At 45.4% G+C, this 57,671-nt stretch carries 56 protein-coding genes and 1 tRNA gene (1 of these 57 running past the window's edge); 44 read left to right on the top strand and 13 right to left on the bottom strand.

What is annotated here, in order from left to right; all coding sequences use genetic code 11:
* On the top strand, nucleotides 1-229 hold the end of the coding sequence (locus EMM73_RS13415) for a putative bifunctional diguanylate cyclase/phosphodiesterase (protein WP_186435222.1). The gene continues 2,225 nt to the left of window position 1, outside the view; only the last 229 of its 2,454 coding nucleotides appear in the window; the start codon falls outside the window, past its left edge; the stop codon is at nucleotides 227-229.
* A 292-nt stretch (nucleotides 230-521) separates the two neighbouring features.
* Here the strand turns inward: EMM73_RS13415 and EMM73_RS13410 are convergent, their stop codons facing one another.
* The 4 genes from EMM73_RS13410 to EMM73_RS13395 all read right to left on the bottom strand — a co-directional run bounded on the left by EMM73_RS13410 (nucleotide 522) and on the right by EMM73_RS13395 (nucleotide 6,090).
* Entirely contained in the window at nucleotides 522-3,587 is a 3,066-nt protein-coding gene (locus tag EMM73_RS13410; protein ID WP_261373406.1) for a transglycosylase domain-containing protein, read from the bottom strand.
* Between the two features lie 116 nt (nucleotides 3,588-3,703).
* Nucleotides 3,704-4,546 (bottom strand): ABC transporter substrate-binding protein, encoded by an 843-nt coding sequence (locus EMM73_RS13405; RefSeq protein WP_127687092.1) that lies wholly within the window; start codon nucleotides 4,544-4,546, stop codon nucleotides 3,704-3,706.
* Between the two features lie 138 nt (nucleotides 4,547-4,684).
* The gene (locus EMM73_RS13400) at nucleotides 4,685-5,164 is read right to left on the bottom strand and encodes an FKBP-type peptidyl-prolyl cis-trans isomerase (RefSeq protein WP_127687090.1); all 480 of its coding nucleotides are present in this window, start codon (nucleotides 5,162-5,164) and stop codon (nucleotides 4,685-4,687) included.
* An 83-nt stretch (nucleotides 5,165-5,247) separates the two neighbouring features.
* Nucleotides 5,248-6,090: a M90 family metallopeptidase gene (locus EMM73_RS13395; protein ID WP_127687088.1), complete on the bottom strand. Its 843-nt coding sequence runs from the start codon at nucleotides 6,088-6,090 to the stop codon at nucleotides 5,248-5,250.
* Between the two features lie 142 nt (nucleotides 6,091-6,232).
* On the opposite strand from EMM73_RS13395, the gene upp reads away from it, so the two are divergent.
* Nucleotides 6,233-6,886 carry a uracil phosphoribosyltransferase gene (upp, locus tag EMM73_RS13390; RefSeq protein ID WP_127687086.1) on the top strand — a complete coding sequence of 218 codons (654 nt, stop codon included), beginning with the start codon at nucleotides 6,233-6,235 and terminating at the stop codon, nucleotides 6,884-6,886.
* A gap of 9 nt (nucleotides 6,887-6,895) precedes the next feature.
* On the opposite strand, the gene torT is transcribed toward upp, so the two are convergent.
* Nucleotides 6,896-7,942: a TMAO reductase system periplasmic protein TorT gene (gene torT, locus EMM73_RS13385; protein ID WP_127687084.1), complete on the bottom strand. Its 1,047-nt coding sequence runs from the start codon at nucleotides 7,940-7,942 to the stop codon at nucleotides 6,896-6,898.
* A gap of 62 nt (nucleotides 7,943-8,004) precedes the next feature.
* Nucleotides 8,005-9,276, bottom strand: a complete 1,272-nt coding sequence (locus tag EMM73_RS13380) for a DUF3422 family protein (protein WP_127687083.1) — start codon at nucleotides 9,274-9,276, stop codon at nucleotides 8,005-8,007.
* A gap of 258 nt (nucleotides 9,277-9,534) precedes the next feature.
* On the opposite strand from EMM73_RS13380, the gene EMM73_RS13375 reads away from it, so the two are divergent.
* The gene (locus EMM73_RS13375; protein WP_127687081.1) at nucleotides 9,535-10,365 is read left to right on the top strand and encodes a DNA ligase; all 831 of its coding nucleotides are present in this window, start codon (nucleotides 9,535-9,537) and stop codon (nucleotides 10,363-10,365) included.
* 76 nt (nucleotides 10,366-10,441) lie between these two features.
* Nucleotides 10,442-11,065: a LysE family translocator gene (locus EMM73_RS13370; protein ID WP_127687079.1), complete on the top strand. Its 624-nt coding sequence runs from the start codon at nucleotides 10,442-10,444 to the stop codon at nucleotides 11,063-11,065.
* 9 nt (nucleotides 11,066-11,074) lie between these two features.
* Here EMM73_RS13370 and EMM73_RS13365 read toward each other — a convergent pair whose 3' ends face one another.
* Complete coding sequence (locus EMM73_RS13365; protein WP_127687077.1) at nucleotides 11,075-12,322, bottom strand: hypothetical protein; 1,248 nt, start codon at nucleotides 12,320-12,322, stop codon at nucleotides 11,075-11,077.
* Between the two features lie 156 nt (nucleotides 12,323-12,478).
* Between EMM73_RS13365 and EMM73_RS13360 the strand changes: the two genes are divergently transcribed.
* The 9 genes from EMM73_RS13360 (at nucleotide 12,479) to EMM73_RS13320 (ending at nucleotide 20,845) form a co-directional block, all read left to right on the top strand.
* Nucleotides 12,479-13,117 (top strand): methylamine utilization protein, encoded by a 639-nt coding sequence (locus EMM73_RS13360; protein WP_127687075.1) that lies wholly within the window; start codon nucleotides 12,479-12,481, stop codon nucleotides 13,115-13,117.
* A gap of 25 nt (nucleotides 13,118-13,142) precedes the next feature.
* Nucleotides 13,143-13,640 (top strand): thiol peroxidase, encoded by a 498-nt coding sequence (tpx, locus tag EMM73_RS13355; protein WP_127687073.1) that lies wholly within the window; start codon nucleotides 13,143-13,145, stop codon nucleotides 13,638-13,640.
* Between the two features lie 62 nt (nucleotides 13,641-13,702).
* A complete protein-coding gene (locus EMM73_RS13350; protein WP_186435221.1) occupies nucleotides 13,703-14,158 on the top strand; it encodes a GNAT family N-acetyltransferase in 456 nt (151 codons plus the stop codon).
* Nucleotides 14,159-14,295: 137 nt separating this feature from the next.
* Nucleotides 14,296-14,886 (top strand): hypothetical protein, encoded by a 591-nt coding sequence (locus tag EMM73_RS13345; protein WP_127687069.1) that lies wholly within the window; start codon nucleotides 14,296-14,298, stop codon nucleotides 14,884-14,886.
* Between the two features lie 278 nt (nucleotides 14,887-15,164).
* Nucleotides 15,165-16,283 (top strand): flavin reductase family protein, encoded by a 1,119-nt coding sequence (locus EMM73_RS13340; protein WP_186435220.1) that lies wholly within the window; start codon nucleotides 15,165-15,167, stop codon nucleotides 16,281-16,283.
* An 8-nt stretch (nucleotides 16,284-16,291) separates the two neighbouring features.
* Nucleotides 16,292-17,371: a fatty acid desaturase family protein gene (locus EMM73_RS13335; RefSeq protein ID WP_186435219.1), complete on the top strand. Its 1,080-nt coding sequence runs from the start codon at nucleotides 16,292-16,294 to the stop codon at nucleotides 17,369-17,371.
* Between the two features lie 41 nt (nucleotides 17,372-17,412).
* A complete protein-coding gene (locus EMM73_RS13330; protein ID WP_127687063.1) occupies nucleotides 17,413-18,216 on the top strand; it encodes an acyl-CoA thioesterase in 804 nt (267 codons plus the stop codon).
* Nucleotides 18,217-18,401: 185 nt separating this feature from the next.
* The gene (dbpA, locus tag EMM73_RS13325) at nucleotides 18,402-19,778 is read left to right on the top strand and encodes an ATP-dependent RNA helicase DbpA (protein ID WP_127687060.1); all 1,377 of its coding nucleotides are present in this window, start codon (nucleotides 18,402-18,404) and stop codon (nucleotides 19,776-19,778) included.
* A gap of 224 nt (nucleotides 19,779-20,002) precedes the next feature.
* Nucleotides 20,003-20,845, top strand: coding sequence for a substrate-binding periplasmic protein (locus EMM73_RS13320; protein WP_127687058.1), 843 nt, complete (start codon nucleotides 20,003-20,005; stop codon nucleotides 20,843-20,845).
* On the opposite strand, the gene mutH is transcribed toward EMM73_RS13320, so the two are convergent.
* Entirely contained in the window at nucleotides 20,842-21,510 is a 669-nt protein-coding gene (gene mutH / locus EMM73_RS13315; protein ID WP_127687056.1) for a DNA mismatch repair endonuclease MutH, read from the bottom strand. The two genes, EMM73_RS13320 and mutH, sit on opposite strands and share 4 nt — an antisense overlap.
* Before the next feature lie 381 nt (nucleotides 21,511-21,891).
* Between mutH and rppH the strand changes: the two genes are divergently transcribed.
* The 12 genes from rppH to EMM73_RS13255 all read left to right on the top strand — a co-directional run bounded on the left by rppH (nucleotide 21,892) and on the right by EMM73_RS13255 (nucleotide 35,655).
* Entirely contained in the window at nucleotides 21,892-22,410 is a 519-nt protein-coding gene (gene rppH / locus EMM73_RS13310) for an RNA pyrophosphohydrolase (RefSeq protein ID WP_127687054.1), read from the top strand.
* A gap of 2 nt (nucleotides 22,411-22,412) precedes the next feature.
* Nucleotides 22,413-24,680 carry a phosphoenolpyruvate--protein phosphotransferase gene (ptsP, locus tag EMM73_RS13305; RefSeq protein ID WP_127687052.1) on the top strand — a complete coding sequence of 756 codons (2,268 nt, stop codon included), beginning with the start codon at nucleotides 22,413-22,415 and terminating at the stop codon, nucleotides 24,678-24,680.
* Between the two features lie 95 nt (nucleotides 24,681-24,775).
* Nucleotides 24,776-25,588 (top strand): prolipoprotein diacylglyceryl transferase, encoded by an 813-nt coding sequence (gene lgt, locus EMM73_RS13300; RefSeq protein WP_127687050.1) that lies wholly within the window; start codon nucleotides 24,776-24,778, stop codon nucleotides 25,586-25,588.
* Nucleotides 25,585-26,418, top strand: a complete 834-nt coding sequence (locus EMM73_RS13295) for a thymidylate synthase (protein ID WP_127687048.1) — start codon at nucleotides 25,585-25,587, stop codon at nucleotides 26,416-26,418. Before lgt ends, EMM73_RS13295 begins: the two co-directional genes overlap by 4 nt.
* A 154-nt stretch (nucleotides 26,419-26,572) precedes the next feature.
* Nucleotides 26,573-27,169 (top strand): FlgO family outer membrane protein, encoded by a 597-nt coding sequence (locus EMM73_RS13290; protein WP_127687046.1) that lies wholly within the window; start codon nucleotides 26,573-26,575, stop codon nucleotides 27,167-27,169.
* A gap of 3 nt (nucleotides 27,170-27,172) precedes the next feature.
* Nucleotides 27,173-27,913 (top strand): FlgO family outer membrane protein, encoded by a 741-nt coding sequence (locus EMM73_RS13285; RefSeq protein WP_127687044.1) that lies wholly within the window; start codon nucleotides 27,173-27,175, stop codon nucleotides 27,911-27,913.
* Between the two features lie 22 nt (nucleotides 27,914-27,935).
* Entirely contained in the window at nucleotides 27,936-29,213 is a 1,278-nt protein-coding gene (locus EMM73_RS13280) for a FlgO family outer membrane protein (protein ID WP_127687042.1), read from the top strand.
* A gap of 411 nt (nucleotides 29,214-29,624) precedes the next feature.
* On the top strand, nucleotides 29,625-30,287 hold the full coding sequence (locus tag EMM73_RS13275; protein ID WP_127687040.1) for a hypothetical protein: 663 nt from the start codon (nucleotides 29,625-29,627) through the stop codon (nucleotides 30,285-30,287).
* A gap of 46 nt (nucleotides 30,288-30,333) precedes the next feature.
* Nucleotides 30,334-30,786 carry a hypothetical protein gene (locus EMM73_RS13270; RefSeq protein ID WP_127687038.1) on the top strand — a complete coding sequence of 151 codons (453 nt, stop codon included), beginning with the start codon at nucleotides 30,334-30,336 and terminating at the stop codon, nucleotides 30,784-30,786.
* Between the two features lie 11 nt (nucleotides 30,787-30,797).
* Nucleotides 30,798-31,625 (top strand): fimbrial biogenesis chaperone, encoded by an 828-nt coding sequence (locus EMM73_RS13265; protein WP_127687036.1) that lies wholly within the window; start codon nucleotides 30,798-30,800, stop codon nucleotides 31,623-31,625.
* A gap of 9 nt (nucleotides 31,626-31,634) precedes the next feature.
* Complete coding sequence (locus tag EMM73_RS13260; protein ID WP_127687034.1) at nucleotides 31,635-34,805, top strand: hypothetical protein; 3,171 nt, start codon at nucleotides 31,635-31,637, stop codon at nucleotides 34,803-34,805.
* 10 nt (nucleotides 34,806-34,815) lie between these two features.
* Nucleotides 34,816-35,655, top strand: coding sequence for an SPOR domain-containing protein (locus EMM73_RS13255; protein WP_186435218.1), 840 nt, complete (start codon nucleotides 34,816-34,818; stop codon nucleotides 35,653-35,655).
* A 170-nt stretch (nucleotides 35,656-35,825) separates the two neighbouring features.
* Here the strand turns inward: EMM73_RS13255 and EMM73_RS13250 are convergent.
* Both EMM73_RS13250 and EMM73_RS13245 read right to left on the bottom strand, forming a co-directional pair.
* A tRNA-Arg gene (locus tag EMM73_RS13250) sits at nucleotides 35,826-35,900 on the bottom strand.
* Between the two features lie 113 nt (nucleotides 35,901-36,013).
* Nucleotides 36,014-37,171 (bottom strand): flagellar assembly protein T N-terminal domain-containing protein, encoded by a 1,158-nt coding sequence (locus EMM73_RS13245; protein WP_127687030.1) that lies wholly within the window; start codon nucleotides 37,169-37,171, stop codon nucleotides 36,014-36,016.
* 264 nt (nucleotides 37,172-37,435) lie between these two features.
* Between EMM73_RS13245 and EMM73_RS13240 the strand changes: the two genes are divergently transcribed.
* Entirely contained in the window at nucleotides 37,436-37,891 is a 456-nt protein-coding gene (locus EMM73_RS13240) for an LPP20 family lipoprotein (RefSeq protein ID WP_127687028.1), read from the top strand.
* Nucleotides 37,892-37,951: 60 nt separating this feature from the next.
* Here EMM73_RS13240 and flgN read toward each other — a convergent pair whose 3' ends face one another.
* The 3 genes from flgN to flgA form a co-directional block, all read right to left on the bottom strand.
* On the bottom strand, nucleotides 37,952-38,386 hold the full coding sequence (gene flgN, locus EMM73_RS13235; RefSeq protein WP_127687026.1) for a flagellar export chaperone FlgN: 435 nt from the start codon (nucleotides 38,384-38,386) through the stop codon (nucleotides 37,952-37,954).
* Nucleotides 38,383-38,724, bottom strand: a complete 342-nt coding sequence (flgM, locus tag EMM73_RS13230; protein WP_127687025.1) for a flagellar biosynthesis anti-sigma factor FlgM — start codon at nucleotides 38,722-38,724, stop codon at nucleotides 38,383-38,385. The genes flgN and flgM overlap by 4 nt, the downstream gene beginning before the upstream one ends.
* Before the next feature lie 76 nt (nucleotides 38,725-38,800).
* Nucleotides 38,801-39,439, bottom strand: a complete 639-nt coding sequence (gene flgA, locus EMM73_RS13225; RefSeq protein ID WP_186435217.1) for a flagellar basal body P-ring formation chaperone FlgA — start codon at nucleotides 39,437-39,439, stop codon at nucleotides 38,801-38,803.
* Nucleotides 39,440-39,649: 210 nt separating this feature from the next.
* Between flgA and EMM73_RS13220 the strand changes: the two genes are divergently transcribed.
* The 18 genes from EMM73_RS13220 (at nucleotide 39,650) to EMM73_RS13135 (ending at nucleotide 57,609) form a co-directional block, all read left to right on the top strand.
* Nucleotides 39,650-40,579: a chemotaxis protein CheV gene (locus EMM73_RS13220; RefSeq protein ID WP_127687021.1), complete on the top strand. Its 930-nt coding sequence runs from the start codon at nucleotides 39,650-39,652 to the stop codon at nucleotides 40,577-40,579.
* 7 nt (nucleotides 40,580-40,586) lie between these two features.
* Nucleotides 40,587-41,426 carry a CheR family methyltransferase gene (locus EMM73_RS13215; protein ID WP_222422665.1) on the top strand — a complete coding sequence of 280 codons (840 nt, stop codon included), beginning with the start codon at nucleotides 40,587-40,589 and terminating at the stop codon, nucleotides 41,424-41,426.
* 61 nt (nucleotides 41,427-41,487) lie between these two features.
* Nucleotides 41,488-41,889 (top strand): flagellar basal body rod protein FlgB, encoded by a 402-nt coding sequence (gene flgB, locus EMM73_RS13210; protein ID WP_127687019.1) that lies wholly within the window; start codon nucleotides 41,488-41,490, stop codon nucleotides 41,887-41,889.
* Nucleotides 41,889-42,305 carry a flagellar basal body rod protein FlgC gene (gene flgC, locus EMM73_RS13205; RefSeq protein WP_127687017.1) on the top strand — a complete coding sequence of 139 codons (417 nt, stop codon included), beginning with the start codon at nucleotides 41,889-41,891 and terminating at the stop codon, nucleotides 42,303-42,305. The genes flgB and flgC overlap by 1 nt, the downstream gene beginning before the upstream one ends.
* A 10-nt stretch (nucleotides 42,306-42,315) precedes the next feature.
* On the top strand, nucleotides 42,316-43,059 hold the full coding sequence (locus tag EMM73_RS13200) for a flagellar hook assembly protein FlgD (RefSeq protein ID WP_127687015.1): 744 nt from the start codon (nucleotides 42,316-42,318) through the stop codon (nucleotides 43,057-43,059).
* 24 nt (nucleotides 43,060-43,083) lie between these two features.
* Nucleotides 43,084-44,433, top strand: coding sequence for a flagellar hook protein FlgE (flgE, locus tag EMM73_RS13195; RefSeq protein ID WP_127687013.1), 1,350 nt, complete (start codon nucleotides 43,084-43,086; stop codon nucleotides 44,431-44,433).
* A 113-nt stretch (nucleotides 44,434-44,546) separates the two neighbouring features.
* Complete coding sequence (locus tag EMM73_RS13190; RefSeq protein ID WP_127687011.1) at nucleotides 44,547-44,951, top strand: hypothetical protein; 405 nt, start codon at nucleotides 44,547-44,549, stop codon at nucleotides 44,949-44,951.
* 102 nt (nucleotides 44,952-45,053) lie between these two features.
* The gene (locus EMM73_RS13185) at nucleotides 45,054-45,797 is read left to right on the top strand and encodes a flagellar basal body rod protein FlgF (RefSeq protein ID WP_127687009.1); all 744 of its coding nucleotides are present in this window, start codon (nucleotides 45,054-45,056) and stop codon (nucleotides 45,795-45,797) included.
* A gap of 22 nt (nucleotides 45,798-45,819) precedes the next feature.
* Nucleotides 45,820-46,608, top strand: coding sequence for a flagellar basal-body rod protein FlgG (gene flgG / locus EMM73_RS13180; protein ID WP_127687007.1), 789 nt, complete (start codon nucleotides 45,820-45,822; stop codon nucleotides 46,606-46,608).
* A gap of 10 nt (nucleotides 46,609-46,618) precedes the next feature.
* Nucleotides 46,619-47,299 (top strand): flagellar basal body L-ring protein FlgH, encoded by a 681-nt coding sequence (locus EMM73_RS13175; RefSeq protein ID WP_127687005.1) that lies wholly within the window; start codon nucleotides 46,619-46,621, stop codon nucleotides 47,297-47,299.
* A gap of 13 nt (nucleotides 47,300-47,312) precedes the next feature.
* Nucleotides 47,313-48,410 (top strand): flagellar basal body P-ring protein FlgI, encoded by a 1,098-nt coding sequence (locus tag EMM73_RS13170; protein ID WP_127687003.1) that lies wholly within the window; start codon nucleotides 47,313-47,315, stop codon nucleotides 48,408-48,410.
* Nucleotides 48,411-49,424: a flagellar assembly peptidoglycan hydrolase FlgJ gene (gene flgJ / locus EMM73_RS13165; protein ID WP_127687001.1), complete on the top strand. Its 1,014-nt coding sequence runs from the start codon at nucleotides 48,411-48,413 to the stop codon at nucleotides 49,422-49,424.
* A gap of 75 nt (nucleotides 49,425-49,499) precedes the next feature.
* Nucleotides 49,500-51,527, top strand: a complete 2,028-nt coding sequence (gene flgK / locus EMM73_RS13160; RefSeq protein WP_127686999.1) for a flagellar hook-associated protein FlgK — start codon at nucleotides 49,500-49,502, stop codon at nucleotides 51,525-51,527.
* A gap of 2 nt (nucleotides 51,528-51,529) precedes the next feature.
* Nucleotides 51,530-52,756, top strand: coding sequence for a flagellar hook-associated protein FlgL (flgL, locus tag EMM73_RS13155; protein WP_127686997.1), 1,227 nt, complete (start codon nucleotides 51,530-51,532; stop codon nucleotides 52,754-52,756).
* Between the two features lie 45 nt (nucleotides 52,757-52,801).
* Complete coding sequence (locus EMM73_RS13150) at nucleotides 52,802-54,349, top strand: glycosyltransferase family protein (RefSeq protein ID WP_127686995.1); 1,548 nt, start codon at nucleotides 52,802-52,804, stop codon at nucleotides 54,347-54,349.
* A gap of 291 nt (nucleotides 54,350-54,640) precedes the next feature.
* Entirely contained in the window at nucleotides 54,641-55,471 is an 831-nt protein-coding gene (locus EMM73_RS13145) for a flagellin N-terminal helical domain-containing protein (protein WP_127686993.1), read from the top strand.
* 248 nt (nucleotides 55,472-55,719) lie between these two features.
* A complete protein-coding gene (locus tag EMM73_RS13140) occupies nucleotides 55,720-56,550 on the top strand; it encodes a flagellin N-terminal helical domain-containing protein (RefSeq protein ID WP_127686991.1) in 831 nt (276 codons plus the stop codon).
* Between the two features lie 231 nt (nucleotides 56,551-56,781).
* Complete coding sequence (locus tag EMM73_RS13135) at nucleotides 56,782-57,609, top strand: flagellin N-terminal helical domain-containing protein (protein WP_127686989.1); 828 nt, start codon at nucleotides 56,782-56,784, stop codon at nucleotides 57,607-57,609.
* The last annotated feature ends 62 nt before the right edge of the window (nucleotides 57,610-57,671 follow it).

The following is a 57,671-nucleotide window of genomic DNA, read 5'->3' as shown; positions in this document are numbered from 1 at the left end:
AAATGCTGCGGATTTTCAAATCATTGCCTCTACTATTGCCATGGTGCAAAAGCTACAACTTCAGGTCGTTGCCGAAGGGGTGGAGACACGTGAACAATTGGAATTGTTGCGCCAGCAAGGTTGTGATATCGCTCAGGGCTACTTAATCGCCAGACCAATACCCCAACCTGAACTTGCAGGGTTTTTAGAAGAACATTTCCCCAAAGGGGTCTGGCGCGGCCTCAAGTAAATAACCTGAACTAGGGATAACGAGTGTCGACCTCTGTTGATTTAATCAATTAAATCAGAGCAGTAAAAGTATCTTTTCAAAAAGAAAAACTCTTTACTGACTGAATGCGCAGATTTTTATGGATCTCAAGGCGCTTTGTCGTACGCCATAGCAAGCTATGGCTAGACAGAGCAACGCAGAGAGGCGTAAAAAGATACCTATTCAGTGGCGCGGCTTATCCCGCGTTCAGGTTAAATAGTTCCAGCACGCATGCTACTTGAGACCATAGCCGGATTACCTCAGCACTGCCAGATTAACGGCATAGCTGGCCTTGCTGGATATAAGGGTTTAACAGCGGAGCCATACCTTTGAGCACTTGCAGCGGTAAGGCGGAAGTGAAACTAAAATCTTCTGCTGCTTTACCAGGTACAAAAGCAGTCAAAGTACCGAAGTGATTCTCTCCAAGATAAAATACAAAAGTCGCGGTACGATTGATGGTGGTGGACTGTACTGTTCGGCCCCGGATCACTTGAGTGGCCATTTTATTGTCTCCAGTGCCGGTTTTTCCACCTATGACCAGTGGCGTGCCATCGGCTTTTGTAAATGAACCTTGTAAACGACGTGCTGTACCGCCATCTGCTACTTGCGACAAGGCAAAACGCAAGGCTCTGGCGACCTCTGGTTTCATCACTCGCTGGGCCTCTTGTGGTTGATACTTTAACTTCACTTCATAAGGGGTATTGGCAGCGAAATGCAGCTGATCCACTCTGACTGTCGGCAGTAACATGCCATCATTTTGAATAATACCAAGAAGTTCAGCCAAGGAGGCTGGCCTATCGCCTGAACTACCTAAAGCAGTGCCCAGTGAGGGAACCAGATGGTCAAAAGCATAACCCAGCCGTTTCCAACGCTGGTGGATATCCAAAAAGGCTTCCACTTCCAGCATAATACGAATACGGGTATCTCTGGCACTGCGGTTTGAGGTTCTGAACAACCAGCGGTACACCTGCTGGCGCTGCTCTGCAGATGCATTCACCGCTTCGCTTAAGGTTGCCTGTGGATTTTGTTGCATAAAACTTAGCAGCCACAATTCGAGCGGGTGAACCCTGGCTATATAGCCTTGATCCATCAGACTGAATTTACCTGGACCGTATTTGTTGTACAGCTCATCAATATCTTTTACCGTCAGATTTTCTTCGGGTAAACGTTGCTGCAAGAAAGCACTGAATTTGGCAAAGTCAGACTCTGGTAACAAATAACGATGCACTGCAGCAAGACGGTCTGGGGTTTGTTTCAGGCCTTCAAAAAAGGTATTTAAACGGTCTTCTTCGGTTTTTTTCTGGTATTTACGCCAGAATCTTTGTAAAAAAGAGCTGCCCTCTTTATCAGCAAAACGACGTAAGTACTCTTCACGGCGCGGGTCTTTATCGTTTTTCAGTAGCAATGAGGTGCTGCCTGCTGTCTGGTAGCTGCTACTGTAAGCGACTATGTCCCGCATAATACGAACAAAAGGCAGGTTGATTGATTCTTTCAACGATTCCAGCACAGTAGGCACTCTACTGTCTTCTTTTTTCTGGAAGTTATTAAACACCTGCAATCCGCCGCCGGTAAAAAAGCGCTCAGATGGCGAGGCTGAATAAGTTCGTTGCAGGGCTGCATCGAGCATTTTTGATAGATCACGGTCTGCGGTGTGCGCCATATAGGTCGCCGCCCATCGGGTGAGGTTATCGTTAGGTGCTATATCAAGATTCAGCAGGTTTTCTGGCAGCTCATCTATAAAGGAGTCATGTAATTCAGCTACTATTTCCAGATAAGTCGTAAGCACACGAAGTTTAGCTGTAGAACCCAGTTCAAGTTTGCTGCCTTCGTTTAAGTCAAAAGGTTGGTCAGTATTATCAGTTTGAACCCGCACTCTGTTTCCACCAGGCGTTTTTTCAAACAAGGTAAAACTGTAAGTCACTTTGTCGGTGTTGCTTGCGCTTAAAAGCTTTTCGCCTAGCAAGCCTACTTGCTCAGCCACTACCGGAGAAGCGAGACTATTGAGGTATTGACTTACTTTTTGTTGAAGTTCATGGTGCAAAGAGACTTTGGCTGTCAGATCCAATCGATCCAGATCATACAATTGCTGATTCAATAGAGAGCCTAAACGACCTCTCGCCACGTTAATACCTTTGAGGGTCTGAGCATCCTGTTTAATGCGTGGTGCTTTACCTCCCTTAAACAGCAAACGTTGTGACATGGCAGCGTCAGCCAACTCTTTGTCTATAATCCTTGCATTGGCCAGTATCCTTAAATGGCTATTGGTTAATTGTTCTAAATCAGCATGACCTTGCAACAGATAATAAGAAGGACGGCGTTGGGCTATCATCAAAGCTAAAACCTGGCGCAATGCCAAACCTCTTAAACTTCTGTTTTGCTCTGTAGGTTCGGCATTAAGGACTTGATTAAACCGAGCAAAATCGGTGCCAAACCAAGCCCACAGCGCATCACCCACCCCATGTACCTCGCCGAAACCTGGAGCAGAAGAGAGCGGCACTGAGTTTAAATAATCAAGTACTACCTCATGTCGTGTTAGGGACGTATCAGCACCATAACGATAAGCTCGGACTGAACCTGAAACCATCTGCAAAAATTTGTCAGTGAAATTTTGAGTCAAGCCTTGAGGGGAATGGCGGTATTTTTCAATTTGAGTGGCCAGTGTGCTGCCTCCGGCGGACTGACCTTCTAAATTCAGTACTTTAGTGACCTGAGACACTGCGGCCATCATAAATCGGGGCCAGTCTACCGCTGGATTGGCGCGGGCAGGAGAGGTTAACAATTTACGGTTTTCGATAAACAGCAGACTGTCGCGAACTACAGCGGGAACTTCAGCCGGATGGCTGTACACCCTTTGCGGATGAGCAAAAGAAAACAACTCTTCGTTGCGGCAGTCGCCAATTAATAATCCACCTTGAGCTTTTTCACGGTAAGGCGGAAAAAAACCTAATTGAGTGTAAAACAGTAATTCAGGTGAAAAAGCCGCTTGTTGTTCTACTACAAAGTTATTTTTGATTAAAGCCGACATGAATGTAGGGAGCTTGGAGTAGCCCAAGCGTTGGTCAAAAGGTCCTGCTATTGGATAGGAAACCTGATCCGTTGGGGCGGATTGCAGCTGATAAGTCAGCTTTTTTGCATAAGCGCTAATTTTAGTGGATTGGTAATGGGCTGTATGCAGCTCGTAAGCGACCAGTGCAGCACAAGAGAGCAATAGTAAAATCAATAACCAAGGGACCAGGCTGCGGCGCTGTCTTGGTGGAATGGCTGGGATGCCTTGCTCTGACGGGCTTTTATCACGGTAATTATCAAACTGCATTTGATTTAAATCTGATGGGGATGACAAGTTCTTATCCATGAGTTCAGGCATCTGCCATGTCAGTGGATTTTAACTGGTATAAGTTGGATTTGCAGCTGAATTTTAGCGATGTGTTCCAATCAAACATGCTGATTTGTCTCCATTTACTGCTTTGGTTTGGTTTTCAACTCTGAAGGGGCCGTTAACACCTGCCCACCAAACCATAAGTTCAGGCTGTGCCTGAAAGCTGGGTCGGTTTGTACTTTGGGTATCACAGTGTTAATGAGTTCAATTTGTTGTTTGCCCCACTCGCTATTACTACAGCCGACAGCGCCGGCTATAGGTGCTGGCAGCTCTTTTATAGGGACGTATACCAAGCCTTTGGCTTGTTCCGGAGCTGTTTTCCTCAAGAAAGTCAGAATAATGTCGTAGTCCAGAGTGAAATCAATTCTGCCACTTTGGATCATTTTCAACAGAGCAACAGGCCCGTCATCGCCTGAGCGTATCAGCTCATTTTTGCGATAGGGTTCAAGTAAAGGTTCAATTTCTCCATATCTGCGTCCTGCCGCTAACCCAAGTTTATAAGTTTTTGCTTCCAGTAGCTGGGTTAACGTCAGAGGTGAACCAAAGCGTTCAGTCAAGTGATTGGCCAGCGCCTGACGAGTGATCACTCCCTGAGGTCTGTACCAATGAGTGGGTGTGCTGAACACTGCAGTTTTAGTAGGTTGACCTCTGTGGATCATGCAGGGGAAACACAAGGCTTCTTTGTTATTCAGTGCCTGATGAATACGGGTTTGTGGCATCAGTAAATTCTGATGACCGATAGTAGGTAAATGAGTTTGGATACTGAGCATCAGTTGGTCGCATAGACCTTGCTGATGGAATGGGCCTCCTACGATATGAAAAGGCGGAGCAGTATTAATGGCCCAATTTATCTGCAGTTTTGAAGGGGCAGCCAGACTCTGGTGACTAAGCAGCAAAACCATCAGGGCTAACAGATATGGCATCAGACCAGCGACTCCGGATTTTCCTTAACATTTAATTAATTTAACCAAAGCGCTGCCGAAGGACAAGGTTTAATTCAGTCCAGCAGCGACAACAGGGCTGCTGGATTAAAAGCCTGATTTGACTTGCAATCCTGACTGTTAGTGGTGGTGACCACCTACGCCATGCGCATGACCATGCTCAATTTCTTCTGCTGAGGCGGCACGTACGTCAATTACATCAATATCAAAGCTCAGGGTTTTACCAGCCAATGGATGATTGGTATCTACTTCAGCTTTAAACATACCGACCTTGACCACAGTGACCTGGCGTTGGCCCTGATCCGTGTTCACTACAGCGATCATGCCTGGTTTCCATTTTTTTGCGCCTACCAGATGTTTCACCTGAACGCTTTGCACAGCGTCTTCTTTCCGCTCGCCGTATGCTTCAGCCGGCGCTAACGTGACACTAAATGCATCACCGGCCTGATGGCCTTCCATTGCTTTCTCTAAACCTTCAATCAAATTGCCATGGCCCTGCAGGTATAAAACCGGATCCTGACTTCTGGAGTTTTCTAACACGCCAGTATCGTCTGTTAAGGTGTAATGGAACTGAACTACTGTATCTTTGCTGATTTGCATGTGCTGTTTGTCCGCTGCTTGCTAAAAAAATGGCAGCTATTATTACGCAATGCCCTCAGAGGGTCGACTTTTTTCTACAGAGATTATGACAAAACCGGATGAGTATGCTGCCAACTTAAAGGATCTAACGCATAAAATGACTTTAGTTGCTGATACAAAGCCGGATGCTGGGTGGCAAACAACTCAGCTTGTTCAAAAAAAACTTCAGAAATAACGGCAAAAAATTCAGCTGGGTTGGTGGCTGCATAGGCATCAAATAAGGTAGGTACACCCAAAGCTAATTGGCGCTGCAGTTGCTCGAATTCAAAAGATAATACCTGAGACCACTCTTGATAGGCGGCTTTATTGGAAAGCAAAGGCGCTCCTGTGGCCAGGCCTTTGAGTTGATCTAACTGATGCGCAAACTCATGGATCACTAGATTATGCCCATCGTTGCAAATAGCAGCCGACTGGAGGGTATCGACCCATGACAAGACAATCTGACCACTTTGCCAGGATTGTCCCAAATGGACCTGTGTGCTTTCGCTGACGACGCCTGCAGCATCTGCCTGTTTCGCTGGCACGACAAAGGCGCCAGGGTAAATCAGGATCTGCTGCAGTTTTGGATAATAATGCAGAGGTTTGTTGAGCAGTAACAAACAAGCCTGAGCTGCTATGGTGACCTTCATCTCGTCAGTAACCACTAATCCTGCACAACCGACAAATTGTTTTTCGACAACAAATACCTGGATCAGCTTTTTCAGCTGGAGTTGTAAATCTGCAGGCAAAGCCCTGAAATAAGGCATACGTCGTTTCAGGATTTGTCGCCAAGACGCCGGAAAAGGCTGCTGCTGAATTCTGTTTCGACGGTGTTGCCGCCAGACCGAAGGTAAAAACACAGAGGCCAACACCACCAGGGTCAGAAAGGTTAGCAGCAGTATAGGCACAATAAATCTTCCGGTTAAAGCACTGTAGTGCTGTTATGGCGCCACTCTGAGCAAAATCAAGGTCATGCTCCAGCAGAACAGGTTGCGTTTTAATGGATAAAAACTATACCCTTTGAACAGTGCTAAGTGACAGAGCTTTTTTATGAACCTATTTCAGCTGAATTTACTGCCGGGTTTAGTGCACCCGATTTTATTGCAACTGCGCGACCCACAGATCCAAAAAGATCGGCTGCGGTTTAAATTTAATCTGGAACGCCTGGGTTTTTTACTTGCAGCAGAGTTGGCAAAAACGCTGCCGGTACAAAAAATTGAGGTGCAGACAGTACTTGGAAAAACCGAGATAGCAGTGCCGGTTCAACCTCCGGTTTTAATTACAGTGTTAAGAGCAGGCTTGGCGTTTTACCAAGGTTTTGCCAATGCCTTTGATCAGGCTGATAGCGGTTTTATTGGTGCTTACCGTGTCGAGGGAGAATGCGCTGAGCAGCTTGAAATCAGGATGAATTATGCTGCCTTGCCTGATTTAACAGACCGCGATTTAATTTTGATCGATCCTATGTTAGCCACAGGCGGCTCTTTACTCAAAGTTTGGCAACTGATAGCCAGCCAGGCCAGCCCCCGATCAGTGCACATCGCAGCTGCTATTGCAGCACCAGAGGGGGTTCAGGCTTTGCAGCAACATTTACCAGAACACAGCTATTTATGGGTAGGCGCCCTGGATCAGCATCTGAACGAACAGGCTTACATAGTGCCGGGTTTAGGTGATGCTGGAGATTTATGTTTCGGGCCTAAGTTGTGAGCGTGCCAGTCAAGGTGCTATAGCCGTTAATGGCTGACGAATCATCCACTGCTGTTTTGGCGCTATGATCTGCTGCAAAGTTAGCTGATCAATACTTTGCTGATCCAAAATCCGTATTTGCGGGCTGACTTGTCTGGCGTAGTTTTGTTTTTCCAAAACACGTAAAGCCAAATCAATACTGATACGGGCTTGGATCACGGGTGAATCTGTGGCTGCGGCCAGTATTTTGCCCTGTTGGATCAGAGCTATAACTTCTGGGTTAGCATAATAGGCCATCACCTGAGTGGTGTTGTGTGGCTCGGTTGCAACAAAGCTTTGTGTAACAGAGGCTGCAACTGCATTTGCCAACACATAATCGGGTTGGTGATGGTTAAATAATTGTCTCACTAAAGTAGCTTGCGAAAAGTTGTCGGTGGCACCATAGCCGCCGTGCACTAAATCAATACCTGTCTTTTGCAGTCGTTTTTGTAAACCCCGTTCTGCGTCCTGCACCCATGCAGCCTGAGCCGGTCCAGGGAACCAGGCTAGATTAATGCTCTGTTCCTGGCTGTGTTGCAGTAAATACTGCATGCTTTTGCTCGCCATATTGGCAAAAGAGACTGAAGAACGAGCTGAAATTGCGTCACTATTGATACCATTGATCAAATCGATCACCGGAATACCTGAGTCTTTAAGCTGCACAACTAAATCGTTTAGCCCTTCGCTTGAAATGGCTGCGATAATCAGAGCGTCTGCTTTGTTTTTTACACAGTCCTGCACTTGTTGGCGTTGGCGCGGCAGGTTTTCATAGCCTCCGGCTTCATAAATACCAAGAGTCGCGCCCTGACGTTTAGCTTCTTCAGCCAGTCCCCAAGATACTCCCCACCAATAATGGTCTTTACCATGGGGCAATAGAGCACAGAGGCGCCAGGTTTTACTGATTTTTTCTAATGGTTGGTATGCTAAAGTCTGGCCGTCGGCCTGAACTTGAACTGGAAACCAGTCTTGCTCCGCAGCGAACAAGGGGTTGTTGACCAAACTGGTCAAGAGGCAGAGCTGTAAAAGCTTTTTTACCATGAAATCTCCTACTTGTAGTTGATACACACTATAGAAGATTTCCAGGTAAAACGACTTTTCTTTTAATGATGAGCCAGTTTTTTCCTTAAATGCCAGAAGTACCAAAGTACACAAGCAACCACCAGCGGAACACTGACGGATTCAATAGTTTTGGCTGGCCACTGCGGCAGCCAATGCACTATAGCTTGCTGTGCCTTGGTTAACAGTTGGAGCGAATAGTAACTGATTGCTACCACAGATAATCGCTCGACAGCGCTTTGTAGTTTCAGTTGCAAATGAGCTCTTTTATCCATAGAAGAAAGCAAGCTCTGATTTTGCCATGCCAGTTTTAAATTGATTTGAGTTCGCAGCAGTTCAGTAGACCTGCCTAAGCGCTCAGCTAGCTGTTGCTGACGCTTGAGCACAGACTGAGCAGTTCGCCACGCCGGGGTTAAGCGTCGTTCGGTAAAATGCTGCAATGACATCAGTCCTTCAATGGGTTCTTCCTCCAGGCTTTTTAATCTGTCCAACGTCAGTTGATAGTAAGCATGACTAGCCTGCAATCTGCTGCTGTTTTCGGAGATCTGATGTTCAGTCTGAGCAGCCAACTGGATCAGTTCATCCAGCAGTTGTTCGTCATTGCCTTGTTTTTGTTCAATACGTGAAGTGATCACGGCCAATTGCTGTTCTTGTTGCGGTAACTGATGTAACGCAAGTTTGCAATACGGCCAGGCCAGCAGAGCCAGTTTACGATAGTTACCCAAATCAAAAAGCTGTTGCACCAGGGCTCCCAAAGCACTGCGACTTAAACCTTGGTCCAGCACTAGCATGCGGCCAGCCCCCTCATTATGTTTACGAAAATCCGTCCAGATCCGAGCTTTACCATTAAACACCATGCTGCTGATCAGGTGTTCACTGACAAAAAGCTCTGTCGGGTCCTTTGCGACCAGTTGATAGGGCTGCACTATGCTCAGCTGCACCACCCTGAATAACTGGCCTGGTAAGCTGGCAAACCAGTGTGGATCCGGTACTAAATCCTCTGGATCACAAAACAGACTGGACGCAGCACCAGAGCGGATAAAAGTGTAAGTAGAAAATTCGTTATGCCGCTCCCAACGCAGCCAACTGCTACCAAGTTGCAGGTTGCAGTCCTGTTCATGAGGCTGCAGATCTTTACCATGTTGCTGAGCCAGTTGTTGCATGGCCTGATATTCGGCACTGCGTGAAGTGCCCGAGAGCGTCAGCACAAACTGACAAAGCTGACAGGGAGAGTCCAGAGCCGGAAAAAAGCGTTGCTGTAATTCTTGTTCCAGCAAATCGCGTTGCGGGTGTTGACGTAAATAAAGCTGAACCATAACAGACTCCAAAACGAATAGCCAAACAAGCCACAGAACTGAAGCAGTATCTATACCTATGCATGACAGCCAGATGTCAATTAGTTGATTTTATTATTGAATTTATTATTTTTAGCTCAGGTTTATTATAAAAAACAATAGCTTGATGTTCCCTTATTGCTCAAGAGGGCACTAAAGAAGTGCATTTTAATTAATATTTTATTTTCAAATGAAGCGAGGCTACACTTAAAAAAGGAATACAACAAAGAGGATAGACAAATGCGAACTTTGTATTTATCGCTGTGTTGTACGGCCATGCTGTCATCAGCACCGGCTTTTACTTTGAGCAGCTTACCCCAGTTACAACTGGCTCAGTCTTATCAGCAGTATGAAGCCGTTTCTGCTTTTTGGATCAGCGAGAAACTCGATGGTGTCAGAGCCTTTTGGGACGGCAAACAACTACGAAGTCGCAGTGGGCAGTGGATAAAGCTACCTGATCAATTAGTGAAACAATTGCCTGATTTTGCGTTAGATGCGGAATTGTGGGCGGGCAGGGGCAAGTTTCAACTGGTGATGCAAGCCTTGCAGCAAGGTGCTGATCACACAGACTGGCAAAACATCCGACTGATGGTATTTGATGCGCCAACACAGCTGGGTACTTTTACAGAGCGTTTGCAGTTTTTACGGCAGCACCTGCCAAGCAGCGCTTTTGTGCAGTTGTTGGAGCAGAAACAATTGCACACTAAGGCTGAACTGAATGAGTGGTTGCAACAGGTGGTAGCTGCAGGCGGCGAAGGATTAATGTTGCATCGCACCCATGCGCTTTATCAAAGCGGGCGGGTCAGTCATTTGCAAAAATTAAAACTGGCGGAAGATGCAGAAGCCAGAGTGGTAGCGCATTTGCCGGGCAAAGGTCAGTTCAGTGGCATGCTGGGCGCTTTATTGGTGGAATTACCGGATGGACGGCGTTTTAAGTTAGGTTCAGGTTTTAGTGTGGAAGAGCGAAAAAATCCGCCCCAAATAGGGCGTCTGGTGACCTTTCAGTACCATGGTTTGACGCATAAAGGCATACCTCGCTTTGCCGTTTTTGTGCGCGAGCGACCAGAGTAGTAAAAAGCCAGTCGGCGCTACTTGCTGGGATCTGTGTTCAGCGCCAGAATAGCGATCTTCAGCTGATGAGGTAGTTATGGTTAATCTGGCTTTGATGGGCGCTTTTATTCCGACTTTTTTATTTGTTTCTGTCACACCTGGTATGTGTATGACTTTGGCTATGACGCTTGGAATGACGCAGGGCGTGCGCCGCACTTTATGGATGATGTGGGGCGAAATGTTAGGTGTGGCTTTAGTTGCCATTTTAGCTGTTTGTGGCGTTGCCGCTATGATGCTGCAGTTTCCGGCGGTTTTTCAGTGGTTTAAAATGGCTGGTGCCATATTTTTGGTTTATATCGGCGGGCAAATGTGGTGGGCCAAAGGCAAGTTAGCTATTCCACAATCTGGTGTTCGTCGGGAATTATTACCACGACGCACTTTATTTAGTCAGGGTTTTGTTACCGCTGTGTCTAACCCTAAAGGCTGGGCTTTTCATATGGCCTTGCTGCCGCCTTTTATCGATAGCCAATTGGCGTTCTGGCCACAGTTGCTGGTATTGGTCTTTCTTATTATTTTAATGGAGTTTCTGTCTATGCTGCTGTACGCAAGTGGTGGCAAGGCCTTAGGTGCATTTTTTCAGCAACAAAACAAAGTGCAGTGGCTTAACCGTATTGCAGCCAGTTTAATGTTTGGTGTTGCTCTTTGGATGCTGCTGGGTTAAGGCCGGTGCTTACCAGCGATAGCCCAAAATCAGACTGCTGGAGCGCTGTTTTGCATGTGCCTGCCAGCCCACCCATTGGGTTCTGTTCGGTTGAAAACTTTGTAAACTGCTGTGCTCCAGTGCCAGATTTAAATGTGCTGTTAGCTGATAAGTCCAGTTAAAAGTCCAGCTGTGGCCTTTGCCGTTATTGTCATCGGTAAGGGTTAGATCTTTATCTGTGACTTCAAAATGATCGTAGCGAGCGCTGATGCTGTGTCGGTCCAGCTGATAATTCAGCATCAGGTAACTGCTTTGGTAGTCCGCGACTACTGCCTGTATCCCCATGCTTGTGTCGCCACTCAGAACCTGTGCCAACAGGCGCCATTGTTCTGTCAGTTGATGTTGAAAAGCCAGACTGAGGAAACGGGTATCCCAGGCATATTGCCCATGTTTAAAGGTTGTAGGCTCACCTCTGTTGTCATACCAATACAACCGCATTTCGGTCTGATCTTTATGCAGCCAATGCAGCCCTGTGTAGTAGCCGGTTTTATGATCCAGCTCTCGATTCGGTTCAACCCAGGCCGGTTGCAGTTCAATTTCTCCACCCGCAGCTATGCTGGGGTAATTGGCAAAGTGCACCCGCTCACCAATGCTGGTTTGCAGGTTATGCAAGGCAAAACCACGCCAGGTTAAAATAGAGCCCGCAGGATCGTTGCCCTGAAATAAAGCGCCCACCCACTGAATACTGTGATCAGATTTAAAAAAACGCCCTGGCCTGTTAACAGATAGTTCAATAGCTCTGGTTTTAATTTCTTCCGCTATCCAGCTGTTAATGGCAGAAAACGAATTTGTATAAGGCGAAGTCCAGGCTAAGTCGGTATTTTCCAGCGACAGAGCCGGATAAAAAATCCCGGCTCTGCCGCGCACTCTGTAGCCGGAAACAGGTAACGGATTCCAGTTGATCCAGGCTTCGGTGACACCAAAGCCTGCTTCGGGCGCTCTGTGCCACTGGGCATGCACTGTGGCTGAAAAGTCGGAATCGGTTTCTAGCTGGGCCAGCAGATACGCAGGGCCAACACCTGCTTCGGTGTGAGTGCCAAACTGACCTGTGCCTTGTTGCCACCAAGGCTTTAGATAATAGGCTGTATCATTTTGTTTATTCAGGTAAAATTCGCCACGCCCTTGCAGGCTGAGTTGTTCGGCAGCCTCGACTGTGCTGCTAAAGGCCAGTGCAATAGTTAAAGTGATACAGATAAGGGGCAGTTCGGCTTTGGGCATGCTCTGTTCCATACTTAATAGTCTGAGTTGATAGTAGCTAAAAACAGCTCAGGCACTCAAGTGATAGCGGCTTGAGCTTTCATATGATGACAAGAGGTGTAAACTCCTTTAATTTAAGCTGGGTTTGTTATGCAAAGGCTTACGGAGAACTAGTCTATGGCTTCCTTAGTTCGTTTCTTTTTTGTCACTCTGCTGCTGTTGCAAAGCCTTGGGGTTTTTGCTGCAGTTCAAGTTTTAGTCACTGATCAGCAAGGCCAGCCTTTGGAAGACGCCGTTGTAGAACTTCTGGATCCGGCGAACCTTAAGTTTGTGGAAAAAAAAGCTGAAGTAAAGCAGCAAGACCTGACCTTTATTCCATTTGTGTCAGCTTACCAGACCGGCACCTCTGTCGATTTTCCTAATTTAGATAAAACACGCCATCATGTGTATTCGTTTTCACCAGCCAAGGTGTTTGAATTAAAACTCTACGCCAACAAACCAGAAGCCCCTGTGGTATTTGATCAGGCGGGTATTATTGCTTTGGGCTGTAATATTCATGACTATATGCAGGCTTATATTTATGTGGGCGACAGTCAGTTTTTGCAGGTAACAGATAGCAAAGGATTGACGATCTTTACCGATGTGCCAGATGGTAATTATCAGTTAAAACTCTGGCATCCATGGCAAAATGCCGATTGGGTGACTCAGCAGGTACAGATTAAAGCTGGTCAGGTGATAAGTTATCAGCTGGCTGTTACATCCCAGGAAAAACCAAAGAAACCTAAAAAAGGTTTTGGTGCCTCCTACACCCCCTGATTTTCTAACCTAAAGGAGCCAATTTATGGCCACAGTAACGTTAAAAGGTAATCCAATTCAGACTATAGGCGATTTGCCGGCAGTGGGTAGCAAGGCCCCTGAGTTCACTTTAACTGGTGCAGGTCTGGCTGATTTGAAACTAGCAGATTTTGCTGGACAGCGTGTGGTACTGAATATTTTCCCAAGTGTGGATACCCCGACTTGTGCGACCTCTGTTCGTACTTTTAATCAAGCCTTATCTGGTTTAAGCAACACTGTAGTTGTTTGTGTTTCTGCTGATCTACCTTTTGCACAGGCACGCTTTTGTGGTGCTGAAGGTTTAGAGCAAGTGAAAAACGGTTCAAGTTTCCGCAGTTCATTTGGCAAAGATTACGGCGTGGAATTTTCTACCGGTCCATTGACCGGTTTACTGTCTCGCGCTGTGGTTGTCATTGGCACTGACGGTACAGTATTGTACACAGAGCAAGTGGCTGAAACTGCAGATGAACCTTCGTATGACGGTGCCTTGGCTGCATTAAGTTAATGCGATGGGACCAGAGGTTTTGACTCTGGTCCCTTTTCTTATCATTTCAACAGAATTCTATAATGCACATTAAACCTCTGGATCCCTTATCTGCCCCTGCTGCACATTTATTGGCTTTATCTGACGCTTATATGGCGTCTTTATACCCTGCTGAAAGTAATCATATGGAAAGCCCGGATGCGCTGGCTTTGCCGAATGTATTGTTTTTAGGTGCTTATCAGGATGGCGAATTAGCAGGCTGTGGCGCTGTTAAAATAATGTCTGACGATGGTCTTTATGGCGAAGTTAAGCGAGTTTATGTATTAGAAGCATTCAGAGGCCGTGGCTTGTCAAAGCAACTCATGCTGGCGCTGGAAACTCACCTAAAAGAGCAAAAAGTCCCGCTGGCACGACTCGAAACCGGTATTTCTCAGCCTGAAGCCTTAGCTTTGTATGAAAAATTGGGTTATCAGTACAGGCTGCCTTTTGCTTCCTATGAACTGGATCCTTTGAGTGTTTTTATGGAAAAAACGCTGTAAATTTTTTAGATTATTTACCTGTCCCTAAGATAGTTCTGGTGATAATCGTATTTTATAAGCTAAGCTCCTTGTGCCTGATTGGTGTACGCTCATTCAGGCGTGCTACTGAAAATTCACGAAAACAAGGAGTTTGCCCCATGCAGTTTTATTCACCACAGTTATGGATACTGCTGGCTGCCTCATTGCTGGCAGGTTGCAGCACTTTACCTTCCTCCACACCGTCAAAACCGACACAAACAGTGACCACACTTACTACGGATCAGACAACAGACTGTGTAGGGAGTATTCAGGCACCTGCTATTGGCTTAGAGGCAACCTCAGATCCGGAGCTCTTGCAATCCGCTTTAGGTCAGCCAGACAAAGGTCAGCTTTGTATGGGCCAGGTGTTTGTAGCTACAGCTCCTGTCACTGTGTATCGGGTTTGGGATCAGACTAAAAGCTATACTTTATATGGCCGCTGGTGGTCTTTTAGTTTGCCACAAGGCCCAACGGACCACTACAGAGAAGCCAATGCCATTTGCCCTGGCTGGAGTGTACTCAATCAAATGAGCAGTTGTACCTTAAAAGTGGGTAGTAAAATTGTGGTGGGGCCAGGTCAAAGTGCCGATTGTGGAGATGGGTTAATTTATCCGAAGTCTGCGGTGAATCAGGTCTATATCAATAACGATTCCCGTAATAATGTGCTTTGGGTTGAAAACTGCGATCTTGGTAGCAACTGGCCGCACTAAAAGCTTGAGTTTTCATACTCCATTCTGGCATAGCTGTAACAGCCGTTTTGTCTGAGGACAGAAGGCTTGCGTTCAGGCTTCCCTCTATCTTCATTTTTTAATCAGTAAAAATTACAGCTGTTCACTCAAATTTGTTTTTTTCGCTCATTTCTTTAATTTATAAATTTGTTTTAATTCAGCATCTTGATTTGTTTCTAATGAGTTTTCAGATCTTGGAAGTGGAGTTTATCTTATTTTTAGTGTACAACTGTGCGCTGAAATTAAGTGGAAGGACCAGTGTGAACAAAACCATCTCCTCGTGGCGCCAACGCCTTTATCGCCAATTTAGTTTAATGTTGGCGAACCAGCCTAAACTAGGGTATTACCTGCTGCCTCTGCTGCACTGGAACAAACCCCAATGGCATCCTGACTATCACAGCGCTTCTGTGGTTGATTTTTGCTGGGAGACAGATCAGATGTTAAGTGTCAGGTTAAAACCTGCGGCCTCATGGTCTGGTTTTACTCCTGGTCAGCATATTCTGGTCACTTTGCTGCATCAGGGCCGTTATATCAGCCGTAGCTTTAGTATCAGCTCTTCTGCTGCTTTGTTTGCACAGCAAAAACAGATCCTTATTAGTTGCCGTATTCAGCCGCAAGGCGAGTTTACTAAGGCCTTAGCAAGCGATATCAGCGGGCTTACAGAGCTTAGCATCAGTGACGCTATGGGAGATTTTGTGCTTGCTCCTAGCGCCGATAGCACTGGGCTAACAAGTACTGTGATGGTCGCTGCCGGATCCGGTATTACGCCGCTTTGGTCCATGCTCAGCAGCATACGCTGCTGGACTTCTCCTGTTGTCTTGTTTTACAGCGTGAAAAACGCTGCTCAGGCGGCATTTTTAGCTGAGCTGAAACTGCTTGCTGCAAAACAACCTTTGTTTGAGCTCAGATTGATCGAAACCGAAATAACAGGCCGGCTGAATTTAGTCCAGGACTTGGCAACCAAAGCCGATTTTTCTATGACCCAAGCTCAGTACTATCTGTGTGGGCCTGCTGCTATGAGCCAGCACTGTAAAGAGCAGTTAATACAGCAGGGTGTGCCTGCGGATGCAATTCATTCTGAACAGTTCGGATTTGCTCTGACAGCAGTTGAGGGCGAGATGAAACAAGCTTTGATCCTGCAAAAAGGCACAGAAATACGGATAGAGGCCGCAGCTGGAGTGCCACTGTTACAGGCCGCAGAGCAACAAGGGCTGAATCCTCGTTTTGGCTGCCGTATCGGCGTGTGTTTTCAGTGTGTCTGTCAGAAGAAATCCGGACAGGTGTTGAATTTACGTACAGGGCAAGTGTCAGGTGATGGCCCTGAGCAAATTCAGCTATGTATCAGTGCCGCACACAGCAACCTGCAGATTGAGTTATAGGATAAGTGATGAAATTAAATGAACAACAGCTGGCAGCCCTGGCCACTGAACTGGATGCAGTCAAAGCCGGTGTGATGACTCAGCTGGGAGAGAAAGAAGCAAACTACATTCGGCGTATGCTGCTGACCCAACGCCTATGTGCGATTTCCGGGCGCATTCTGATGGTACTTGGCTTTATAACGCCTTGGTTATGGGCCTTAGGCGTGGTGCTTTTGGCGCTGGCAAAAATACTCGACAATATGGAAATAGGCCACAACGTCTTGCATGGTCAGTACGACTGGATGAATGACCCTGTGCTGCATTCACAGCGTTTTGAATGGGATATCGCCTGTGATGCTGGTTCATGGAAAAGAACCCATAACTTTGAACATCACACTTATACCAATATTATCGGTAAAGACCGTGATTTTGGTTATGGTCTGTTGCGCCTGAGTAATGATTTCCGCTGGCGGCTGCGTAACTTATGGCAGTTTGTCACTTATCTGGTATTGAGCACCTTGTTTCAATGGGGGGTGTCGTACCACGAGCTGGCGGGCGAGCGGGTATTTTTCGGCAAAAAGAAACCTGACCGGGTCAACAGTATCAGTCACAGCGATTTGAAAAAAGCTTTTTTTGGCAAAGGCGCGCGGCAGCTGTTTAAAGATTATGTATTTTTCCCTTTAATTGCCGGGCCTATGTGGTTATGGGTATTAGCCGGAAACTTAGTGGCAAATCTGATCCGTAACTTATGGACTTCTACTGTGATTTTTTGTGGTCATTTTACCGCTGATGTTCACACTTTTACCCAAGAACAATGCGAAGGCGAAAGCCGCGGACACTGGTACTATCGGCAAATTCTAGGCTCATCTAACTTTACCGGGCACCGCTGGTTTCATATTTTAACCGGGCACTTGAGCTGCCAGATTGAACATCACCTCTATCCGGATATGCCAGCTTTGCATTACCTGACCGTAGCACCGCAGGTGCAGGCTATTGCAAAAAAATATGGCATTGCCTATAACAGCGGCAGTTTTGTCAAACAGTACGCTACTGTAGTAGCTCGTATTATCAGATATTCGTTCCCTGGTGGCAAAGCTACGCCAGCTTAAGGCGTGGCCGCAGTGCTTCAGCATAATAAAAGGATAGAGACATGGTGTTTGCCGATGTAATGCAGCAGTTTAAATCAGCTCAGCCTGATGTGCAGCAGATAGACGTGCCTGAACAATGGGGGCAGGGCCGTGCTGTCTTTGGTGGTATGGCGTCCGCTTTGGCTTTGGCCCATTTAATCACGCTAGTACCAGCAGAGATCCCACTGCGTTCTGTTTCTGTGTCCTTTGTCGCGCCGTTAAATGCTGGGCCAGCTACAGTCTCACGACGTATTTTGCGGCAGGGCAAGTCGGTGATCCAGGCCATAGTGGAAATCACTCAACAGGATCAGGTGGCTCTGGTGTTACTGGCAAGTTTTGGTGCTGAGCGTGTCTCAGGTTATACAGTGGCCAGTGCGCCAGCTCCGGCTTTTGCTGATCATGCTGTGGTGATGCCCAAACAAGGTCCTGTGCCTGAATTCACCCGTCATTTTGACTATCAAATCAAAAAAGGGCTGATGCCTTTTTCCGGTGGCACAAGCACAGAGTTGGGTGGTCTTATCCGTTTTTCTGAAGGTGAGAGCACAGCTGTGGGTGTGCTGGAGTTATTGGCTCTGGTCGATGCCTGGCCTCCGGTCAGTTTAACTTTACTGAACCAGCCTGCTCCTGCCAGTTCGTTAACCTGGACCATAGAGTTTATTCAGCCGCATCAGAGCAGCGAAACGAAAGCCCTGACTTCGGACTGGTGGAGTTATCTGGCGAATATTGAGCATGCAGCTGATGGTTATCATCATATTGAAGCCAAGTTATGGCAAGCTGACGGCCAGTTAGCAGCCATTAGTCGTCAGACAGTGACTGTTTTTGCATAGGGTCAGAGCCTTGGCTCTGACCCACATATCGGATATCGAATACTGACCGGCATCAAACAGATTGCAGACTTTTGATTAAAGGCTAGATCTGGTTAAAATTTATACTCGCCCCCTAAGGGCGCTTCTGTTATAGTGCGCGCCCTTTTTGCTGTGCCAACTTCTGTATCAATAGAGAGTACCCATTTTTGAGCAACGCCACTTTTACCAGTCTGCCATTTGCAGAGCATTTATTACAAAGCCTTGAGAGTCTCGGCTACAGTCAGATGACGCCTATTCAACAGCAGGCTTTACCTGCCTTGTTAGAAGGGAAAGATATTCTGGCCAAAGCCCGCACCGGCAGTGGCAAGACAGTGGCTTTTGCCCTGACTTTATTGCATAAACTGGCAGTTAAACGCTTCCGTATTCAATCCTTAGTGCTTTGCCCTACCCGTGAACTAGCGGAGCAGGTTGCACAGGAAATCCGTCGTTTAGCCCGCAGTCAGCACAATATTAAAGTGTTGACGCTCTGTGGTGGTGTATCTATTGGCCCGCAAATTGGCTCACTTGAACACGGCGCTCATATTATTGTGGGTACTCCGGGTCGTATTCTGGAGATGATAGACCGCAACCTGCTGAACCTGTCTGATGTTGAAACTTTAGTTCTGGATGAAGCGGATCGTATGCTGGATATGGGCTTTGCTGATGATCTGGCCGTGATTCTGAACGCCTTACCAGCCGATCGCCAGACTTTATTATTTTCAGCGACTTACCCAGACAAAGTGAATGAATTAAAACGTCATTTAAAAGCGGATGCTGTGCAGGTGTTTGTCGATGATGGCGAGCAAACCGAGATAGAGCAGAAATTTATTGAGGTTGAAGCTACTGATAAAATTGCGGCCTTAAAGCAACTATTATCCTGGCATGGCGCAAAACCTGCGTTGATTTTTTCCAATATGCGCAAAGACACTCAGGATATTTGTGACGAGCTGTCTGATGCCGGTTACAGCGTCATGTCCTTGCATGGTGACTTAGAGCAACGCGACCGCGAGCGGGTGCTGATGCAGTTTACCAACCAAAGTTGTCTGATTATGGTCGCGACAGATGTTGCAGCCCGTGGTTTGGATATCAGTGCTCTGCCTCTGGTGATTAACTACGATTTAGCCAACGATCCTGAAGTGCATGTGCACAGAGTAGGCCGTACCGGCCGCGCTGGCGCTGAGGGTTTGGCGCTAACTTTAGTCACACCTTCACAAATGGGCCGCTTAGCAGCACTGGAAGACCAGCTCGGTTTAACAGCACAGTGGACAGACTTAACAGCTTATCCAGCGACAGAGGCAAGGCCTGCACGCGCACCTATGCGTACAGTGATGATAGACGGTGGCAAAAAAGACAAAGTCAGGCCTGGCGACATAGTAGGTGCTTTGACTGGTGAACTGGGCTTGTCTTTTGAGCAATTGGGTAAAATTAATGTGCTGCCTATGGTGAGCTTTGTTGCTGTCCGTAACGAGGTAGCAAGTGCGGCTTTAAAGCGTTTGAGTGAAGGAAAAATCAAAGGCCGTCAGTTCCGCTGTCGTTTTGTCTGACAAAACCAAAAAATGCTAGGGGCGGGTCTTATACCCGCCCGTCTAATGGCACCGCTGTGTCATATACTCAAAAAGATTGCGGTGCAGAGGAACGGGCCGTGAAAAGCCGCGGCCTGCGCATTGCAATATGAATTTACTGCAAAAAGTTTCTGAGGTAAGAGGAAAAATTATCTGTATGCACTAAGCTCAAAGCGGATAGACACTGAAAGATAAAGAGGTCGCTTATGAACACTCTATACCTTCTATGCAGTACTCTGGTTTGTCTACTGATGCTCGGCTGTAAACCTGCGGATACTCCAAGTCAAGCTGTTATACCAGTTGACGCCTCGCCTAAACTAAACACGTCCCCCGTTGACCCTAAGACCAGCAGTTGTGAATTAAAACTGGGTTTTGAATCCTGGGAACCTTACCAATATATTGGATTGAAACAACAGGCCAGTGGTTTGGATATTGAAATTATGCAAGCTGTGGCTGAGCGGATGAATTGTACTTTAGTGATGCAGCATGGTACGTGGCAAGAGCTGTTAGGGTTGCTGAAACTAGGTAAAGTGGATTTGTTGTTAGGTGCGTCAAAAACCGTGACAAGGGAGGAATTTGCACTGTTTTCTGAACCGTACAGAGCTGAACAGTTCCAATTGTTTGTTCGAAAAGAAGAAGCTGACAAATACCACTTTGCATCAGTAGCTGAAATGGTCGCCGCCAAGCATAAGGTGGGGCTGATCAGTGATTATTTTTATGGCGAACAAATTAGCGCTTTATATAGCGATGAACATATGCGTCCACATTTTGTTGAGTCGTCGATGAGCGAACTAAATATAGCGCTTCTATTGGACGAACAAGTGGACGCTGTACTCGAAGATAGTTTTGTTGGCGCCTCTATTATTCGTCGCAAAGGATTAGAGAAACAAATTCAGCCGCATCAGATCAAGCTACCTGAAAATCCTATTTATGTCATGTTTAGCAGAGCCTCAGTCCAGCCGGAGCGGGTTAACTCTTTTAATCAGGCATTACAACAGTTCAAAGACAGCGGTAGTTATCAAGAATTGTTAACTAAGTATCAAAGTTAAGTTCCAAACTGCTGGGCCAGCAAAGCAGCGGTAAAGCTGGCCTTTAAATAAAAACCTCGCGGTAGGGTTTGAATAGGTTGGCCCTCTGCGCCTACAGCAGACGTGAGGGCTTTGCTATTGGCCGCTTTGGGACGCAATTGCAGCACTTTGCCATGAGCACCTTTGATCTGATCGATGCCACCCAAGACAATGAGCTCCATCAGCTCCTCCCAGTCCTGCTGTAACAATGCCTGCTGCTCTGTGTCCGGTTTCCATAAAAAGGCTGTACCAATCTGACGCTGAGCCAAAGGAATAGACCGCTCAGCAAGTACTGGCACAAATAAAACCGCGCTAAGTTTGCGGCAGACCCAGGATTCCTGCCAGCTTAACCCAGCTAAGTCGGTCAAAGGTGCGACGCAGACATAGGTACTTTCCAACGGTTTTCCATGACGGTCTACCGGTATAGTTTTCAGTTCTATACCCAGATGAGGAAAATCAGGTTGTGCTTTACTGCCGCTGCTTGCACCAAGCACGAGCTCAAGCAGCTGCCCCACACTACCTTTCTCTCGTTGCAAATTGGCAGGTAGCTGTAACTGGTATTGCTCTGCAACCTGACCCAAGGTCAGGCCTGCAATCAAATAACAACGTTCAAGTAATTCTGCTGTATTTTTCGGCGGGTGGCTCATAAAAACATCATAAGAGAGACATAGATTCAGGTCCTTAGAAACACTAGCATTTTTTCGCACTTTTTGCTGCTCAAAAAGCAATCAAATCGAGTTATGCACAGTTGTAATGCAGCTTAAATAGCGGGCTTTGATCTCTAACTTAATGTTTTTTATAGTTATTTTTTGGTTTTTAACTGGGTGTTATTCAGGCGATTCTGAGTTATCCAAGAACAAAAACACCCTTATGCACAGCTTTATGTACAGAGCCTGTGTAGAAGTGCACAGTGCGCACTGATTAATCATATAAATTGTGGATAAGTCTGTAGAAAATACAATTTGCCGAAGTCGTGACTTTATGAAAGAATCGATGAAACAACAGCTGGAACCAAGCTAGAGGTTTTTGTGATCGACGCTGAAGGCTTTAGAGCCAACGTCGGCATTGTAATATATAACCACCAGGGACAGGTGTTTTGGGCAAGGAGATACGGTCAACATTCCTGGCAGTACCCACAGGGTGGCATAGACGAAGGGGAAACCCCAGAGCAAGCCATGTACCGGGAGTTAAACGAAGAAGTAGGTTTACAGCCTGAAGACGTAGAAATTATTGCTGTAACCAAACACTGGCTGAGGTACAAATTACCAAAGCGTTTAATTCGTCGGGACAGTAATCCGGTGTGTATAGGGCAAAAACAAAAATGGTTTTTGTTGCGCCTGAACTGTAAGGAAGAAGACGTAAATCTATTAAAAACTACGCATCCAGAGTTTGATGACTGGCGTTGGGTCAGTTATTGGTATCCGGTGCGTCAGGTCGTCGCCTTTAAACGGGAAGTGTACCGTAAGGTGATGAAAGAGTTTGCCCCTATTGCTTTGCCGTTTCTTCGTAGAGATGGAAAAAATGACAAGTTAATCAGAAGGGGTTGAGAATGCTGAGCCAGTTAAGGCGCATAGTGCAGGATGTGGCGCAAGAGCCGGTACTGAATAACGCATTGGCTGGCTTGGTCTCGAATGTAAAAAATGCACTGAATACAGAGTGCTGCTCTGTCTACCTTGCGAACTATGAACAGCAGCATTTTATGCTGATGGCTACAGATGGTCTGAATCCAGAGGCTGTTGGCCAGGTTGCCATTGGTTTTTCTGAAGGTCTAATTGGTTGGGTAGGTCAGCGTGAAGAGCCTATCAACCTAGCGCAAGCTCAATTACATCCCCGCTTTAAGGTTACGCCAGAAGTCAGCGAGGACCGCTTTTCTGCCTTTTTGGGCTGTCCTATTATTCATCACCGTAAAGTGCTGGGGGTATTGACCATACAGCAAGGTGAATCAAGAGTATTTAGTGAAGACGAAGAGTCTTTTCTGGTTACTTTAGGGGTGCAACTGGCTTCTGTTTTGGTGCACGCTGAAATGCGGCAGGCGGCTAGTCAAAATTCCAAATCACCACAAAGCACCGGGCAGTTGCAGGGGTTACCCGGGGCTCCTGGTATTGCCATGGGCGAAGGTTTTGTGCTGGAGCCGTCCAGTGATTTTGATTCAATATCGCTGAAAAAAGTCGACGATCCAGATAAAGAACTATTAAGGTTTTACAAAGCCGTCAAAATTACTAAAGCGGAATTTAATCGGCTGGCTGAACGCATGGCCGGGCATTTGCCGCCAGATGCTTTGGCCATTTTCGACGTTTACCACCAGTTATTAGATGCAGCCAGCCTGGGCAACGAAATTGAAAAACAAATTCACGAAGGCTGGTGTGCAAAAAGCGCACTCAAACGCGTAGTTGAAAAGTTTGCTCGTCAATTTGATGACATGGACGATGCATACTTACGAGAGCGTGGCACAGACATTCGCGATCTTGGTCAAAGAGTACTGAATCATTTGCTTGATACTGAGCAGCGCCACCATAAGTTACCGGAAAAAGTGGTGTTGGTGGCTGATAACGTCACGGCCACTATGTTGGCTGAAATTCCACGATCTCAATTAGTCGCTATTGTTTCTCTCAAAGGCTCAGTCAACTCACACGCTGCTATTATGGCCCGGGCTTTAGGCATACCGGCTGTGATGGGGCTGGATGAATTGCCACTTTTTCATTGGCAAAGTAAACGTCTGATCGTAGACGGTTACCGCGGTCAAATTTTAGTGGCTCCTGCTGAAGCTATAGTGGCTGAATACCAGACATTGATCAGCGAAGATGTGCAGTTGAGTGCTCGTTATCAATCAGAGATGCATTTAAAAGCTCAAAGCGCTTGTGGTGCGCCTTTTAGTCTGATGGTGAATGCTGGTCTGGCTATAGAGCTGGAAAGTAGCCAGCCGGCTTATACAGACGGTATAGGCTTATACCGTACTGAATTTCCCTTTATTATGCGCAACCGTTTCCCAACCGAAGCAGAGCAAATCGAGTTGTACAAAAAAGTACTAGCGTCGCACTCAACTAAAGCTGTAGTGATGCGTACTTTAGATGTGGGAGGGGATAAAGCCCTGCCTTATTTCAGTATTATTGAAGAAAACCCCTTTTTGGGTTGGCGTGGGATCCGTTTAACACTCGATCATCCGGAAATTTTCTTGGTACAAATCCGCGCTATGCTCAAAGCCAATATAGGCCAGGGCAATTTACATATTTTGTTGCCGATGATTTCGGATTTGGCTGAAGTGGATGAATCATTAAGACTGATTAAACAAGCCACTTTTGAGTTGACCGACGAATTGGCCGGTACCGAAGTGCAACTGCCGAAAGCTAAAGTGGGGGTGATGATTGAAGTGCCTTCGATCATGTATCAGTTGCCAGAGTTAGCGCGAAAGATTGATTTTTGCTCAGTAGGTACCAACGATTTAACTCAATACTTATTGGCCGTTGATAGGAATAACCCACGAGTTGCGGCTTTATATGATGCGATGCACCCAGCAGTGCTGCGAGCTTTGCATCAGATGTCGTTACAGGCTCAGGGCTTACAGCTGCCAATGAGTATTTGTGGTGAGCTGGCGGGCGAACCTGCAGGCGTGCTGATTTTAGCCGCCATGGGGTATAACAAATTTAGTATGAACAGTAGTAATCTGGCAAAAATCAAATGGTTACTACGCAGAGTTGATATGTCTGAATTGCAGTTGTTGTTGCCTGAAATTCTGGCCTGCCAGTCGCCAAAACAAGTTCGTCTGCACGTACAACGTTTCCTCGACCAAAAACAGCTATTAAACCAATTACGTGCTTAGAGGGGCCAAGGGCTGTTACAATGCTCGACCTTGTCAGACTATGAGCGTCAGCACCGACGCCTCATTACTTTATCGTTCAGAACAGGATTTTTATAGTGGACTCTTATTTTTTATTCCCGCAAATTGACCCGGTAATTTTCAGTGTTGGGCCTGTGGCTGTGCGTTGGTATGGTCTGATGTATGTGATTGCATTTTTATTGGCGAACTGGTTGGCAAATCGGCAGGCCGATAAACCTGGTTCTGGCTGGACCCGTGATCAGGTCAGCGATTTAATGTTTTTTGGGTTTTTAGGTGTGATCCTGGGGGGCAGGGTCGGTTACGTGTTGTTCTACGGTTTCAGCAACTTAATAGCTGATCCGCTGTATTTATTCCGCACCTGGGAAGGCGGAATGTCTTTCCATGGCGGTGTGCTGGGTGTGATGGCCGCTATGGCCTGGTTTGCCTGGCGCAACAACAAAAAGTACCTTGAGCTTGGTGATTTTGTGGTGCCACTGCTGCCTCTGGGCTTGGCCTTTGGCCGTTTAGGTAATTTTATTAACGGTGAGTTATGGGGCCGGACTACGGATGTACCTTGGGCTGTGTTGTTTCCTAACTCAGGGTTGCTACCACGCCATCCATCGCAGTTGTATGAAATGATCGCTGAGGGCATCATTTTGTTTTTTCTGTTGCAATGGTACAAAGGTAAAAATCCTCCTGCTGGAAATGTTGCTGGTTTATTCCTGCTTGGTTATGGTTCGGCGCGTTTTAGTATTGAATTCTTCCGTGAGCCAGATGCGCATTTAGGTTTATTGTCTTTGGGGATGTCGATGGGGCAGTGGCTTTGCATTCCAATGATAGTCGCAGGCATAGGTCTTATGGTCTGGGGATATAGCCGTGCAAATACAGTAAAGAATGAGAGTAAAGCATGAAGCAGTATTTAGACTTAATGCGCCATGTGTTAGAGCATGGCCATAAAAAATCTGACCGTACTGGGACTGGCACCATCAGTGTATTTGGCTATCAGATGCGATTTGATTTGAGTGCAGGTTTCCCCTTGGTGACGACAAAGAAGTGTCATCTTCGTTCTATCATCCATGAGCTGCTGTGGTTTCTGAAAGGCGATACCAATATTCACTATTTGAAAGAAAATAAAGTGTCAATCTGGGATGAATGGGCCACTGAACAAGGTGATTTAGGCCCTGTCTATGGTGCTCAATGGCGTAGCTGGCAAACACCGGATGGTCGGGTGATCGACCAAATTAGTCAGCTTATCCACGATATTAAAACCAATCCGGATTCACGCCGTTTAATTGTCAGTGGCTGGAATCCTGCTGTATTGCCTGATACCCAATTTAGCCCAAAAGACAATGCGGCCATGGGAAAGCAAGCTTTACCGCCCTGCCATACTTTATTTCAGTTTTATGTGCATGACGGCAAATTATCCTGTCAGTTGTACCAGCGCAGCGCCGACATATTTTTGGGGGTCCCCTTTAATATCGCAAGTTATGCTTTGTTGACCATGATGGTGGCCCAGGTTTGCGATCTAAAGCTGGGTGATTTTGTGCATACCTTTGGCGACGCACATTTGTACAGCAACCACATGGACCAGGTAAAGGAGCAGCTTAGCCGAACACCACATCCTTTGCCTCAAATGCAGTTAAACCCTGCGATCAAAGATATTTTTGGCTTTAGTATCGATGATTTTGAACTGGTCAATTATTTGGCGCATCCAGCCATCAAAGCCCCCATAGCGATATAAATCTGTAGGGGAGGGGCTCGCCCCTCCCGTCCCTGTGCTCCACTGCGTCGAGTCTGGCGAATGCCGGGATTGCAAAACCGTCATAACTTTCTGGCATTAAATTTGCTGTGTATCAAACTCAGATAAGCAAGCAACACCATCGCCGGGGGTTAGAGTGCGAATATTCGGGGTAGTCATCACAGTATTGCTGTTATGCGGCTGCAGTTCTTTGCCAGAAGGGCAAAATATTGCCGAGCCTGCTCAGTTTCGAAAAGCAGCCAAACATCCTCCGTTACTGTTTTATACCGAACGTCTTGCCGATCAACTGTTTTATCAATTAAAGCCGCTCGATTCTGGTGCTATAGCGGTAACCACTTTTGCTGACGCACAATTGATGGCTCCTGATACTAGTCGCAGTGCAAATTACAATGCAGCTTTGCAGTTGCAGGAAAGCATGCAGACTGTAGCAACTCAACTGGGTTATCAGGTGAGTGAGTTAAGGTTAAATGACGGTGTTTTAGTTCATCCTGGCTATGAGAATTCATTAGGACGGGATCTAAGTCAACTGGCGAATAATCAGCAGGCTCGCTATTTAATCACCGGCACTTTAACCGAAGGTGAATTGCATATTACCGTCAATGCTAAACTAATCGACCTGCAAAGCCAGCAAGTGATAGCTGCAGCTTCCAGTGTTATTCCTACAGATGTGTTATGGCCAAACGAGCAGCTACAGTTGCGCCATAATAAGTTGTATCGTAATTCGGAGTCGTAACGGATGAACAGATCAAATTGTCATGCTCTGCTTTTGGCCAGTCTTGCTGCCGTAACGCTGAACTTTGGCTGTACTCCCTTAGTGCAGCTTGATGCGGAAGGTAAACCAGTGACTGCGAATAAAGTTGAGTTAAAACAAGGTCAAACCCCAGCTAGCGCAGCAGATAACTCTTTTACAGAGTTATACCTGAGTGGCTATGACAGTTCAGCAATGCAAAACGCCCGCATGGCGGGTATGAAGCTACCTGGTTATAAAGCTGAAACTTCAGTGACAGTAAATCACTATGTACAAAGCCTTATGCATGATTTGGCTGCCAATCTGGAAGTACTGAGTACCACTTTTAACCTGGGTGTAACCAGCTTTGTTTACCTTGACAGTGATTACCAGCAAGGTGATTTACTGGGTAATCAATTGGCTGAAGCTTTTATGCACGAAGCCACGCAATTCGGTATGGCAGTAACAGATTTTAAAACCACGGATTACATCCGGGTTACTCCAACGGGTGATTTTACCTTTAGTCGTGATTTCCTTGAGCTTACACAACAATATCCCATTAGTGTTGTGTTGGGTGGAACTTTAGTGCGCCACCAGGGAGGAGTGATAGTGAATGCCCGTATGGTGAATGTGAATGATAAAAAAGTTGTGGCATCTGCCCAGGCTTTTATTCCACAGCAGGTCGTTCAGGGACTCAAAGGCACCCAAGGTGCGCCTTTGTTGCAGTTAAAATCGGCTGGAACTCCTTAACAGTCATACACTGGATACCCTTATGAACTTATTTCAATTCACTATGATGTCAGTATCAGCGAAAGTGTCACTTTGCCTTGTGGCTCTGGTGTTGTCTGGCTGTGCCAGTTTTGGCTCAGACAGTGCGAGCGCCGAAGCTCAAGCTGAGCAAACAGAAGTTAATGCTGAACAGCAATTAACTCAATTGCAAACTCAGATCCAGGCCATGCAGTCGGATTGGGACAAACAAAAACCAGCTTTAGAACGTCTTGTGACCAATGAAGAAGATTTACAGTTTTTGATAAAAACCTTAAGCGACATGTCTAAAATCGAGGATGCGCCTTCACGCTCTGCTTATCTAGGCAAAACTGAGATGACGAATGATCAGCGCGAAGTACTTTATTCAATAAGTAGCCTGATTAAAAATCAACAGCAATTGCTGGATATGGTGCAAAGCCTGACAGAGATCCTGAAAAACAATAAGGGAGCCTTTTCTGAACCTAATCAAATTGTTGCGTCTTATGAAACAGCGGAACCTGTTGCTCAGCCGCAGATGTCTGGTTCAGTACAGGCTGAATTTTCAACGGTTTCTTCTGCCTCAGTGAGCTCTGCAGCTGGTTGTCAGTGCGACAGCTCAGACCAGCAAGACAACTCTGGAAGTCAGAGCACCAACAGCAGAAACACAGAATGGTTTGGTCTGACTCAACCCTATCAGGAGGCTGCTCCCGCTATGGGCGTAGCACAAAGTTCACAGCTCGATAGTGCAGCAGTAAACAATGGGCAACCTATACCGGGTTTAGCTGTAAAAACATTCAGCCGTAAAACTTTACCTTCTGAGTTATCGGCTGCAGGGGCAGATCTGCAAGCTTATAGCGCTGCTCCATTGTTTCAACAAAGCCGCAAATCATTGAGTGATTATGTAGCTCAATTAGCATTTAAACTAGCAGGCAATCAGCAATTGCAAGGCGCTAAGGTAGGGGTGGCAAGTTTTGTATTTTTTGACGCTCAACTAGAACAAACCAGCGCTGTGGGAAACCAACTGGCAGAAGAGTTAAGCACAGTATTGCCTGGTTATGGTGCCTCTGTGATCGAATACAAGCTAACAAAACATATTACAGTAAGCCCTACAGGCGATTTATCCTTGTCGCGCCGCACGTCAAAATTACGTAGTCCACAAGGTATGGATTATGTACTCACAGGCACCATGGTGCCAACCCGACGTGGGCTGCAAATTAACAGCAGAGTAGTATCAACACAAACTAATGTGGTGATCAGCTCTGCGACGACATTAATCCCTGCGCTGGTATTACAGCAACTTTAGATTTCGGTAGTAAATCCAGCGCTTTTATCTGTTGCTTTTTGCAGATGTTTACAGCTTGCCTTAGGTTTGTCAGTAATCTCTGCTCTGTTATTTTTTTTGTGGTGTTAAGCGCAGGTTTTTTTCGCCCAAAGTAATGATATGAGTAGCCAGTAATTAGGGAAACGCTCTGGTGCTCAAAATTTTTTTGATGTTCAAATATTTCAAAACGATATGATAAAAGTTTAAAACGGAACCATTAATTTTCTCTAAAATGGAAAATTCGAAAAGCCATTCCTAAAAAAATAAAAAAACTGCAAAATTTAATCAAGTTTTTATGTTCTTGGTCGATACAATGATACGCTGGTCGTGTGATTCATTGAAAGCACTTAAGCGGGTTCATTGTAACTATTTGATAATTATAGGAAAGAGAACATGAAATCATTGAGAACTAAAGTTGCTGTAGTTGCAGCTGCTGTAAGTTTCGTATCAGTTGCCTCAGCTGCTGAATTAACGATCCAGCCTACACTGGAAGTATCCAACGCATTAACCTTAACTCAGGTAGCTGGAACAGCATTAAATTTTGGCCGTATCCGTGCTCAGACAGACGATACGACTGACGATTGCCGTACTCTTTATATTCCAGCCAACACCACCAATCAGCCAACAACCACTAAACCAGCTAATATTGGTGGCGCTAACGGTACAGCTCTTACTGCCTTGTGCGCAGCAGCAGCTGACTCCTCCATGGCAATTCTGAGTCCACTGGCTGACTTAACTGTAGTCTCTTTTGAAGTGTCAGACGCAGCACCATTTACCTCCTTGGACATTACAATTGATCACTCTGCTGATATCGAGTCTCCTGATCCTGCTGCTGCAGCATTTGAGGTTCCTTTTGTTGATGTGTATCGCACTACAACGCCTGCAGCTGCTGTTGCTATGACTCCAACGTCCCGTGTTTCCGCTGGCTCTATATCTACTGGTGCAGCTGGCACTGTAGCCTTCAATTTGGGAGCGTTAATTTCAACTGAAGTAACTACTGATGAATTTATTGATGCATCCTATACTGGTTCTATTGTAGTCACTGTGGATTACTAAGTTATCCCCTGGGGCCTTGACCGGCCCCATTTTCTGGATTTATGCCGTGTTTTATTTGCTGAGCATTATCACACTCGCCTTTAGTTTTCTGGCAACAGCTAATGTATTTGTCGAGCAACCACTGACTTTCGGTCAGGTTGTTGTGCTGGATAACTCCACTCCTCACACCTTAACAGTACCTGCTTATGGCCCGGTACTTTCAAGTTCTGGATTAAGGATGATTAAAGGGGGGCAGCCAGGTATTTACACTATCACCGGGTTAGAAGGCCCCAGAGCTATTTCCCTGAGTGTCGATCTACCCGTACTATCTAATTCAGCATTTGGCAGTACCGACAGGTTCGAACTTACTCATCTGGATATGCCTGACGTTGTCTACAGTAATGAAGCCGGAGAAGTGCAACTTCGAATTGGCGCCACAGTACAGACTTCTGGCAGCGGCACAACGCATTACTTAAATGAAACCTTCAGTTTCCCCGTTGTAATTACTTTATCTTATTGAATGAGGACTTTATGAACAGAATTCTATTTAGCTTCTTAGCTATTGCTTTAGCTCTTGCGTGGCCTGTATCTGCCACATTGTTAATAAGCCCAACTAAAGTTACTTTTGATTCAGATGATAAAGTCGTTGAAGTGGTTTTGATGAATACATCAAACAAGGTGAACAGTTATGAATTGGGTTGGGAAGATAAAATAGCCTCAGAACTCGGTGGTTATCAAAAACACAAAACTCAAGTCAGTCATGAGTTTTCTGCCAGCAAGATGTTACGTTTCAGCCCAAGACGCGTTACCTTGAAGCCGGAAGAAAAACAAGTTGTCCGTATTATGCTGCGCAGGCCAAAAGATTTAGCTGAAGGTGAATATCGCTCACATATGCGTTTTAAAGCTATACCAGTTGCAGCAGAGCAGGCCGGCTCTATAGAAAGTGCGGGCATTAAAATTAACTTCACCACCAGCTTCAGCATTCCGGTAGTGGTAAGGCAAGGTAAGCCAGAGGTGAGTTTAAGCATTGAAAAAACATCGGTTAAAGTGGCGCAGCCTAATGAAGTACCGCAGGTGATTGTCTCTATATCGAATAATTCGCGCTACTCGGCCCGCGGAGATATAGTCGCGACACTCGAAGGTAAAGATGGAAAGCCGCAAGTGATAGCCCGCCTGAACGATTACAGTTTGTATCCAGAACTAAAGAAAGCTCAAGTGAAACTTGCCTGGGTTGGCACAAACAATGCATTGTCTGATGGAAAGTTGACAGTATCTTTCGACGGTATAAAAGAGTACCAAGGGACTCAGTTCGGCACTAAAACTGAACAGTTCTCCGTGAGAGATGTGCTTATGAAATAGAGGTATTGAGTGCTGACAGAACATCGTATTTTTACAGTTTTTATATGTGCTTCTGTTCTTTCAATATCTTCTGATGTGCAGTCTGCTGAGCCTGACCAGCAGGCTGCGCTTAACAACGAAAAAGTCCGACATCTTCTTTCGTCATTACGAAAGAAATTGGCTGTCCAACCAGATACTGTCGTCTCTTCTGAGGCAAAGTCCTCCTCTTCTGCAGCTGCAGTGACTGCTTCTAATAGTGCTTTTGCTTTAAGCGCTGAAACATTACCTGAGACCAGTCGTTTTAATCTTGATGAAGAATTGATTATTTCCCTGAGGCTAGGGAATTATACCTTGTCAGAGGTGCTGGCTTATCAGGGTGTTGACGGCCTCAGATTTGGCTTAGCCAACCTGATGGCACTTTTAAATGTCGCCATTAATTACAACCTTGACACTCAGCAGTTTGATGGCTGGATTTATGATGAACAAAACAGGTTTGAGTTAACGGTAACCGAAGAAGGCGCAACTGGTCGTATTGGCAGCAATGCTATTAAGCTGACACCTGAGCAATTTGGACTCTTAGACGACGATTTTTATCTGTCAGTGACTCAATTGCAGCAGTGGTTTGGCCTCACTTTCCGTATAAATGAAGAAAGCCTGACTGTTTATCTGGATTCGGATAAAACTTTGCCCATAGAAGCTCGATTAGCCAGGCAAGGGCGACAAATCAGATCCGCTGGTGAAGTTCAGGAATCCGTGATGCCATGGCTAAACAACGCGATGACAACCTTTTCCAGACCCTTGGTGGATCTTCAGCTGGGTACAAGAGTAGCTAAACAAGGCGATAATACTTCTTCTTATTCACTGCTGAGTACTGGGGATCTTGTTCATCTGAATTCTGAGCTGTATTTAACTGGCAATGACAAGGAGTTGGTGAGTGATGGCCGTCTAAAGTTAGCCAAAGACTTTGAAGCGACAGAGGGAGGAAAAGTGGGTCTGTTATCTCGGGTCGAGTTCGGTGATGTTACTCCTGTCTCTGCCGGTTTTACCCAGACTCTGGAGCAAAGTCGCGGCTTGTATCTGACCAACGCCTCTCAGACTGATCTGGTTAACCTGCAAAAAGTGAATATTACAGGTGAAGTGCAAAACGGCTGGGATGTTGAACTCTATCGAAACGGCGCATTGATAGCACAGCAATTATCAATAGAAAACGGTCGTTATGAGTTTAACGATATCGAGCTTTATTTTGGCAACAATGATTTCGAAATTGTCAGGTTTGGTCCAGAAGGTCAAGTCAATCGACTAACACAAAGTTACTATATTGATGGCAATTCAACTACTTTAGGAAGCCTGGTGTATGATGCTTCTTACGTACAGCTCAACAAATCCATGTTGGGGATCAGAGATACTGTAACCACGTCAGATAACTATGGATATTTGTTTGGCAGTCAAGTCAGGTATGGTGTTACTAACTGGTTGTCTTTAGGTGCAAACTTTACTGATTTTAAACCGGACCAAGGTGAAAATCTGAATGCTTACGGTATCACTACAGATATGACGGTGTTTAATCAACTACTGTATAGCAATGGCTACCGTTCAGATTCTTCAGATAATATATCAGTGAATCATTCACTCAGAAGCCGGATTTATAACATTCCCCTGTCATTTTCCACTCAAAGCTATAAGACAAAAGATGATCCGGAATTAAACTATGACACCTATGCTTTTGGTTTTTCCGCAGACTTATTCAAACAGGCTGGATTTGGACTGACTACACGAAATTCCTGGACGAAGAATGAACGGAGTAATGGATCTGAGCAGTCTTCGGTGACAAATTCGTTGAGTTTGAATTCCCCTTACGGCACTTTATCAAACGCTATTCGCTGGACTGAGAATTTAAATTTCAAAAGAATTGAGCGCCCGTTTTCGATAGTAAACCAAGATACAACAGGCAGCGAGGCTATCCTTTCTGATGACTTTGTAGTTGATGACGTTATTCTGTTGCCCGATTATTCTGAAAGTGTGCTTGGCTCAGTACAATATAGAAATTCTATTGCAGGTATAACAACGCGAATAGGTGCCGGTTATGCGGTTAAACCTTACTCAGATATTATCAGTTATGATGTTAGCTTATCGAAAAGCATTCAAAATAACTTAAATTTGGCAGTCTCCTTTAATAAGTATTTGCAGACGGGTGCTTCGCAATATTCGGGCAGTATCTCTTGGCTGAATGACATGGTGAGTCTGCGTAGCTACGCGGCTTACAGTGAGCTCAACGGTTGGGTCTTTGGACTTTCAGCCCGAACTTCTTTTGGTACTGATCCTGCAGCTCCTATCATCTCAAGTCGCCCTCTAACCAGCAGCGGCAGCGTAGTTGCTCGTGTGTATGAGGATAAAAATAACAACCAGCAGTTTGACGAAGGTGAAAAACCTGTAGTTGGAGCTGTTGTGCGTTCCTTGCAAACGCAGCGGCAGTCCGCCACAGACGCGCGAGGTTTTGCTGTAATGACCTCTATGCAATCAGGTAAAAAAACTGACATAGTTTTAGACAGACGAAGCCTGGATGACCCTTTTATGTTGACAACGAATTCAGGTGTCGCTGTTACTCCTCGTAAAGGTCTGCTACAAGTTATTGATTTTCCAGTAACTACTGGGGGCGAAATAGAGGGTCGTATTTATTCTCAGGCGGAGGATGGAGACGCGGAACAGCCTGTCGCCTATATACAGCTGCAACTGATGGACAAAAAGAACAACCTCATCTCCAGTACCCAGTCTGAGTTTGATGGCTACTACTTATTCAATGACATACTGCCTGGGCAGTATTTTATCCGTGTCGATCCAAAATCAAGCCGAAACAAAAACTTACGCCATAAAGAATCTGCACTTTTTTCTGTAAAAGGGGATGGTGCTGTACTTGATGGCGCAGATTTTGCTTTAGAGCAGATGGAGTTCACTCAAGGTTTTTCAGTCGATATGGGACGGTTCAATTCTTTGGTGGTATTAAAAGCATTTTGGGGGTTAGTTGGTAATTCAGGGATGAATGTATCCAGAATGAGTCCCTTTTACTTGTGGGATAAAGATCTCAACAAATATCAATTAAAAGCCGCTTTTTTAAAAGAGAAAAATGAGGCTGACGCTATTTGTGCAAGACTAAAAGCTCGAGGTTTTAGCTGCGATGTTAACTATTTTGAATTCAAATTGTGAGGTCTTTCCAATGAAGGTCAACCGCTTAGCTTTGTCGTTAATAACCTGCGCACTATTGGTTGGATGCTCGTCCTCCAGCTCTGTGAACTCCAACCACCTCAGTGCAGACGAGATCAGTGCAGAGCTTGCTGAGTTTCGTCGATTAAAACCTAGCTTACAAAGGTTGGTTGCCAGTGAAACAGAATTGAAAGAGTTAATCGTTACCCTTGACCAACTGGCAAATGCTGATAATCCTGATTATCAGTCTGACATTCAGTCACCACATAATAACACTCAGGTTGAAGTGTTAGATAAACAGGTGTTTCACGAAACCCTCGAGCCTCCAGCTGTTATTAAACCAGAGAGTAATGCCATGGCGCTGGTTAGCCAAGTTAATCCGGCCAGCGAACAAGCGCAACAGAAAACTGAATCCCTTGGTGTTCCCCAGGTTACAGCTGTGAACACTGAAACAGTCGCAGCAATAGTTGATGTGGGTAAGGACGTTCAGGTCACTGCAGAATTTAAAGCTGACACTAATACTGCTGCAGTGCCGCAGTCTGAGTTGATTCCTGAGGTAGCAGAAACAGTTAAATTACAACAACGTTATGCATTGCAGCTCGCGTCAGTAGTAAATCCAAATCAGCTGGTTAGCACCTGGACTCAAATGCAACGAAGACACAGTTCAATACTTTCAGGAATGGAACCTTTGTATGAAAAGTATCAAAAAGGTAATACCACTTTCTATCGCCTGAAGGCAATGGGAACTTTGACCGTAGCTGATGCTCGTAGTGCGTGCAGCAGCATTGTCGGGCAGGGTGGACAATGTTTCATCGGCAGTAACAATGGTGTTAAAAACGTCGCCGATTTATAAATACATTCCACACTGAGCTTACTGCCAGAAAAAAGAGCCATTAATGGCTCTTTTTTTGCTCGACGATTGAGCCTTTCGATTCTAGTTCAGCTTGGAAAATCAGAAATGTCTGAAAACAGCAGATGTACCAGCACAAAAGCCACCACGGACTCAATTGTATGATGCAAAAATGGCCGCCCCAACAGGAATCGAACCTGTAACTGCCCCTTAGGAGGGGGCCGTTATATCCATTTAACTATGGAGCGAACTTGTGTAGGTAGATAAACTAACACAGCTGTCGAACTCTGTGAACTCCAGTTGAATCAACAGGTTCTTTATTGAACAATTTGCTACTTCAGCGAATTCATGGATCTGGATTTTACTTTGAATTACTCACCAAAGTCGCAGCGTCACCCACCTGAACGTTCGCCAGTAAATCCATATTTACACTCTGTGCCCAGGCGTTATTGTGAGTCAGTTCTGTGACTTTTATTTTCAATTCACTGACGGTCAATTGGTCCTGTAATTGGCCAAAGCTGTCTTTGTGCTGACGGCGATAGAGTATGGACAATTCGTCACCTATGTTGAGGCCTTGTTTACTGCCCAGGTTGAGCAATACTTTGTGCTGATCCACCAGTGTGATATCAGCCAGCACGGCTTCGCAGCGCAGTGCTTCCTCTACATCTTGCGCCGCCGCATTTAATACTCGAGCTATAGATTTGCCATAATCCGTATGCCAGAAACGCTGAGTTTTCGGACTGATGACTGTGGTTTCACGAAGATCCCAGACCGCAGAGGTTTGATAGGTTTGACTGAACAGTATTTTGTGCTGCTGGATGTCAGATAGCTCCAGTTGTAGCTGATAAAAACGTTCCCGGTCAGGGTCGGACCAAAAAGTCCAGTTAGTGCCAACCCGCTCTCCTAAAGAGAGATCGGCTAAACTGGCTTTCAATAAATAGCGACCACCATAATTACGCTGTAAAGCACCGCGATCGGCATAACTGAGCTCCTGCTGCCTGATGGGGTGGGGTAGCAGTTTGAGCAGGCTTGAGCTTGAAGATTCTTCCAATTTTTGTATGAACAGATTGGTACTGGCCTGATCCAATTCGTATAACTGCCCCACAAGAGCCTGCTCCCTGTTTTCAATAACAAAGGGGCTGATTAGCAGCTGTTTCTTGAGTCGCAAATTAGTGCACTGATTTTGATCCGGATAGATATCAGCTCTGATTGTAACGTTAATATAACCATTTTCTTCGGTTTCGGAGATGATTTGAACATTTTGTACTTCACCTTGGCTGTGCAAAAACATCGACTCTTGGGTCAATAAGCCGTCAGTCACCTGCTGCACAGTGCGGATGGAAGCCCCTGAATAAAGTAACGCCTTGCGCACCGCATCTTCGGTCGCGGCCTTTCTTGCTGCGACTTTGTCTCCTGCCCGAAGCACGGCCTGACCTGCAGCTTCATACCAGTCGGCTGAAACTAAAGCTGGCAGTACTGATACAGCCAGTAGTGACAAGCGAAGTGCTGATAAACGCATGACGAACCCTCGAAGAAAATATCTATCAGGTGTTAAGCAAAAGCCGTGCCTTAATGCATTATGTATCTTCTGGCTGGCAGTTAGAAGTTAAAGTAAGCTTTGGCGTAGGGATGACAACGCTCGATTTTTCATCTTGCCTATGGGCGTAGTAACAGAAGGGGGCCGTGACGGGCAAAGATATTTTGTTTGCTCTGTACAGTAGTGATAGAAAAGGCATAGATTGTGCATCATTTTGTCCAACTAATTAGGCAGAGGCAGGCCATGATGAAAAAACTGACAATCAGCGCAGTATTGCTAACCTTTTTAACAGGCTGCAATATGGTTGCTGACCGCCATGTAGAATGGGAAACGGTACAGCCCCAAAGTTTTCCTGTGTTAAAAGCCGTAGGTTATGCTCCTTTAAGTCAGCAACCTGGAGCAACTGAGCAGGAGCGCATGTTGATGGCGATGAAAGCCTCAAAGCTGGAAGCTTACAGAGAGTTGGCTGAGCAAGTGTATGGCCAAAGAATTGACGCTAACGCTAATCTACAGCAGATGATGCTTGGTAATGATCAACTGAATTCATCGGTCAGTGGTATTATCCGTGGAGCCAGAGTCGTCAAAACTTACCCTGTGGGTGATGTGTACGCGACTGAACTGGAGTTAGATTTTAAACAGGTTTACGATTTGTATTTAAACAGCCAGCCAACGCGCCGTATCAAAAATGTGAAATACTATTAAAACAAGAAATGGGGTTAGATGACATGAGTTAATTGCAACTAATGTTAGCTGATGCCATTTTTATGCTTTGATGCCGGAACCTTTATCTACTTGAGCTGCTTTGCCTTTACTGGTGTAGGTTAGCCCTGCACGGCCACGACTTTGCAGTAATTCGGTCTTAAAACGTTCAATCACCAGCTGACTTTGCTCTACGCTTTGGCTGTTGACCTGATTCTGGAATTTACACTGAGTCAGCTTTTCTTCCAGACGACTCAACTGCTCTTGAAACCAACTTTGTGTTTTGGCTCCTGCAAGTTCTGGTGATGCAGCAACTTGCTGATCGGCCGCCTGAACAAGCTCGAGCAAATGAACTTTCTGATCGGTGGTAGTTTTGAGAGCTTCAACATCACGAGTCCGGATGGCGTCCAGCTCTTTTTGAAGCAATAAGAGCAACTCATCCAGATGCTGCTCTTGCTGGTTTAACAGGGTGAGAATAGAAGAGGAGGCGCTACTCATTTTTTACTAAAAAGTTCTCCTTCAAACTGGACAATTCGACGTGCCAGTTGTTCTACGTTCACTTTGTATTTTCCCTCAGAAATTTCCTGTTTGATCTTGTCAATTTTCTCTTGATCAATACCTGAGCTAGCTTTTGCTTTATCTTGGGCTTTGCTGAATTGCTGAGCCTGAGAAGTCAGTGACACTGAATCCTGCTTTTGCGCAGCTGAGCCTGTAGTGACCTGCTGCTGCACAGCCTGTTGTTGTGCAACTTGCTGTTTCTGAACGTTTTGTTGTTCGGCTTTGTCCGCTTTCACTTGTTGAGTGACTGGCAGGCCTGTGTTTACATTGATCGCCATTTTTCTACCCTCTTCATCCGGCTTCGGATCCCTTACTTTGTATAACGGCAGCGCCCGGTAAAACTTTAGCCAGTATTTAAAATTTTACTGCAACTTTTTTCACTGCAACAACTTCAGCTACCACTGTTCTGTTGGACTGCCTGTTAGTGACCTGAATTTGGTCACCTAGAATGCCATCCATCTGAGCTATTCCGATGGCCCTGACTTCAAGCCCGTTATTCAAACCACTAATTGTAACTATATCGCCTTTACATACAAGACAAAGATCCTGCAATGTGACAACTTGTCCTGCAGACAAACTTCTTTTTACCCTGGCACCTAGCACAGTGGCCGGGTTTTTTACCAAAGAACCTCTGGCGAGTCGCAAATCCGCTTGTCCCATGGTTAACATATCGGCAGTAATCATTGAACCTAAAGCAATATTACGTAAGCTCAGCACTGCTTCTGTTTGTTGACTAAAGCGAACAGAAATATAGAGCTGCCATTGTTGTGGGCTTGTGCAACGAATTTGCACTGTAGCTTGATTATTCACAGGGCCAGCAAAACTTAGTTGTAGCTCCTCACTGCACTCTTTATACCCCAGGCGCGAATCAAAGGCTTTGATTTGGCTTTGAGTGCCTGCAGTTACTTCGTCTTGCAGTGCCAGCCAATCTTGTACTGCAGTCGTAAGTTGTTGCGGGCTGAAACTCTCAGCCTGTACAAAAAATGGCGGCATAAATAGCATTGCGAATAACGCATAGAATAAGACGGCTCTAAAAAATTTATCGTACATTTTCATAAGGTTTCAGCTATGCTTTAACGGCAAAGGGTTATAACATACTTAAGTATGTCAATTTTCAGTCATTTTTAATTCTAGAGTGACCTAAGCAAGAATCGTTCCCGATTTTCTAGGACCACTAAATTCTTTCAGGCAGGGGAGTCTTCTATGGCGGGTATTCTCGATTCGGTCAACCAGCGCACTCAATTGGTTGGGCAAAACAGACTGGAGCTTTTATTATTCCGCTTACATGGCCGTCAACGTTTTGGCATCAACGTATTTAAAGTGCGTGAAGTGCTGCAATGTCCTCCTTTGACCGCTATTCCAAAACGCAATAAATACGTTCGGGGTATAGCTCATATTCGTGGTCAGACTATCTCCGTGATCGATTTAAGCCTGGCAACAGGCGGCCGCCCTATAGAGAATACCAAAGACTGTTTTATCATCATCGCTGAATACAACCGCTCTGTGCAGGGGTTTTTAGTTCAGTCTGTAGAGCGTATTATCAATATCAATTGGGGCTCTATCATGCCGCCACCAAAAGGCACCGGTGGTAAGCAGAGCTATTTGACGGCTATTACCGAGATAGACAAAGAACTGGTTGAGATCATTGACGTTGAAAAAATATTAGAAGAAATCTCGCCTTCGCCAACCAGTATCAGTAGCAATGTTGTGACTTCGACCATCAGTGAAGATTTGGGCGACAGGCTGATATTGATTGCCGATGATTCCGCTGTAGCCAGAAATCAGGTAAAGCGAGCTCTGGAAGGTTTGGGCGTTCAGATGCATTTGGTGAATAATGGTCGGGAAGCCCTTACTTATTTGCAGGAAACCGCGGCTGGTTGCCAAAACTCGGTCACGGATAAAGTAGGGCTTTTGATTTCCGATATTGAAATGCCGGAGATGGATGGGTACACCTTGACTGCAGAAATTCGGCTCGATCCAAAGTTAAAACCATTACATGTGATTTTACATACTTCGTTAAGTGGTGTTTTTAATCAGCAGATGGTACAAAAAGTGGGTGCTGACGATTTTATTGCGAAATTTAATCCCGATGAATTAGCCGAATCCGTGCGGAAATGGTTGCATACTGATTAGAGGTTTTATGTTAGTGGCAAACAAAGAGCTGCAGGAAAATGAATACCGCCTGTTTCGGGATTTTCTCGAACAACAATGCGGTATCGTATTGGGTGACAATAAACAGTATCTGGTCAAAAGCCGCCTCGCGCCCTTGATGCAGCGCTTTGGTCTGTCTTCGTTATCTGAATTATTGAACAAAACCTTAAGTCCTTTTGAACGGCAATTGCGTTCCGCTGTGATAGACGCCATGACCACAAACGAGACACTTTGGTTTCGCGACAGCTATCCGTATGAGCTTTTGAAAAAACAAATTTTGCCTGAATTTGAAAAAACTCATAAAACCGTCAAAATTTGGTCAGCCGCCAGTTCGTCAGGGCAGGAACCCTATTCAATTGCGATGACAGGTCTGGAATATCAACAAAGTAAACCTTCAGCCTTCCCTATGGGTCTGCATATTTTAGGTACTGATATTTCTAACGCCATGCTAGAGCATTGTCAACGCGCAGAATATGATGGATTGGCGCTATCGCGAGGTTTATCGCCAGAGCGGCGCAGCAAATTTTTTGACGATTCCGGCAATGGCATGATGCGGCTAAAAGATGCCGTTCGTAAAAATGTTTCGTTCCGCCATTTAAACTTGCTGGACAGCTACACCCTGCTGGGCAAGTTTGACATCATTTTCTGTCGGAATGTGCTGATCTATTTTTCTCCTGAAGTAAAAACGAAAATTATCAAGCAGTTCTCACAAGCGTTAAACCCGCGTGGTTACTTGTTTCTTGGTGCTTCAGAATCCCTTTCCAGCCTGAATAACGACTTTGAAATGCTACGTTGTAACCCTGGTATTGTGTACCGGAAAAAAGTCTGACAAAAAATCTGGCCTGAGTTTTGCTTAGTATTTGCCATCTCTGAAAAACAGGATGGCAATAATGGCAATCAGCTTTGAAAAAGCATTCGGGCTTCACCCAGATGCATTACTGATCCGCGACAAACGTTCACAAGTCTTGGCCGAAAATATCGCAAACGCTGATACACCGGGTTACAAGGCAAAAGATCTGAACTTTCAAACCGCTTTGGCTGGTGCTCAATCACGCCAATCTGGCTCGCTCGGCCGCACCGATCCACGGCATTTTGAAATTTCCACAGCCCGCCATGCTGATTCTCAGTACCGTATTCCAAATCAACCTGATACAGGGGATGGCAATACAGTCGATATTCACGAAGAACGAAATGCTTTTACCCGCAACAGCATGGAATATCAGGCAACGCTGAACTTTCTCAATAGCAGGATCAGTGGTCTGAAAAAAGCCCTTACCGGAGGAGGTCAATAATGAGCCTTTATAATATTTTTGATATAGCCGGTAGTGGCATGGCCGCACAACAAGTGCGCTTGAATACCACCGCCAGTAATATGGCGAATGCGAATAGCGTCAGTAGTAGCATTGACCAAACATACAGAGCCCGTCATCCGGTGTTTGCCACTGCACTGGAGCAGGCCCAGCAAGGGCAGGCTGGTGCCAAGGTGCAGGTACTAGGTATTGTGGAGTCTGATGCACCGCTGAACGTGGAGTATGCACCTCACCATCCGTTATCAGACGAAAATGGTTATATCTACAAGCCTAACGTCAACATTATGGAAGAAATGGCCAACATGATTTCAGCATCACGTTCTTACGAAACCAATGTGCAGGTCGCGGATGCAGCTAAGCAGTTGGTCAGTCGTACGCTGATGCTGGGGCAAAGGTAAGGGATGACGCATGAGTAATGTAACTAATGATAGAACTGCTTTGGATGGAATGTACTGGGGAGAAAAGCCTACTACGCCTGAATCCGAAGGCAATGGAGCTCTCACCCAGTCGGACTTTTTTGCGCTGTTAACACAGCAACTCGCTTATCAGGATCCTACTAAGCCTGTTGAGAATGACCAGATGATAGCGCAGATGACCAACTTTACCATGGCCGATGGTATTGCACAGATGAATACCAACTTTAAAGATTTTGCTACCTCTATGAATTCCAGTCAGGCGCTCCAGGCTTCTTCATTGGTGGGGCAGTATGTCTTGGTGAAATCAGACGATGTGGTATTTGATGGTAAAAATGATGTGGTTGCCAGTGCTAATTTTCCTGACAGCGCGACCAACATCAAAGTACAAATTAAAAACGCTGATGGTGTAGTAGTGCGCTCCGTTACTATCGAAAAAGCAGAGGAAGGCCGATTACAACTACCTTGGGACGGTACCACCGATACTCAGGCAGTCAACGAGGACGGTACACCTAAGGTAGACGACAAAGGTAATCCTGTGATGGAGCTGGCAAAAGCAGGAGCCTACAGTATTTCAGTTGAAGCCACTATCGCAGGTAAAAATGAGGCGATAGTAACCTCAGTGTACGCCCCTGTCACCAGTATTACATTGGGTAACGGTACAACCCAAGGCTTGCTGCTAAACGTTTACGGTCAGGGCCAGAAAAAGCTATCTGACATTGAAGAAATTGCAACCTAATCAATATAAGAATTGAGGTGAACTATGAGTTTTAATATCGCATTAAGCGGTCTGGCCGCAGCTCAAAAGGATATTGATGCGACCGCGAATAACATCGCTAACGTCAATACTACAGGTTTTAAAGAATCCCGTGCTGAATTCGCGGATGTGTACGCAGCCTCAGTGTTTAGTTCAAACAAAACCAAAGTAGGTGATGGTGTAAGCACGTCAAAAGTGGCACAACAGTTTTCTCAGGGGTCACTAAAATTCACTAATAACTCGCTGGATTTAGCTATTACAGGGGATGGTTTTTTTGCGATAGCTCCTGAAATTGGTGCCAGGGACTATTCTTATACCAGAGCCGGCGCTTTTAAACTGGATAAAAACAATTTTATTTCAGACAACAACGGCGGTTTTTTACAGGGGTTTCCGGTTAATCCCGCCAATGGCAATACCACGTCGGTAAGTTTGAGTACCACTCAGCCTATTCAAATTCCAAATACGGCTGGTGCACCAAGAGCAACAAGCAACGTTTATGTGACAATGAACGTCGATTCGCGTAATGCGCCGCCTACTATCCCATTTAATCCTGTGGATCAGGGCTCATACAACGCAACGACTTCAACAACTGTTTACGATAGTTTGGGCGAACCTCATATTCTGACTATGTATTTCCGTCGTGAGGCGCCAACGACAAACAACGATTGGTCAGTGTATGCAGTCTTTGATGACAATAATACAGTGCCGGCTTCTCCTTCTGGCGGTCCTTTAACACCAAATTCCGCTATAGGCCCTATAACTATGGATTTTGATGCTACAGGTCTTCCCTCTTTGCCTACAACAGCGTCTTTACCCAACCTGATCTTACCTGCCGGTGTAGGTACAGGAATAAATGACCCACTGAATGGCTATTTAACCAATGGGGCCCAGTTTAGCAATAACATCAACATACAGTTTCGTGATGAGACAGGTACAAGACTGCCTACTCAGTATGCCTCTAAATTTGAAGTGGGCACCTTAGGTCAGGACGGCACTACAGTAGGCCGTTTAACCAGCGTAGACATTGACTCAGCCGGCAAAGTAATGGCGTCTTACTCCAATGGTGACCAAACTTATCTTGCTCAGGTAGCTATGGTTAAATTTGCCAATCCTCAGGGCTTAACTCAGTCCGGCAATACATCATGGCGTGAAAGCTTATTATCTGGCGAGGCGTTAGCCGGTGAAGCAAACTCAGGGACTTTTGGTGCTATTAATGCTTCAGCTCTTGAAGCCTCTAATGTCAATTTGACCAATGAGCTGGTTGATTTAATTGCAGCTCAGCGCAACTTCCAGGCTAACTCAAGGGCGCTTGAAGTGAACAGCACCTTACAAAATACAGTGTTGCAGATCAGGTAATAGTATGACGAAAAAACCCAAGGCAGTTTGCTTTGGGTTTTTTGTTATTTCGTGTTTAGCGCTGTTGTTTGAAGTTTTACAACGAAGCTCAACTTACTTTTTTCGGAGTTGTTGTGAAGTTAGTGAATCGGTTCTTTTGCAGCATGCTGCTGATTAATCCTTATAGTGCTCATGCCACTGGGTTGGAGCAAGATATGCTTGTCAGGACCCACTTTACTTTAAAGGCTGGAGGCTCTGAAACCCGAACAGTTATTATTCGGTCGCCTGAGAATTCAAAAGAATTTCAGATGCTTGGCTTCGATCCTGTAAAAGCTTTGTCTGTTAGTTGTACTTTAAACTTGTACGGGCCATCTAATCTTTGGCTTGGACGTTATAACTGTGCTGATCGTCGGGTTCACCACTTTAATTCACCTCTGCCAGCATCTGCTCAATACAAAGCCCTGATTGAAGTATCCAATTCAAATTTCACCAGCGCACAGACTACATTTTCAGTTCTTAGCAGATTTAAATTTATCTGAGCCACAGTGCTGCTTGGGCTGTTTAGCTGCGATGAACAGCAGTATTTCTTTTGTTGGCACTAGTCTTGCTTTACTTAACTTATCTCAAGTGGAGGCCTGACTATGGACCATTTACTTTATATCGCAATGAGCGGTGCCAAAGAGAATATGAATGGCATCAGTGTCAAAGCGAATAACCTTGCAAACAGCACCACCACAGGCTTTAAAGCTGATTTAGAGCAAGCTCGCGCTATGCAGGCTTTTGGCGAAGGCTTACCTACCCGGGTGTTTTCATTGACAGAACGTCCAGGTCAAAATTTTGACGATGGCGCTTTTATTATTACAGAGCGAGATCTCGATGTTGCAGTGCAAGGCCAAGGCTGGTTATCGGTAGAGGATGCGCAAGGAAATGAAGCCTACACCAGAGCGGGTAATTTACAGCTTAGTCCGGAAGGGATGCTGCAAACTGCTTCAGGTTTAGCTGTAATTGGTGAAGCGGGTCCTATTCAATTGCCTCTGCCTATTAGCAAAATGGAAATTAATGATGATGGCACCATCAATATCCGACCTGAAGGTGCGCCAGCGAATGCGATGCAGGAAGTGGCCCGGCTAAAGTTGGTCAAACCTGAATTTCAGGACATAGAAAAAGGCACTGACGGTCTGTTCCGCCGTAAAGATGGTGAAGTCGCAGAATTAGATGAAACCGTCAGAGTGATGAGTGGTGCAGTGGAAGGCAGTAACGTCAATGCTGTCAGCGAAATGACACAGATGATCAGTTTACAGCGTCAGTTTGAAGTTCAGGTCAAAATGATGAAAACCGCCGAAGATATTGATCGGCAACACAATCAAATGATGAGAATAATCTAAGGCTTAAGCCTGGGAGGTTAGCATGCATCCAGCTTTATGGATCAGTAAAACCGGTTTGGACGCAAAACAGCGTGACATTTCGGTGATTTCAAACAACCTGGCCAACGCCAGCACTATAGGTTTTAAAAAGAGCCGTGCTGTATTTGAAGACTTGTTGTATCAGAATATCAACCAGCCAGGTGGCCGTTCGTCACAAAACTCAGAGTTGCCAAATGGTTTGATGTTAGGCGCAGGTACCAAGGTAGTGGCTACTCAGAAAAGTTTTACCCAAGGCAATATGATAACCACTGAAGGTAGCCTGGATGTGATGATCCAAGGCCATGGTTTTTTTGAAGTCTTGATGCCAGATGGCACCATTTCGTATAGCCGTAATGGTCAGTTTACGACAGACAGCGAAGGGAATTTGGTTACATCCGGCGCGGGTTATCAAATTCAACCGAATATCGTTATTCCTGAAGATGCTCAGAGCATTACTATTTCGCAGGACGGTGAAGTCTCTGTCCGTTTGCCTGGTCAGGTCGATCAAGCTGTTTTAGGCCAGTTAACTGTAACTAATTTCGTTAATCCGGCCGGTTTAGAGCCTATTGGCCAAAACTTATTCACTGCAACAGCGGCCAGTGGCGATCCGGTGCAAGGTATTCCAGGCCTTGAAGGCAGAGGGATCTTAGTTCAGGGCGCTTTAGAGACATCAAACGTCAATGTGACGGAAGAGCTGGTTAGCCTGATTGAAAGTCAGCGGGTTTATGAAATGAATTCCAAAGTCATTTCAACTGTTGATCAGATGCTAGGTACCATGATCCAGCAGTTGTAGGAGTAGGTAGATGAACAAGTTAATTTTGTTGGTACTGACGCTACAACTTTGTGTCGGCTGTGCAGGCAGCTTCAATGAACCTAGGCCGGACGATCCGAATTTTGCGCCTTTGCCACCTGAGCCGGAAGCGGTTCCTTTGTCGAACAATGGCTCCTTGTTTGCGCAGGGCTTATCCAATGGATTGTATTCCGATAATAAAGCCCGCCGGCCTGGTGACATTATCACTGTGGTATTAAAAGAAAATACCCAAGCGTCTAAAACGGCTAAAACAGAGTTTGGTAAAGATAGCTCGGCTAGCTTTGATCCCATGATTGGTTTAGGTGGTCGCGAAGTCAGCGCACTGGGCAATACCTTACAGTTTGGTGCTAATGCTACCTCAGATTTTAAAGGTGACTCTAAAGCTGACCAAAGTAATAGTTTAGTCGGTGATATATCGGTCAACGTACTGCGAGTGATGGCTAACGGCAACCTGGTGATCCGCGGTGAAAAATGGCTGACCTTGAATACAGGCAAAGAGTTTATTCGATTAACTGGCGTGATCCGAGCTGAAGACATAGATTCAAAGAACACAGTACAGTCGACTAAAATAGCCAATGCTCGTATTGAGTATAGTGGCACTGGCGCAACTCATGGTGGTCAGGGGCCTGGTTGGTTAAGCCGGTTCTTTACTGATGTATTGTGGCCGTTTTGATACAGGTGAAATGATGAAACTACTCCAAAGCTTTTTTGTGGTTGTGTTAACCGGAGCTTTATCTTTACCCGCTTCAGCAGCCCGGATTAAAGACCTCACCAGTGTTCAAGGGGTGCGCAGTAACCAATTGGTTGGTTATGGTCTGGTGGTTGGTTTGCCGGGCACTGGCGAGCAAAGCCCTTTTACTGAACAAAGCTTCAGAACCATGTTGAGCAACTTTGGTATCAATATGCCTGCTGGCGTGAAGTCTCAGATCAAAAACGTAGCTGCCGTGGCTGTGCATGCTGAATTGCCTGCCTTTAGTAAACCCGGTCAGACAATTGATATTACTGTATCATCCATGGGGAGTGCGAAAGGCTTACGTGGAGGCACTTTGTTGCAAACTTTCCTCAAAGGTCTGGATGGTAATGTGTATGCAGTCGCTCAAGGCTCGTTGATTGTCAGTGGTTTGGGTGCTGAGGGGGCTGATGGTTCGAGAATACTGGTAAATACTCCGACTGTGGGTCGTATCCCCAACGGCGCTACGGTTGAGCGTGAAGTTCCTTCTCCTTTTGCCGATGGTGATTTTATTACGTTTAATTTAAACAGCCCAGATTTTACCACTGCCAAAACATTGGCGGAAACTATCAATAATTTTATCGGTCCCGACACTGCTCAATCTTTGGATGCATCGTCAGTGCAGGTTCGAGCGCCACGTGATATGAATCAGCGGGTATCCTATTTGTCGACACTGGAAAACCTGACCTTGGAGCCTGCCAGTCAATCAGCAAAAATAATTATCAATTCCAGAACAGGCACCATAGTGATAGGGAAAGATGTACGACTTTTCCCAGCTGCGGTGACTCATGGTGGTTTAACTGTCACTATCGCTGAAAATCCGGTTGTTGTTCAGCCTAATGCTCTGGCTGGTGGTGAGACCGCTGTAGAGCAAAATACCCTGATCGATGTCAGGCCGGATAAGTCTCGGATGTTTAAATTTGATCCTGGCACTACGCTGGATGATCTGGTCAGTACTGTGAATGCAGTGGGCGCAGCGCCTGGCGATCTGATGGCTATCTTAGAAGCTTTAAAAGAAGCTGGAGCCATTCATGGTGAGCTTGTGGTGATCTAAATGAGCAAAGTTGAGCAAAAAGTCAATTATCATGATTTAACCAGCTTACAGCAGCTGAAGCACAGCTCTGGTGGAGATGATGATAAAGCACTGAAACAAGCGGCTAAACAATTCGAATCTATATTTATGGGTATGTTGCTCAGCAGTATGCGCAAAGCCAGTGAAGTGTTCGAAGATGACGGTGCGCTCAACTCCAATGCGACCAAGTTTTATAAAGAGATGTATGATAAACAATTAGCAACGGATCTCTCAGAAAAAGGCAGTTTAGGTTTAGCTGATTTGCTGGTACAGCAGTTGCGGCCCACTAAGGGCAAAACTACTCCGGCTTCAATGCTAAGGCTGCCAACTGAAGCCGCTCCTGTGCGCACCGAAGGCTCAGGCACTTTAAATGGGCAGAAACGGGTCGGCGTGATAGAAAAAAAACAACCAGAACATCAGATCCCTGTTGTTCCTCAACCCCCCTCTATTCAGTCAGTCAAAGTTCTGCCTGAACAGCCAAAATCACAGCAGGATGACTGGAGCTTTAACACGCCTGGCGACTTTATTGAAAAGTTGATGCCAGCTGCTAAACAGGCTGCGCAAAAGCTTGGATTAGAACCTTTGGCGCTGTTAGCTCAAGCCGCTCTCGAGACAGGCTGGGGGCAGCGTACATTTAAAACAGCGGAAGGGAGTAACAGTTTTAACTTTTTTGGGATCAAGGCACATAGTAGTTGGCAGGGCGAGGTTGCTGTGGTTGATACCCTGGAGTACAGGAAAGGGGTGGCGCAAAAGGAAAAGGCAAAATTCCGTGCTTATGAATCTCCAGAACAAAGCCTGGTCGATTATGTCGATTTTATAAAATCGAATCCCCGTTATCAGCAAGCGCTGGCTGTTGTTGACAATCCTAAAGCTTATTTTCAGCAGTTGCAGGCTGCAGGTTATGCGACAGATCCAAATTATGCACAGAAAATTCTGTCAGTATTTAACAGCGAGACATTCAAACAGGCACGAAACCTGCTTACGAATACTAATTAAAGAATAGTAGCTTCAGTGCAGGTCGGCACAGCCGACGAATCAAGTAACGATGCACAGGCATCAGCGGAGACTCAGATGTCAGATAACTTACTTCGGATTGGAACCTCAGCCATACTGGCAAGCACGGCGCTGCTTTCTACCACAAGTAATAACATCGCTAATCTGAATACGCCAGGTTATACCAGACAACGCACTGAGTTCGAATCCAGTGTACTTGGATTGGGAGTTGGCAGGGGAACTACAGAGCGTTTGGTTAACGACTTTGCGCAAAAGCAAATGTGGCGTGATACTTCCTCTGTGAGCTATGCCAGCCAGTACCTATCCGAAGCCAGTCGTGTTGATGCCTTGTTGTCTGATCAGTCTAATAGCATCTCTACGGGCATATCGTCATTTTTCAGTCAATTACAGACCGCTATTAACGATCCGACTAATCCGGCATCACGTCAGTTGGTGATGGGAAGTGCTCAAACTTTATTGAATAGATTCAATACATTGTCAAACCAAATGACGGAGCAGAATAAGTATATCAGTCAACAATTAGAAACTGATGCTCAGTCTGCGAATGAAAAAATCAGCGTGATAGCACAGTTGAATCAGGAAATATTGGCCTATGGCAACAATCCGGCAAAACCACCGCCATTAGATATACTGGATAAAAGAGATCAGGCCATTAAAGAGTTATCCGCTCTGGTCGATATCAATGTACTTGATTCGTCCAATGGTGATAAACAAATTTTCCTCAGTAGCGGCCAGTCTTTAGTGATTGAGGGGGGCAAATTTAACTTATTTAGCGTCTCAGGTAACCCTGATCCCAATCGTAAAACCTTGCAGCTCAAGGCTGCCACTAATCCGAATGTGTTGATCAACGTTGCTGAAACGCAGTTAGGTGGCAAAATTGGTGGGTCTCTGGCTTTTCGCTCTGCAGTGCTGGATCCGGCGCAAAAAGAGCTGGGTCAACTGGCTCTTGCTTTTACCGATGCGTTTAATACACAAAACAAGTTAGGGATGAATGCAGATGGTAATTTAGGTGGTGATTTGTTTACTTTACCTAACTTCACCGCCTGGCCTTTTAGCGGTAACAGCGGCGCTGGGACAATAACTGCCTCTGTTGCTGCGGGACAAGGCAAAAATATTCCAGCAAATGATATTCGCATTACGTTTACGGCCGCTGATGCTTTCACCGTTGAAGCTGTTGATGCCTCTGGCTCTGTTATACCTGGTACTGCCATTAGTCGAACCGCTGTGGTTTTCCCTGTGACTGTCACTTCTGATGGTACCAATGATTTTTTTGGTCTCAATATCAGCATAGCCAATGGTGCGCCCGCTTTTGCAGCAGGGGACAAATTTGACTTAAAACCTTTGTCCAGTGCGGCACAAAACATCAGTCTTGCAACCAATAGGCCTGAAGCTTTGGCTTTTGCATCTCCCCTGAAAAGCGAAAAAACGCTAACGAACTTAGGCAACGCCGAAATAGATCAGCTTAAAGTGAATAGCGTAGGACAAGCTGGAAACAGACTCTCGCCACCTGCAAATTTTACTGATGGGCCTATAGCTGTTACTTATCTTGGTAATAATCAATTCAGGATTGAAGATGGCGGTACCCCAGCTGTGACTGAGACAGTCACCTATGCAGGCACTGATTATCAAAATTTATTAGCCGCCTCCGTTAACTTTGCGGATGCTGGTTTTGATTTTTCTGTTAAAGGTGTGCCGCAAGTTGGCGATACCTTTAGTATCCAGTACAACACTGGTGGTTTCGAAGACAACAGAAACGGCTTGATGTTGGGGAATTTGCAAAATGCCGATATGGTTCGGATCGATGCTGCAAGCACAGTAAATGCAGATAAATACCAGACCTTTAATCAAGCTTATTCGGAATTAGTAGGTTTTGTTGGTACTCAAACCAGTCAGGCTCGTGTAAGCGCTGCTTCTTCCAAGTCTTTGTTAGAGCAAACAACTTCCTGGCACGAATCCTTGTCAGGTGTCAGTTTGGATGAAGAAGCCGCCGATTTGGTCAGGTTTCAGCAAACCTATGCTGCAGCAGCGAAAATTTTGTCGACCTCACAAACTATTTTTGACACCCTGCTACAGGCGGCGAGGTAATAATGCGTACCACATTTAATATGCAATATAGCCAGAGTCTTGATTCTATTTTAAGTACTCAGGATAAATTACAAACTGCAAGTTTAATGCTGAGCAAGCAAACCAAAATTTTGACTGCAGCCGATGATCCCTCAGGTTCAGCCCGAGCTATAGGTCTGGAAGCGACCATCCAACAGACCAATCAATACCAGAGCAACAATACTGCTGCCCGCAATAGTCTTGAATTGCAGGAGACTGTGCTTAGCAATATGCGTGGCGCTATGGACAGGGCAAGAGTTTTGGCCTTGTCATTGGGAAACGGTACTTATGATGACAACGATCGTAAAGCCATAGGCGATCAGTTAGGTAATATCCGTGATGAGTTATTTGATTTAATGAATCGCAGGGACGAGCTGGGAGGTTATTTGTTTTCTGGTTTTAAGGATCAAACCCAGCCTTATAGCCTGAATAGTGCCACCGGAGACTATGAATTTAACGGTGACGAAGGCCAAAAATCCGTTCAGTTGTCTTTATCTATTTCAATAGCGGCTAATGACAGTGGCCGTAGTATTTTTGACAGTGTAGATAAACGTTTTCAGACCAGCGCTGCCAGTGTGGGAGCTCCTGTAACAGCAGCAAAGGTCAGCGTAGCCAACCAAAGTATATTTGATAACTTTTATAAGCAAAATTATGACGGTTTAACACCGGGTAATAATGATTATTCTGTAGTTTTTTCCGCACCATCCAATTATGAAGTTCAACGTAATGGCGCTGCTATGGTGCCTGCCGTCACTGGCAGCTACACAGCGGGCGAGCCGATTAATTACAATGGTTTATCTATTGATGTGACAGGTGCTGCCCCGGGAGGAACCGTCAGTTTTAGTCTGCAGCCGCCAGAAAAAACTAATATTCTCAATTCTTTAACCGATTTAATAAAAAGTATTGAGGCAGGTGACAATGGGGATGTATTGAACGAGCGTATCCTTGATGCCACAGTGGAGATTGATAACGCCTCGACAAAAGTCGATTCTGCTGTGTCTTCTATTGGTGGTCGTTTAAATGTAATTGAAAGTATTTTTGGCAGTAATGAAGATGTGTTGATTGCTACAAAATCTCATAAAGCTGACGTGGTGGAACTGGACTACAGCACAGGTATTACTGAGCTGGTGAAACAAGAAACTGCTTTGCAGGCTGTACAGGCTACATTTTCTAAAGTGACAGGCTTGAGTTTATTTAATTACATCAGGTAAACACGTTTTTAGATATGTCTTACAGATCCTGGCAGGAGGCCGCTTATGTATATCACTGAACTGTCCCGATTTGATCATTTGTATCTCCAAGCTCATGATTGGCCAGTGAACGAGTTTCATAACTGGGATAATGCTAATTTTTTACCTTTGTCCACAGATATCAAGCGTCAGATCCTAAATAACTTTACGCCAGTTTCTGTGCCTTTAATCATGTGGCGTAAGGTTCAGCTCTTGTTACTTGGTGACCAGCAGGTGGACAGTCAGAAGCTACTTCGTTACTTTGCTACTTTGCCTTTTTTACAACAGAATATGCTCTACAGCCAATTGATGCGGGCTAATTTTGTTGATCACTCGAAGATGTTTGATTGTGGGCCTTTGTATCAGATGATGATTCAGAACTTTTGTCAGCAAAGTTCAGAGTTTTGTCAGGTCAGCCCACTGATTGGCAGTGGCAATGAAGAGATTGTGTTGTTGTTGACCAATCAGTTTGTTAATACTCAGCATGGTCCAACGCTGACGGTTCTAAATTATGCCAGCGCGTTCAAAGCTATGGGGAAACATCCTGTGGTTATTTGTTGTACCAGCGTAGCTAAGTCATCTCATTATCTGTATCCAATGCCTGCGCCGATTTTTTTTGGTGCAGTGCGCAATGAATACTACGAAAGTGACACTCTGTTTGATTTGGATACCGGCCAACAGCAGCCTTATGAAGCTGGCTCTGCGGTCAAATGTTGGGATCAGTTGTTTGATTTTATGCAAATTACGCCCATGGATGATACCGAACACCTGGTTGATTTAATAAATGTGATTAATCAACTCAACCCACGTTTCATCATCGGCGTCGGGGGATTAAATCCGGTATTGGAATACATAGCTCAAAGCCGGCCAGTGCTGAATATCCCTTGTGTCACATCTTTAGTCACACCTTTATACGCCGTGCCCGTACTTCATCGTGATCTAACAGAAAAAGATCAGCTCAGTATTGCAGCTCTGTCTTTGGCCCATCCTGTGCTCACAAGTCGTTTGCCATTTAGATTACGAAAGTTCGACTGCGTGAAAAGCAGTAAAGTGACGGATCATGTGTTGAAATTTGCCATAGTTGGCTATCGTCTTGAGCAGGAGGTAGGTGCAGATTTTATAGAAACTTTATGGGTCATTAAAAAACAGTTTCCACAGTCGGCTTTTGTATTTATTGGGCCTGAAACTATCGCTGGGTTTCCAGTTGAGCTAGCGAGCTGCAGTTACTTCAGTGGCAGCGTAAGTAATGCCATAGATCTGATAGCAAACTGTCATTTTATGCTTAATCCAAAACGACAAGGTGGAGGCACTTCTGCTATTGAAGCTTTAAGTCTTGGAATTCCAGTATTAACCGAAGCTTATGGTGATGTGTATCAATACATTGGAAATGACTTTGTCTTTTCAACCAATAAGGAACGATTGGCATTTATTCAGCGTTACCTCACAGATCCGGAGTTTGAAGCCCATTCTAAGCAGACTTGTTTGGAGACTGCAGCCAAAGCAACCGACAGTTTAGCCGTAGTGCAGGCGTTATTGCTTGATTACGACAGCTACATCTATCAGCTACAGCATTAATACAAGAGCAGCGCCTGGAGTTTCCATCGGCTTGCGCCATAAAAGACTTTGGTTTCCCCTTTGCGTTTGCGAGTGTGAGCATAAATCTTGTATTTAAGTTAAAGTTATGAAGTCCTAAGCCGATACTATAGTTATCCACCTTTTTGTCCTCAATAAATGATATTGGATATTGAAGTTTATTCAATAAAATCAAATAAAATCCTCAAGAAAAAACTCCTGGTACCGATACAGTAATTAAGCAGGGAACAAAAAATAAATACTCTGCAATTATAAAAACTCAGGAGATATACAATGGCTTTATTCGTTAATACTAACGTTTCGGCGTTAAATGCCCAAAGGCAACTTATTAATTCGGGAAAAGGTTTAGATACAGCGTTTCAACGTTTATCTTCAGGTTTCCGTATCAATAGTGCTGCAGATGATGCTGCAGGCTTACAAATCAGTAACCGTTTAACCAGTCAGGTAAATGGTTTGGACCAAGCGATACGAAATGCTAACGATGGTATTTCATTAGCTCAGGTCGCAGAAGGCGCGATGGATGAAATCACCAACGCTTTGCAACGAATTCGTGTACTTGCAGTACAGTCACAAAACGGTATCAACAGTTCGGCTGACCGTATTGCACTACAAAAAGAAGTATCAGCTTTAAAAACTGAGATCAGTCGTATTGCAACTACGACTCAGTTTGGTGGCGTGAAATTACTGGACGGACTGTATTCATCGACTTTCCTGGTCGGTGCGAATGCAGGGCAGACGATTAGCGTTAATATTTCCAGAACTGGCGGTGGCTTTGGTTCTTCAGGTTTAGGTATAGCAAGCTTAAGTATCAGTAGCTTAGCTGGTGCATCCAGAGCACTTGCAAGTATAGATAGCGCTATTAACGTGATTGACTCCAAACGGGCAGACTTAGGTGCAATTCAAAACCGTTTCCAGTCCACAATCCGAAATTTATCAAATATTGTCGAAAATATCTCGGCAGCACGAAGCCGGATCAAAGACACTGATTTTGCAAAAGAGACAGCTGAGTTAACCCGTTCGCAAATACTGCAACAGGCCAGTACAACGATTTTGTCTCAGGCAAATCAGAGGCCACAGGCAGCACTGTCTTTGTTACAAGGTTAATTTTTCAACAATAAATAGAAGATATTGAAGCGATCTTTAGTACGACTCCTGAGCTTTATGCTCTTTGGCCATACGGCATTGCTGTATGGCCTTTTTTATTTGTGCCTTATATTGGAATGTTTATGTATAAATTTAAAATAAATAACTAAAGAAACAATGTTAAGTGTCGATACAGTATTTGAGTGGATTAGATTAAATATAAAATGACGTATCCACTTTCTACATAATAAACGCTCAGGAGAAAAGATATGGCGTTATTTGTAAATACTAACGTATCGGCGTTAAACGCGCAGAGACAACTTATTAATTCAGGCCGAACCCTGGATACCTCTTTTCAGCGACTGTCGTCTGGTTTTCGCATCAATAGCGCAGCAGACGATGCGGCTGGTTTGCAGATCAGCAATCGTTTGACAGCCCAAATTCAGGGGTTGGATCAAGCGGTAAGAAATGCCAATGACGGCATTTCATTATCCCAGGTGGCAGAAGGTGCCATGGATGAAATCACCAATGCTTTGCAGCGCATCAGAGTACTGGCCGTGCAATCGCAGAACGGTATTAACAGTTCTGCAGACCGTATCGCGCTGCAAAAAGAAGTCTCGGCACTAAAAACCGAAATTAGTCGTATCGCGACAACCACTCAGTTTGGTGGCGTGAAATTGTTAGATGGGACCTATTCATCGACTTTCCTGGTAGGTGCCAACGCAGGCCAAATCATCAGTGTGAATATATCAAGATCGGGTGGCGGTTTTGGTTCTTCTGGATTGGGCGTCGCGGGCTTGAGTGTCAGTAGTTTAGCCGGCGCCTCCAGAGCCCTGGCACAGATTGACAGTGCCATCAACGTGATTGATTCGAAACGAGCCGACCTGGGTGCGATTCAAAACCGTTTCCAATCGACGATCAGGAACTTGTCGAACATTGTGGAAAACATTTCGGCTGCACGCAGCCGGATTAAAGATACAGATTTCGCGAAAGAAACAGCTGAATTGACTCGCTCGCAAATATTGCAGCAGGCCAGCACTACCATCTTATCGCAGGCGAACCAAAGACCTCAGGCTGCGTTGTCCTTGTTAGGAGGCTAACGGGACAACAAGGACTCAGGTCCACAGATTGAGCATACGCCTGACCAATGAAGCTGCAGCTTCTGAAGGCAGGGTACAAAACGAATAGCACTGGATTTGGAAGGCATTGGGCGCCGGATCCGTACGACCAACTTTATGGCACTGCTCTGACGCACCTATAGCGAGGAGCTCCTGCCAAAGGAAAAAGGAAAGGCTTTATGGCTACTTATTTACTAACCGGAGGATGACACCATGTCATTATATGTCAATACCAACGTATCAGCTTTGAACGCACAACGTCAGTTAATTAACTCTGGCGGTTCACTGGATACAGCGTTTAAACGTTTATCATCAGGTTTTCGTATCAACAGCGCAGCTGATGATGCAGCTGGTTTACAGATCAGTAACCGTTTATCAAGCCAACTTAACGGTTTGAATCAGGCCATCAGCAATGCCAATGACGGCATTTCTCTGGCACAAACGGCCGAAGGCGCTATGGATGAGATTACCAACTCTCTGCAGCGGATCCGGATACTGGCGGTTCAGTCGCAAAATGGTATCAATAGTTCGGCAGATAGGGTTGCATTGCAAAAAGAAGTATCAGCGCTGAAAACGGAAATCAGCCGTATTGCAACTACAACTCAGTTTGGTGGTTTAAACCTGTTGGATGGTAAGTTCTCCGCTAAGTTTTTAGTTGGAGCCAATGCCGGACAAAATATCAGCGTGAATTTATCACGCACTGGTGGCGGTTACGGTGCATCAGGCTTGGGTATTAACAACTTGTCGATATCCAGTGTAGGTGGTGCTTCAGCGGCAATAGCCAGTATCGATAGTGCTATTAAATCTATCGATAGCACAAGAGCGGATCTGGGTGCTTTACAAAACCGGTTCCAATCGACAATTCGTAACCTGAGTAATATTGTGGAGAACGTTTCAGCAGCGCGTAGCCGGATCAGAGACACTGATTTTGCAAAAGAAACCGCAGAGTTGACTCGTTCGCAGATCCTGCAGCAGGCCAGTACTACTATCCTGTCTCAGGCGAATCAGCGTCCACAGGCGGCCTTGTCACTGTTAGGTTAATTTTTTCAAGTAGCCTTAATGACATGGTAGCAAAATGGGGTCACCCATTAGCCTCTCGGTGT

Origin of the sequence: Rheinheimera sediminis (assembly GCF_004005375.1) — a bacterium.
GTDB lineage: Bacteria > Pseudomonadota > Gammaproteobacteria > Enterobacterales > Alteromonadaceae > Pararheinheimera.
This window is presented reverse-complemented; position numbering and strand designations above follow the sequence as displayed.

What these genes read in the sequence shown, in the direction of transcription:
- EMM73_RS13405 (WP_127687092.1), bottom strand. Translation starts at nt 4,546, where the DNA reads ATGCCATATCTGTTAGCCCTGATGGTTTTGCTGCTTAGTCACCAGAGT.
- EMM73_RS13400 (WP_127687090.1), bottom strand. Translation starts at nt 5,164, where the DNA reads ATGCAAATCAGCAAAGATACAGTAGTTCAGTTCCATTACACCTTAACA.
- upp (WP_127687086.1), top strand. Translation starts at nt 6,233, where the DNA reads ATGAACCTATTTCAGCTGAATTTACTGCCGGGTTTAGTGCACCCGATT.
- torT (WP_127687084.1), bottom strand. Translation starts at nt 7,942, where the DNA reads ATGGTAAAAAAGCTTTTACAGCTCTGCCTCTTGACCAGTTTGGTCAAC.
- EMM73_RS13380 (WP_127687083.1), bottom strand. Translation starts at nt 9,276, where the DNA reads ATGGTTCAGCTTTATTTACGTCAACACCCGCAACGCGATTTGCTGGAA.
- EMM73_RS13375 (WP_127687081.1), top strand. Translation starts at nt 9,535, where the DNA reads ATGCGAACTTTGTATTTATCGCTGTGTTGTACGGCCATGCTGTCATCA.
- EMM73_RS13370 (WP_127687079.1), top strand. Translation starts at nt 10,442, where the DNA reads ATGGTTAATCTGGCTTTGATGGGCGCTTTTATTCCGACTTTTTTATTT.
- EMM73_RS13365 (WP_127687077.1), bottom strand. Translation starts at nt 12,322, where the DNA reads ATGCCCAAAGCCGAACTGCCCCTTATCTGTATCACTTTAACTATTGCA.
- EMM73_RS13360 (WP_127687075.1), top strand. Translation starts at nt 12,479, where the DNA reads ATGGCTTCCTTAGTTCGTTTCTTTTTTGTCACTCTGCTGCTGTTGCAA.
- tpx (WP_127687073.1), top strand. Translation starts at nt 13,143, where the DNA reads ATGGCCACAGTAACGTTAAAAGGTAATCCAATTCAGACTATAGGCGAT.
- EMM73_RS13350 (WP_186435221.1), top strand. Translation starts at nt 13,703, where the DNA reads ATGCACATTAAACCTCTGGATCCCTTATCTGCCCCTGCTGCACATTTA.
- EMM73_RS13345 (WP_127687069.1), top strand. Translation starts at nt 14,296, where the DNA reads ATGCAGTTTTATTCACCACAGTTATGGATACTGCTGGCTGCCTCATTG.
- EMM73_RS13335 (WP_186435219.1), top strand. Translation starts at nt 16,292, where the DNA reads ATGAAATTAAATGAACAACAGCTGGCAGCCCTGGCCACTGAACTGGAT.
- EMM73_RS13330 (WP_127687063.1), top strand. Translation starts at nt 17,413, where the DNA reads ATGGTGTTTGCCGATGTAATGCAGCAGTTTAAATCAGCTCAGCCTGAT.
- EMM73_RS13320 (WP_127687058.1), top strand. Translation starts at nt 20,003, where the DNA reads ATGAACACTCTATACCTTCTATGCAGTACTCTGGTTTGTCTACTGATG.
- mutH (WP_127687056.1), bottom strand. Translation starts at nt 21,510, where the DNA reads ATGAGCCACCCGCCGAAAAATACAGCAGAATTACTTGAACGTTGTTAT.
- ptsP (WP_127687052.1), top strand. Translation starts at nt 22,413, where the DNA reads ATGCTGAGCCAGTTAAGGCGCATAGTGCAGGATGTGGCGCAAGAGCCG.
- EMM73_RS13295 (WP_127687048.1), top strand. Translation starts at nt 25,585, where the DNA reads ATGAAGCAGTATTTAGACTTAATGCGCCATGTGTTAGAGCATGGCCAT.
- EMM73_RS13285 (WP_127687044.1), top strand. Translation starts at nt 27,173, where the DNA reads ATGAACAGATCAAATTGTCATGCTCTGCTTTTGGCCAGTCTTGCTGCC.
- EMM73_RS13280 (WP_127687042.1), top strand. Translation starts at nt 27,936, where the DNA reads ATGAACTTATTTCAATTCACTATGATGTCAGTATCAGCGAAAGTGTCA.
- EMM73_RS13275 (WP_127687040.1), top strand. Translation starts at nt 29,625, where the DNA reads ATGAAATCATTGAGAACTAAAGTTGCTGTAGTTGCAGCTGCTGTAAGT.
- EMM73_RS13265 (WP_127687036.1), top strand. Translation starts at nt 30,798, where the DNA reads ATGAACAGAATTCTATTTAGCTTCTTAGCTATTGCTTTAGCTCTTGCG.
- EMM73_RS13255 (WP_186435218.1), top strand. Translation starts at nt 34,816, where the DNA reads ATGAAGGTCAACCGCTTAGCTTTGTCGTTAATAACCTGCGCACTATTG.
- EMM73_RS13245 (WP_127687030.1), bottom strand. Translation starts at nt 37,171, where the DNA reads ATGCGTTTATCAGCACTTCGCTTGTCACTACTGGCTGTATCAGTACTG.
- EMM73_RS13240 (WP_127687028.1), top strand. Translation starts at nt 37,436, where the DNA reads ATGAAAAAACTGACAATCAGCGCAGTATTGCTAACCTTTTTAACAGGC.
- flgN (WP_127687026.1), bottom strand. Translation starts at nt 38,386, where the DNA reads ATGAGTAGCGCCTCCTCTTCTATTCTCACCCTGTTAAACCAGCAAGAG.
- flgM (WP_127687025.1), bottom strand. Translation starts at nt 38,724, where the DNA reads ATGGCGATCAATGTAAACACAGGCCTGCCAGTCACTCAACAAGTGAAA.
- flgA (WP_186435217.1), bottom strand. Translation starts at nt 39,439, where the DNA reads ATGCCGCCATTTTTTGTACAGGCTGAGAGTTTCAGCCCGCAACAACTT.
- EMM73_RS13220 (WP_127687021.1), top strand. Translation starts at nt 39,650, where the DNA reads ATGGCGGGTATTCTCGATTCGGTCAACCAGCGCACTCAATTGGTTGGG.
- EMM73_RS13215 (WP_222422665.1), top strand. Translation starts at nt 40,587, where the DNA reads ATGTTAGTGGCAAACAAAGAGCTGCAGGAAAATGAATACCGCCTGTTT.
- flgB (WP_127687019.1), top strand. Translation starts at nt 41,488, where the DNA reads ATGGCAATCAGCTTTGAAAAAGCATTCGGGCTTCACCCAGATGCATTA.
- flgC (WP_127687017.1), top strand. Translation starts at nt 41,889, where the DNA reads ATGAGCCTTTATAATATTTTTGATATAGCCGGTAGTGGCATGGCCGCA.
- EMM73_RS13200 (WP_127687015.1), top strand. Translation starts at nt 42,316, where the DNA reads ATGAGTAATGTAACTAATGATAGAACTGCTTTGGATGGAATGTACTGG.
- flgE (WP_127687013.1), top strand. Translation starts at nt 43,084, where the DNA reads ATGAGTTTTAATATCGCATTAAGCGGTCTGGCCGCAGCTCAAAAGGAT.
- EMM73_RS13185 (WP_127687009.1), top strand. Translation starts at nt 45,054, where the DNA reads ATGGACCATTTACTTTATATCGCAATGAGCGGTGCCAAAGAGAATATG.
- flgG (WP_127687007.1), top strand. Translation starts at nt 45,820, where the DNA reads ATGCATCCAGCTTTATGGATCAGTAAAACCGGTTTGGACGCAAAACAG.
- EMM73_RS13175 (WP_127687005.1), top strand. Translation starts at nt 46,619, where the DNA reads ATGAACAAGTTAATTTTGTTGGTACTGACGCTACAACTTTGTGTCGGC.
- EMM73_RS13170 (WP_127687003.1), top strand. Translation starts at nt 47,313, where the DNA reads ATGAAACTACTCCAAAGCTTTTTTGTGGTTGTGTTAACCGGAGCTTTA.
- flgJ (WP_127687001.1), top strand. Translation starts at nt 48,411, where the DNA reads ATGAGCAAAGTTGAGCAAAAAGTCAATTATCATGATTTAACCAGCTTA.
- flgK (WP_127686999.1), top strand. Translation starts at nt 49,500, where the DNA reads ATGTCAGATAACTTACTTCGGATTGGAACCTCAGCCATACTGGCAAGC.
- flgL (WP_127686997.1), top strand. Translation starts at nt 51,530, where the DNA reads ATGCGTACCACATTTAATATGCAATATAGCCAGAGTCTTGATTCTATT.
- EMM73_RS13150 (WP_127686995.1), top strand. Translation starts at nt 52,802, where the DNA reads ATGTATATCACTGAACTGTCCCGATTTGATCATTTGTATCTCCAAGCT.
- EMM73_RS13145 (WP_127686993.1), top strand. Translation starts at nt 54,641, where the DNA reads ATGGCTTTATTCGTTAATACTAACGTTTCGGCGTTAAATGCCCAAAGG.
- EMM73_RS13140 (WP_127686991.1), top strand. Translation starts at nt 55,720, where the DNA reads ATGGCGTTATTTGTAAATACTAACGTATCGGCGTTAAACGCGCAGAGA.
- EMM73_RS13135 (WP_127686989.1), top strand. Translation starts at nt 56,782, where the DNA reads ATGTCATTATATGTCAATACCAACGTATCAGCTTTGAACGCACAACGT.